Below are 55970 nucleotides of genomic sequence, written 5' to 3'. Positions count from 1 at the left end.
TCTCCAGAGTTTTTCTGCCGAAGGCGAACCGCTTGACGAGCCCCGCGCCGTACCGATTGCGGAGGCCGTCGCTTTCGCATCGTCTTTCGACGGCGAAATCACCGGCTCGGCCGCGCCGCTGCTGCGGCCCGAACTGACTGGCGACTATGTCAACGCATTTCCCATTTCCATCGTGGCGCGCCTCGGTGCTGCCGCTGATCCGTCTTCCGGAAAGCCGAAGCCCCTTTATCTGCGTGGACCCGACGCCAAGCCACAGGCGGGGTTTGCGATTGCGCGAGTATGACGATGCTGGAAGCCTATCTGTCGCTTAAGCCGGAATTCGAGATTGTCGCGATGGACAGCGACGACTGTCATGGGGTTGCGGTGCTCCACGGCGAACGATTTGCCCGCCCCTGGGGCGACGGCGAGTTTCACAGCCTGCTCAGCCAGGACAATGTCTTCGGTTTCGTCGCGCGCCAGACAAACGCTTTCCTCAAGAAGCCTCTGCCCGGTTTCGTTCTTGCCCGTCAGGTGGCAGGCGAGGCGGAAATCCTGACGGTCGCGGTGCAGACGAAGGCCGCGCGCTCCGGCCTCGGCTGGCGGCTGATGCAGGCGGCGATGCGTGAAGCGCATGCGCGGGGTGGTGAAAGCCTGTTCCTGGAAGTCGATGCGGGCAACGTGCCGGCACTCGGTCTTTACCGCAAGCTTGGCTTCGAGCAGGTTGGCGAACGCCGGGGCTATTACAAGGACGACAAGGGTGCGGTTTCCACGGCGCTTGTCATGAAGCGCGTTCTTCGCTAGTTCCCTCTTGGAACTGGAATCTCTTGTGAAGGCCGCCAATGACCGACGTAGCCAAGACCCTTGAGGAGCTTTGCGCCGAACGCGGCATGCGGATGACCGAGCAGCGCCGCGTGATTGCACGCATTCTCGAGGAATCGGAAGACCATCCCGATGTCGAGGAACTCTATCGCCGCTCCGTGAAGGTCGATGCGAAAATCTCGATCTCGACCGTCTACCGCACCGTCAAACTGTTCGAAGATGCAGGCATCATTGCCCGCCACGATTTTCGCGACGGCCGCTCGCGCTACGAGACGGTACCGGAAGAGCATCACGATCACCTGATCGACCTGAAGAATGGCGTCGTCATTGAGTTCCGCTCGCCGGAGATCGAGGCGTTGCAGGAACGCATCGCCCGCGAGCATGGCTTCAAGCTGGTCGATCACCGGCTGGAGCTCTACGGCATACCGCTGAAGAAAGACGAACGCTGATCCTATGACCGCAGCCGCAGGAAGTGCCCGCTGATGGTCTGGCTGCGCATTGTCTATGCCGCAATCGTCGTGGCGCTGGCGAGCCTGCTGCTGATGCCGTTCCAGCTGCTCGCGCTCTACTTCGACTGGAAGCTGCGCCGCACCCTTCCCCGGTTCTGGCACAGGATTGCCTGTCACGCACTCGGCATCCGGGTCCATGTTCACGGCAGCCTGGAACGGCGCCGGCCGCTGATGCTCTGCGCCAACCATGCATCCTGGATGGATATCATGGTGATGTCGTCAGTCGCCGACGTTGCCTTCATCGCCAAATCCGAGGTGCGCAGCTGGCCAATCTTCGGACAGCTTGCGAGGCTGCAAAAGAGCGTCTTCATCGTCCGCGAAGAAAAGCGCAACACCGGCAACCAGGCCAATGAAATTGCCGGGCGCATGGCCGATGGCGAGATCGTCGTGCTGTTTCCCGAGGGCACGACATCCGATGGCAACCGCCTGCTGGAAGTGAAATCGTCGCTGTTTGGCGCGGCCGCGATGGCGGTTCCGCATTCGCCCAACGGTTCGGTCTTCGTTCAGCCTGTAGCAATCGCCTATACCAAGGCGCACGGCGTCGCCCTCGGCCGCTATCATCGCCCGCTCGCAGGGTGGCCCGGCGACGTGGAGCTGATGCCGCATTTCATGGACGTCGTGAAAAACGGCGCCATCGATGTCGAGGTTCGCTTCGGCGAACCCGTCGATTACCGCGCGGATTCGAACCGCAAGGACGTGAGTTCAACCATCGCGCGGCGCATCCGTGCGATGCTGAACAGCAGCCTGCGCGGGCGCGAGATCAGCTGACGCAAGATTTCGATTTTCTAGCGGGCAAAAAACCACTAAATAGCCCGCCATGACCCAAGACAGCGCCCTTCTTCAGGCCCCGGAACTCCCGAGCGAGAGCCTCCGTGATGGCAGCAACAGCCGCAAGGTCTTCATCAAGACTTACGGCTGTCAGATGAACGTCTATGACTCGACGCGGATGAGCGACGCTCTGGCCCGCGACGGCTACGAGCCGACCGAGGATATGGAGGAGGCCGATCTCGTCCTGCTCAACACCTGTCATATCCGCGAGAAGGCGGCGGAGAAGGTTTATTCCGCCCTCGGCCGCCTGCGCGAAATGAAGAAGAAGAAGGCTGCCAAGGGCAAAGAGATGATGATCGGCGTTGCCGGTTGCGTTGCCCAGGCCGAAGGCGAGGAAATCCTGCGCCGGGCGCCTGCTGTCGATGTCGTCATCGGCCCGCAGACCTATCATCGCCTGCCGGAAGCGCTGCGCAAGGCCAAGGAAGGCCAGCGGATCGTCGATACGGAATATGCGCTCGAAGACAAATTCGAGCACCTGCCGATTGCCGAGGCGAAGAAGATCCGCTCGCGTGGCGTCACGGCTTTCCTGACCGTGCAGGAAGGCTGCGACAAGTTCTGTACGTTCTGTGTCGTGCCCTATACGCGCGGCTCGGAAGTGTCGCGCCCGGTTTCGCAGATCGTCGATGAAGCAAGACAGCTTGTGGAAGCCGGCGTGCGCGAAATCACGCTGCTTGGCCAGAACGTCAATGCCTGGCATGGTACCGGTGCGAACGGCGAAGAGTGGACGCTCGGCGACCTGCTCTACCGGCTTGCTGAAATTCCCGGCCTCGCGCGGCTGCGCTACACCACCAGCCATCCACGCGACATGGACGACCGGCTGATCGCCGCGCATCGCGATCTCCGAGCGCTGATGCCCTATCTGCATCTGCCGGTGCAGGCGGGATCGGACCGTATTCTGAAGGCGATGAACCGCCGTCATACCGCTGCCGAATATTTGGCGCTGATCGAGCGCATCCGTGCTGCCCGTCCCGACATAGCCCTATCGGGCGATTTCATCGTCGGCTTCCCGGGGGAGACAGATCGCGATTTTGAGGATACACTCAAACTCGTGGAGGAAGTGCGTTACGCGCAGGCTTTCTCCTTCAAATATTCGACACGGCCGGGCACGCCCGGCGCGGACTTGAAGGATCAAGTGCCCGAAGAGGTCAAGGCAGAAAGGCTCGAACGCCTGCAGGCGCTTCTCCTGAAGCAGCAGCAGGAATTTGCCGAATCCTGCATCGGGAAAACGATCGATCTGTTGCTGGAAAAGCCCGGTCGCATGGAAGGACAGCTTATTGGGCGTTCTCCCTGGCTTCAGTCAGTGAATGTTGATGCAAAAGCATCGCAAATCGGTGACATTATTAAAGTGCGAATCACCGGAACTGGAACGAACAGCCTGTTTGCCGAATTTGCAGAGGGCTGAGGTTCAACAAAGGAGCTCGACCGCTTGAACGGACAAGAATTGGTTTCTTCTTCACCGCGCCACCCACGCATTGCGAGCGACGCCAATCACTTTGTCCTGACGTTCGAGAACAACCGGTTCGCCAGTGAACTTTTTGGTCAGTTCGATCAGAACCTGAAGCTCCTCGAAGAGCGGCTCCACATCGATGCGCGCGCCCGCGGTAATTCCGTCGTCATTACCGGCGATGTGGTAACCACCAATCAGGCGCGGCGCACGCTCGATTATCTCTATGAAAAACTTCAGAAAGGCGGCAGCGTGGAACGATCCGACGTCGAGGGTGCCATTCGCATGGCCGTTGCGGCCGACGACCAATTGAGCCTGCCGACGATGGAGAAGAAAGCCAAATTGACCATGGCTCAGATTTCAACGCGCAAGAAGACCATCATTGCCCGGACCCCAACGCAGGACGCCTATATGCGGGCGCTGGAGCGCAACGAGCTGGTCTTCGGCGTCGGCCCTGCCGGTACCGGCAAGACCTACCTCGCCGTTGCCCAGGCCGCCCAGCTGCTGGAGCGCGGTGCGGTCGAGAAGATCATCCTGACCCGCCCGGCCGTCGAAGCCGGCGAGCGCCTCGGCTTCCTGCCCGGCGACCTGAAGGAAAAGGTCGATCCCTATCTCCGCCCTCTCTATGACGCGCTTTACGACATGATCCCGGGCGATAAGGTGGAGCGCGCGATTACGGCGGGTGTCATCGAAATCGCACCGCTCGCCTTCATGCGCGGACGCACACTTTCGAACGCGGCAATCATCCTTGACGAAGCGCAGAACACGACATCGATGCAGATGAAGATGTTCCTGACCCGTCTCGGCGAAAATTCGCGGATGATGATCACCGGCGACCCAAGCCAGATCGACTTGCCGCGCGGCGTGAAATCCGGCCTTGTCGAGGCCCTTCACCTGCTCACCGAAGTCGAGGGCATCTCGATCGTCCGCTTCAAGGACGCCGATGTCGTTCGTCATCCGCTTGTCGGCCGCATCGTCAGGGCTTATGACGCCACCTACACAGCGCGCGAAGAAGACGCGATCAAATAGGACTTATGGCCTTACTCGATATTCAGATCAGCGTGGAAGAAGGCGGCTGGCCTTCCGAGGACGAGTTGCAGCCTTTGACGGACCGTGTGCTGGAAAAGGCCGCGGACTATCTCAAGGCCAGTGCCAAGCAGAAGTTTCCCAAGATGGCCACCGAGGTTTCGCTGGTCTTTACCGACGACGAGTCGATCCGGGCGATCAATGCCGAATGGCGCCAGAAGGACAAGGCGACTAACGTGCTGTCCTTCCCTGCCTACCCGATCACGCCGGGCAAGATTCCCGGACCGATGCTCGGCGACATCATCATCGCCAGGGAGACCGTGGCGCGCGAGGCGAAAGAGCTTGAGAAGCCTTTCGAAGACCATCTGACCCATTTGATGGTGCATGGTTTCTTGCATCTGTTCGGCTACGACCATATGAATGATGCAGAAGCCGAAATTATGGAGGGGTTGGAGACTCGTATTTTGGCAGATCTCGGCCTATCTGACCCCTACGAAGGTCAAGACCTTAAATTGGAACCATGAGCGACTTTTCAGCAAAGACCACGGCAGACAGCAAGGATGCCGACCAATCTTCCTCCTCCGACGAGGGTGGAAGTAGTAGAAACGCCGGGCGATCTTTCTGGGCACGCGCAGCCCGCATCCTCCGGCCACAGCAAGGCTCGCGCTTGCGCGAGGACCTCGCCGACGCGCTGATGACCAGCGATACCGGCGACGACGCCTTTTCGCCCGACGAGCGGGCGATGCTGCACAATATCCTGCGCTTCCGCGAAGTTCGTGTTGCCGACGTCATGGTGCCGCGCGCCGATATCGAGGCGGTCGATCAGACGATCACCATCGGCGAGCTGATGATCTTGTTCGAAGAGTCCGGCCGCTCACGCATGCCTGTCTACGCAGACACGCTCGATGATCCTCGCGGCATGGTGCATATCCGCGACCTTCTCTCCTATGTCGCCAAGCAGGCGCGCAACAAGCGCCGGACCGGCATCAAGGCAAAAGCCGCCGAACCGGTCGTCGAGATCGCGCCCGAAAACCTCCAGAAGGTCAGCCGCTCATCCAAGCCGAATTTCGATCTGGCACGGGTCGATCTGCAGAAGACGCTTGCCGAGGCAGGCATCATCCGCAAGATCCTGTTCGTCCCGCCGTCGATGCTGGCGTCCGACCTTCTGCGCCGCATGCAGGTCAACCGTACGCAGATGGCGCTTGTGATCGACGAGTATGGCGGCACGGACGGCCTGGCATCGCATGAAGACATCGTTGAAATGGTTGTCGGCGATATCGACGACGAGCATGACGATGACGAGGTGATGTTCAAGCGTGTCTCCGAGGACATGTTCGTTGCCGATGCCCGCGTCGAGCTGGAAGAGATCGCTGCGGCGATCGGCCCGGATTTCGACATTGCCGAGCAGGTGGACGAAGTGGATACGCTGGGTGGCCTGATCTTCTCCGCACTCGGCCGCATCCCGGTCCGCGGCGAAGTGGTTCAGGCGCTGCCGGATTTCGAATTCCACATCCTCGATGCCGATCCGCGGCGCATCAAGCGCGTCCGCATCACCCGCAAGCGCCAGGCGATCCGCCGTCGCGTGAGGGACGGAGACGGCGCAGGCGGCTCCGAACAGGGCGACGACAGGCCCGCAGAATCCTCTGCGGCAAACTGAGCGCCCGTAAGGCACGACAAACAGCTGCTTTTTTGAAAGACTGCGAGCCGGGTTGATTCGCGGCTTAATGGGGACTGTGCATGGAGCGGCTTGCGGACAGGGTTATCCTGCTCTGGGGTTTCAAACGGGCGTTGCTGGCAATCCTTGCAGGCGCCATCGGCGTCATCGCCCTGCCCCCGATCGGCTTCTTTGCCGCGATGTTCATCTCCTTCACGCTGCTCGTCTGGCTGATCGACGGCGCGGCTGCCTCGCCGGAGGCAAGCTTCATCGGCAGGCTGTGGCCAGCCTTCGTTACCGGCTGGCTTTTCGGCTTCGGCTATTTCGTCGCCGGGCTCTGGTGGCTCGGGCATGCGCTGCTGATCGATTCCGATGCCTTTGCCTGGGCGTTGCCGTTGGCCATTCTCGGGCTGCCCGCCGTGCTGGCGATCTTCTACGGCCTGGCCGCTGCCGCTGCCCGGATTTTCTGGTCTGAGGGTTTCGGCCGTATCGCAGCGCTGGCGGCGAGCTTCGGTCTGTTCGAATGGCTTCGCAGTGTCGCGTTCACCGGCTTTCCGTGGAATGCAGTCGGTTACGGCATGATGCCGGTGCCGCTGATGATGCAATCGGCCCATGTGCTTGGCGTCATGGGCGTCACGGCGCTTTCCGTCTTCGTCTTTGCAGCACCGGCGCTGCTTGGGACCCGCCAGGGCGCCAGGACGGGTGTCTTTGCCGCTGCCCTGCTGTTTGCCGCGCATATCGGTTACGGCGGCTACATCCTCTACTATCTACCGAAGCCAACGCCGGCGCCTGGGGCCACCCCGCCTGTCGTCCGCCTGGTGCAGCCGATGATCGACCAGGCGGCCAAGCTCGACAGCGATGCCGATCGCTCGGCGATTTTCGAACAGCATCTGAAGCTCTCCGCGGAAGCCCCGAAGAATGGCACCAAGAAGCCTGACATCATCGTGTGGCCGGAAACCTCTATCCCTTTCATCCTGACCGACAATCAAGACGCCTTGACGCGGATCGCCGATACGCTTGACGACAGCCAGATCCTTATTGCGGGCGCCGTCCGTGTCGAGGAGAGCGGTCCCGGTAATGCGCCGCGCTATTATAACTCGATCTATGTCATCGATGGACGCGGCCAGATCATCGCGGCATCCGACAAGGTGCATCTGGTGCCGTTCGGCGAATATGTGCCGTTCGAGAACATTCTGGATAATTTCGGCATTCAGAATATCGTCGAGATGCCGGGAGGCTTTACCGCAGCTGCAAGCCGCGAAATGCTGAACCTGCCAGGTGGCCTCGCACTATATCCGCTGATCTGCTACGAAATCATCTTTCCCGGCGAAATGGCCGGTATCAATCAGGCCAACGCCATTCTCAATATTACTAATGATGCATGGTTTGGGTCTACGCCCGGGCCTTATCAGCACTTTCAGCAGGCGCGAATCCGCGCAGTTGAGACAGGATTGCCGCTGATTCGCGACGCCAATAGCGGCATTTCAGCGCTAGTGAATTCACGCGGAGAGATTATTGCCGGCCTTGGGCTCAATGAGAGCGGTTTCATAGACGCAACTCTTGATGGCGAACAGGGCAATTCCACAGCGCGCTATCCACATCAAGCCTACTTTTGGTTGACTGAAACGTTGCTGTTTATGATTGCGCTGATTTCTCGCATGGGTTTTATTTTCAAGCAGAATTGACCAAAAACCCCTAAAATTGCATAGTAGCTCAGATCGGCGTTGTTAACGTATGCTTGAGAGTGGGTTAATGCCTCTTGCAACGTGGCGTTACGGATGGGTTCAGGGGATGCCGGTTTCACTCGTTGAAATATCTTTTGTTAGGGCACAACCATGATTGAGAACAAGAAGAAGCCGAACCCGATCGACATCCATGTTGGCAGTCGCATTCGTCTTCGCCGTACTATGCTTGGCATGAGCCAGGAAAAACTTGGCGAAAGCCTGGGCATTACATTCCAGCAGATTCAGAAGTACGAAAAGGGCACGAACCGCGTCGGCGCCAGCCGCCTGCAGAATATTTCGAGCATCCTGAACGTTCCTGTTTCCTTTTTCTTCGAAGACGCGCCAGGCGAGCATGGCGGCGGAATGAGCGGGCTGGCGGAAGCTTCCAGCTCGAACTACGTCGTCGACTTTCTTTCGTCGTCGGAAGGCCTCCAGCTCAACCGCGCATTCGTCAAGATTTCCGATCCGAAGGTTCGCCGGAAGGTCGTCGAACTGGTGAAGGCGCTAGCTGCAGAAGCGGACGCCGACTAAGCGATCCCTAAAGCAGGTAAATTAGAAAAGGCGGTCGAAAGGCCGCCTTTTTTACGTTTTTAAGGCAAAATTTGTCATTTCACCGCAGATATAAAGATATATTTATGTCCTTCTGCGCTTGTTTTTCGAGCCTGAACTGAGTACCAATTCGTCGAACTTATTCTTTGAGGGGAATCCCGGAATGCGCGCTAATTACCTCTTCACCAGTGAGTCTGTTGCCGAAGGTCACCCGGACAAGGTGTGTGACCGTATCTCCGACGAAATCGTGGATCTGGTTTACCGCGAAGCGGCGAAAACCGGCGTAAACCCATGGGGCGTGCGCATTGCCTGCGAGACCCTGGCAACCACAAACCGCGTCATCATCGCCGGTGAGGTTCGCCTGCCGCCGAGCCTGATGAAGAAGGACAAGGACGGCAAGGACGTCATCAACCCGTCGAAGTTCAAGGCTGCCGCCCGCCGCGCCATCAAGGACATCGGCTACGAGCAGGACGGCTTCCACTGGAAGACGGCGAAGATCGACGTTCTCCTGCACTCGCAGTCCGCCGACATCGCCCAGGGCGTTGACAGCGCCGCCGACCAGCAGGGTGACGAAGGTGCCGGCGACCAGGGCATCATGTTCGGTTACGCCTGCAAGGAAACCCCGGATCTCATGCCGGCGCCGATCTACTATTCGCACAAGATCCTGCAGCTGCTGGCCACCGCCCGTAAGAAGGGCGACGGCGAAGTTGCCAAGCTCGGCCCCGATGCCAAGAGCCAGGTGACCGTGCGCTACGTCAACGGTAAGCCGTCGGAAGTCGCATCGATCGTTCTGTCCACCCAGCATCTCGACGAGAGCTGGGATTCGAAGAAGGTTCGCGCCGTCGTCGAGCCCTATATCCGTGAAGCTCTCGGCGAGTTGCCGATCGCCAGCGATTGCAAGTGGTACATCAACCCCACCGGCAAATTCGTCATCGGCGGTCCGGATGGTGACGCAGGCCTGACCGGCCGCAAGATCATCGTCGACACCTACGGCGGTGCAGCCCCGCATGGCGGCGGCGCATTCTCCGGCAAGGACACGACCAAGGTCGACCGTTCGGCCGCCTACGCCGCCCGCTACCTCGCCAAGAACGTCGTTGCCGCCGGCCTCGCCGACAGCTGCACGATCCAGCTCTCCTACGCCATCGGCGTTGCCCAGCCGCTGTCAATCTATGTCGATCTGCACCAGACCGGCAAGGGCGTGACCGAGGATCAGGTGGAAGCCGCGATCCGCAAGAACATGGACCTGTCGCCGACGGGTATCCGCCGCCATCTCGACCTCAACAAGCCGATCTATGCCAAGACCTCTGCTTACGGCCATTTCGGCCGCAAGGCTGGCCGTGACGGCTCGTTCTCCTGGGAGCGCACCGACCTGGTGAAGGGCCTCAAGGAAGCCATCAAGGTCAAGGCTGCGGCATGACGGATATGGAACGCCGCGGACGCGCGACCGAAGCCTTCTTCGGCCGCCGCAAAGGAAAGGCCCTCCGCGGACAACAGGCGGAAAAGCTGAGTACCCTGCTCCCGGCTTTCCTCATCGATCTTTCAGCGGCTCATCCCGAGCCGCTGAGAAGCCTCTTTCCGGTGCCGGTGGAGAAACTCCGCCTGGAAATCGGCTTTGGCGGCGGTGAGCACCTGATCCACCGCGCCCAGGAATTGCCGTCTACCGGCTTTATCGGTGTCGAGCCGTTCATCAATTCCATGCAGAAGCTGCTTGCCAGCGTCCAGGACAAGGGCGCCAGGAACGTTCGCGTCTTTAACGACGATGCGACGCAGCTGCTCGACTGGCTGCCCGATGGCTGCCTTGACCAGATCGATCTGCTCTATCCCGATCCCTGGCCCAAGCGGAAGCATTGGAAACGCCGTTTCGTCTCGAAGACGAATCTCGCGCGTTTCCATCGCGTGCTGAAGCCCGGCGGACTGTTCTGCTTCGCTTCGGATATCGATACTTATGTGAACTGGACGCTGCTGAAATGCCGCGACCACGGCGGCTTCGACTGGCTGGCAAGCAATGCCGCCGACTGGCTGACGCCCTATGAGGGCTGGCCGAGCACCCGCTACGAAGCCAAGGCGCGGCGTGAAGGCCGCTCTTCCGCCTATCTGACTTTCAAGAAAATATAAGCCTGCAACTTAGTGCAGGCTTACCGTCTTCAGTTCGTCCTCGGCAGCCTTGAAGAAGGTGCTCGAGCGATTGTCTGTCAATAGGATCGGCGTGCCGTCCGCGCCGAACAGGGCCCATAGATCGACGCCAGGGTCGATATCGGGCGCTTCGGGGAAGCACTTCGATACTTCTTCGTTACGCATTTTGCGGACGTAGGCGACCTCGCCGTTGCCGATACCGGCAAGTTCGGATTTGGTCAGGTGAGAATTCGCTTCTTTCATCAACATTCCTGTACCTCCAAGAGAAGGGACTAGCGGCTCAACTCGAACCGTTGTCCTACTGTGGGACCGAAATGTTAATTTTCTTGACCATGCGGGCGGGCTCCGGCCGAATAAGATCGACTGAAAGCAAACCGTTTTTTAGCCCCGCGCCAAGCACTTGCATGCCATCGGCAAGCACGAAAGTACGTTGAAACTGGCGGGCTGCGATGCCGCGGTAGAGATACTCGCGCTCGCCCTGTTCGACCTGCCGGCCGCGGATCAAAAGCTGGTTTTCTTCCGTCGTCACATCCAGCTCATCCTCACCGAAACCGGCAACGGCAAGCGTGATTCGAAGACGCTCGGGCTGGTCATGACCGGCGGCGATGCGCTCGATATTATAGGGGGGATAGCCATCGCTTGCCTTGGAAATACGCTCCAGCGTCTTTTCCATGGCGTCGAAGCCCAGAAGCAGCGGGCTGGCAAAGGGAGTGATACGGCTCATGTTTCAAGTCCTTGATGCAAGCGACCTTTCCGGACCTAAACTAGCATCCGGCTGTTGCTAATATGGGAATTAGCGGGCAGCCGCGCAAGGTTTTGCGGACCTCGCGACAGGACCGGGAAATTTTAGGGTAAACGGTGCCTTCGTCCTTGCTTGACAAAGCGCATGCGGGCTCGCATCAAATCGTCACCCGTAAGGGCTGCGCCGATTTGCGACGCAATCATAAACAAATGGTGCCTGCCAAAACGACGTGCACCTGAGGAGGGACGACGTATATGGCAAACCCCAGAAAGATCATCATCGATACCGATCCGGGCCAGGACGATGCCGCGGCGATCATGCTCGCCTTCGGCAGCCCCGAAGAGCTCGAAATTCTCGGCATCACGACGGTCGCCGGCAACGTGCCGCTGTCCTATACCAGCCGGAATGCGCGCATCATCTGCGAGCTCTGCCAGCGCACCGATATCAAGGTCTTTGCCGGCGCCGACAAGCCGATCGCCCGTAAACTCGTCACCGCCGAACATGTCCACGGCAAGACCGGCCTCGACGGCCCGACGCTGCCCGAGCCGACCATGCCGCTGCAGGCACAGCATTCCGTCGATTTCATCATCGAGACGCTGCGCCGAGAGCCTGAAGGCAGCGTGACGCTCTGCACGCTCGGCCCTCTCACCAATATCGGCCTCGCCTTCCAGAAGGCGCCTGACATCGTTGCGCGCGTCCGCGAGCTTGTCATGATGGGCGGAGGCTTCTTCGAGGGTGGCAACATCACGCCGGCCGCCGAATTCAACATTTATGTCGATCCCGAAGCGGCCGACATCGTCTTCCGCTCAGGCGTGCCGGTCGTGATGATGCCGCTCGACGTGACGCACCAGCTTTTGACCCGCAAGGACCGCGTCAAGCGCATGGCCGACCTCGGCACCGCGCCGGCACAGGCGATGGTCGAGATGCTGGAGTTCTTCGAGCGCTTCGATATCGAGAAATACGGTTCCGACGGCGGCCCGTTGCACGACCCGACCGTTGTTGCCTACCTCCTGAAGCCAGAGCTCTTCAAGGGCCGGGAATGCAATGTCGAGATCGAGGTGAAGTCGGAACTGACCGTCGGCATGACGGTCGTCGACTGGTGGCATGTGACCGACCGCAAGCGCAATGCCAAGGTCATGCGCTTTGTCGATGCCGATGGTTTCTTCGATCTGCTGATCGAGCGTTTCGCCCGCATCTGAGCGAAGAACAAAGACCAAAAGAAAAGGGCCGCTTCTCAGCGGCCCTTTTTCATTATGCGTCCTTCTGATCCAGATAGGAATTGGCAGCCTCTGCCTCGGGCTTCGGACCGCCCTTGGCGACGCCGACCATGGCCGGGCGCAGCACGCGCTCGCCAATGGTGAAGCCGGCCTGCACCACCTGGACGACAGTGTTGTTTGGAACTTCCGTGTTCGGCACTTCGAACATCGCCTGATGGAAGTTCGGGTCGAACTTCTGGCCGACAGGATCGAGCTGGCGAACGCCATGGCGCTCGAGCGTCGAGAGCATGGAGCGCTCGGTCATCTCGACACCTTCGATCAGGGTCGTCAGGCCAGCCTCGCCCGCAGCCTTGGCTTCGGCCGGAATGGCATCGAGCGCCCGGCGCAGGTTGTCGGATACGGCGAGCATGTCACGCGCAAAACCGGCAACGGAATAGGACTTCGCGTCCTTCACTTCACGCTCGGTGCGGCGGCGCAGGTTGTCCATTTCTGCGGCGAGGCGCAGATAGCGGTCGCGCAACTCGGCATTTTCTGCCTTCACGAGTTCCAACGGATCCGGCTGGGACGATGCCTCAGCGGCCGCTTCATTCTCGACGTTTGCGGCTGCGTCCGCAGCAGCTTCAGCCGCAACAGCCTCAGGTCCGTTTTTCGTCGTTTCGTCAGTCATGACGGTCTCCGGGTAAAGGGTTCTTTCGGGATGCGCCCGATATCGAGCTTTGACCGCAAAAAATCAAGTCTGCGTGACAAAGAACCGGAAATTCCGGCTTTTTCAGAGCGACCCGCGCGACAGGCGGGAAATCAGCTGGGCGGTATAATCGACCATCGGCACGATACGGGAGTAATTCAGCCGGGTCGGGCCGATGACGCCGACGGCACCGACGATGCGGTCGTCGTCGTCACGATAGGGCGCGACGATCAGCGAAGAGCCGGATAGCGAGAAGAGCTTGTTTTCGGAACCGATGAAAATGCGGACGCCCGGACCGCTTTCCGCGAGATTCAGCAGTTCGATCAGGCTGTCCTTCTTCTCCAGGTCATCGAAGAGCATGCGCAGGCGGTCGAGATCGCCGGCGCTGTCGAGACCCTCGAGCAGGTTGGCACGGCCGCGGATGATCAGCTGCGCCGGCTTGCCTTCATCCGGGCTGCCGGACCAGACGGCAATGCCGCGCTCCACGAGGTCACGCGACAAGGCATCGAGCTCGTGGCGCACATCCGTTTTCAGCCGGTCGAGTTGCTTGCGCAACTCCGGCAGCGTCTGACCGGTCATGTGGGCGTTGAGGAAGTTGGCGGCCTCAGTCAGCTGCGACGACGTCACGCCCGCCGGAAGCTCGATGATCCGGTTTTCGACCTGATCATGTTCGCCGACCAGAACCGCGAGTGCCTTGGTCGGTTCCAGGCGGATGAACTCGACATGTTTCAGCACCGGATCGTTCTTCGAGGTGATCACCAAGCCGGCGCCGCGGGAGATCCCCGACAGCATCCGGCTTGCCTCGTTCATCATCGATTCCACCGGATTGTCGCGGCTTTCGGCGCGCACCTGGCGATCGATGCTGGCGCGCTCTTCGGCCGAGAGGTCACCCACCTGCATGAAGGCATCGACGAAGAACCGGAGCCCGACCTGGGTCGGCAGACGCCCGGCGCTGATATGCGGCGAGTAGATGAGCCCCAGCTCTTCCAGATCGCTCATCACATTGCGCACCGAGGCCGGAGACAGGGACATCGGAAGAATACGGGAGAGGTTTCGCGAGCCGAGCGGCTCACCGTTTTCCAGATAGCCTTCGACGATACGGCGGAAGATTTCCTTCGAGCGTTCATCCAGCGCAGCAACGGCATCCGAAACCGACGTAGATCTGAAGCCCATGAATTCTGAAACACCCACGCTGATGACAATCTGCAAAATATAATCAATCTCGTCCGCGTGGCAAAAGGGAATTTGCAAATGACCGCAGCCAATCGTAGAAGCGGGGCAGCATCACGAAACAACGCATGATCATGCCGTGCCGCCACTCGCGGCCTAACGGCCTCATGCATCAGGAGACAGAGAATGCGGCCGTCAGGCAGAAAAACCGACCAGATGCGCAAGGTCAGCTTCGAGCGCAACTTTTCCAAGCATGCCGAAGGCTCCTGTCTCGTGAAATTCGGCGATACACATGTGCTGTGCACGGCAAGCCTTGAAGAAAAGACGCCGCCGTGGCTGCGCAACACCGGCAAGGGCTGGGTCACATCCGAATACGGCATGCTGCCGCGCGCCACGGGCGAGCGCATGAAGCGTGAAGCGGCGACCGGCAAGCAGGGCGGCCGCACGCAGGAAATTCAGCGCCTGATCGGCCGCTCGCTGCGGGCCGTCGTTGACCTCACTGCGCTCGGCGAGCGCCAGATCACCATCGACTGCGACGTCATCCAGGCTGACGGCGGCACGCGCACGGCTTCTATCACCGGTGGCTGGATTGCGCTTTACGACTGCCTGAAGTGGATGGAAAGCCGTAACATGATCAAGGTCGATCGTGTTCTCAAGGATCATGTCGCGGCCATCTCCTGCGGTATTTTCGCCAGCCAGCCGGTCATCGACCTCGACTATATCGAGGATTCCTCTGCGGAGACCGATGCGAACTTCGTCATGACGGGTGCCGGCGGCATCGTCGAAATTCAGGGCACGGCCGAAGGCACGCCGTTCAGCGAAGCCGAATTTGCATCGCTGATGGGTCTCGCAAAGAACGGCATTGCCGAGCTCGTGGAACTGCAGAAGCAGGCAATCGCCGGGTGAACGACATGCTGGAGGGCATGCTGGAAACGGCGCTTTACGCGAAGGACCTGGATAGAGCCGAAGCTTTCTATGAAGGCATTCTCGGTCTTTCCAAGATCACGCGGGCTGCCAACCGGCATGTCTTCTTTCGGTGCGGACCCGGGGTGCTGCTGATGTTCAACCCGGACGAGACGGTCAAGCCACCGGCGCCGGGCGCGCTTCAGGTTCCGGCGCACGGCACCAAGGGAGCGGGCCACGCCTGCTTTCGCGTCTCTGCCGGGAATATCGATGCGATGGCCGCCAGGCTGACGGCGGCCGGCATCGCCATCGAATCCGAAGTTCACTGGCCGAATGGCGGCCGCTCGATCTACTTTCGCGATCCGGAAGGCAACAGCCTGGAATGCGCCGAAGCCCGCATATGGGGCATCGAATAGGAAACAGAATGCGCAAGCTCGACACCAAGACCATCATTGTCGCCAGCCACAACGCCGGCAAGATCCGCGAAATCCAGGACCTGATCGGCCCGCTGGGTTTCACAGCCAAGTCGGCAGCCGAGCTCAATTTCGTCGAGCCTGACGAGACCGGCACGACCTTCGAAGAGAACGCGAAAATCAAGGCACTCGCCTCTGCCAGCGCTGCCAACATGCCGGCGCTGTCTGATGATTCCGGTCTGGTGGTCGATGCGCTCGGTGGCGATCCCGGCGTCTATACGGCCAATTGGGCCGAGACCGCCGATGGCACCCGCGATTTCGCGATGGCGATGCAGAAGGTCGAGACGGCACTCGAGAAAGCCGGAGCGGCCAAGCCGGAGCAGCGCACAGCCCGCTTCGTCAGCGTTCTCTGCCTTGCATGGCCGGATGGACATACGGAGCTTTTCCGCGGCGAAGTCGAAGGCACTGTCGTCTGGCCGCCGCGCGGCACGCAGGGTTTCGGCTACGATCCGGTGTTCCAGCCGCAAGGCTATGAGACCACCTTCGGCGAGATGAGCGCCGAACAGAAGCATGGCTGGAAGCCCGGGGATGAGCAGGCGCTATCGCATCGTGCGCGCGCCTTCAAAATCTTTGTCGAAACCTGCCTGGAAGCGTAAGGTCGGCTCGTGGACGATCTGAACAACCTGACTTCGCTGCGTGATGCCAAGCTTCTGCCGGATACCGGGGAGCCCGGTTTCGGCGTCTATGTTCACTGGCCCTTCTGCGCCGCGAAATGCCCCTATTGCGATTTCAATAGCCATGTGCGCCACCAGCCCGTCGATCAGGAGCGCTATGTGGCTGCCTTCCTCAAGGAGATGGCCGCGATCCGCCAATTGAGCGGACCGAAGACGGTGACCAGCATCTTTCTCGGCGGCGGCACGCCCTCGCTGATGAAGCCGGAGACCGTGGACGCGGTCCTGAACGGGATTGCCCGGGAATGGCACGTGCCTTCGGGCATCGAGATCACCATGGAGGCCAATCCTTCGAGCGTCGAGGCAGAGCGGTTCCGCGGCTATCGCGTCGCCGGCGTCAACCGCGTCTCGCTCGGCGTTCAGGCGCTGAACGATCGCGACCTGAAATTCCTCGGCCGACTGCACAATGTCGAGGACGCGCTGAAGGCGATCAAGCTGGCGCGCGATATCTTCCCGCGCATGTCGTTCGACCTCATCTACGCACGTCCCAATCAAACAGTGGACGAATGGGAACGCGAGCTCAAGGAGGCCATCTCCTATGCCGTCGATCATCTGTCGCTCTACCAGCTGACGATCGAGGAAGGCACGCCTTTCTACGGCCTGCACAAGGCCGGCAAGCTCATCGTGCCTGACGGCGAGCAATCGGCCGTGCTCTACGAGGCAACGCAAGAGATCACCGAGCGCGAAGGCATGCCTGCCTACGAGGTGTCCAACCACGCCCGCCCCGGCGCCGAGAGCCGCCACAACCTCACCTATTGGCGCTACGGCGACTACGCCGGTATCGGGCCCGGCGCCCATGGCCGCCTGACCCGCGGCGCCGAGAAGCTCGCCACGGCAACCGAGCGCAAGCCGGAATCCTGGCTGAAGATGGTCGAGCGTGACGGACACGGCGTTCTCGAAGAGGAACGGCTCGGCTACGAAGAGCAATCGGATGAATTGCTGCTGATGGGCCTGCGGCTGAAGGAAGGCGTCGATCTCGCCCGGTGGCAGCAGCTCTCGGGACGCGATCCGGATCCGGCGCGCGAGGAGTTCCTGCTGGAACACGGCTTCATCGAGCGGCTCGGCAATTCGCGGCTTCGCTGCACGCCATCGGGGATGCTGATCCTCGATTCCGTCGTGGCCGATCTCGCCTGCTAATTTTCAGGCCGCGCGCTTGCGGCCGAGCGCCAGCAACCGCCCGTCGATCGCCGCAAGGCCGATGGCAATCATCGCCATGCCGATCAGATGCTTCGTTTGCAGCTGTTCTCCCAGGATCAGCGCACCGAGCAGGATGGCGCTGACCGGGATCAGGAAGGTGACAAGCATCAGATTGGTCGCACCCGCCGTCGCCAGGATCCGGAAGAACAGAATGTAGGCGATCGCCGTCGAGAGAATGGCGAGGCCGAACAGCGCCACCCAGGTTTCAGCACCGGGCATTGCCAGCGTCCACGGGCGGTCGGCAATCAGGGCGATCGGGATCATCAGCGCGGTAGAGGCCGTGACCTGGCCGGCAGCCGGCAATAGCGGCGGCATGCCCATGGCGCGGAAGCGGCGTCCCCAGATCCCGGCAAAGGAATAGGAAATCGCCGCGCCGAGGACGGCGAGCTGCGCCAGCACGTTCGAGCCGAGATCATGCAGCGCGTCGAAGCCGATCATATAGGCGACACCGGCAAAGCCGACGACGACACCGATCAACCGGTTGGCCGTCATTTTCTCATCCGCCGTCAGGAAATGGGCAACGACGACGGCAAAGAGCGGCGTCGTGGCATTCAGGATCGAGGCGAGCCCACTGGCGATATGGGTCTGGCCCCAGACGATCAGGCAGAAAGGGATCATGTTGTTCAACACGCCCATGCCGAAGAAGGTGATCCAGCTTTTCGGATCGCGCGGCATCCGGTGACCCATCATGCGGACGATGAGATTGAGCGCGATAGCAGCAAGCAGCACGCGGCCGGTGACAATCGTGAAAGGCGGCAACGCCTTGACCAGGATGCCGTTGAAAAGGAACGAGCCGCCCCAGAGCAGGGAGAGAACCAGCATCATGCCCCATTCGGCCAAGCCCATCTGCTTCTGCATCGTCATCCTCCATCGCATGCAAGCGTCATAGAGCGGCCAGGCGGTAGCGGCCACCCGATTCCTGCAGACGCAGCATGCAGCTACATTCGATTTATTCTCGTCCGAGATCGGCAGGCAATGTGCATTGCGGATCCGTTTGATGCTGATATTATTTCCATAATCGGATCGCGGCAAACGAGTCTTTTTCGCCTTACACTTTAGCTGAGCTAAATCATGAGCGACTATCTACCCTCGCTATCGGCCTTGCGGGCCTTCGAAGCCGCAGCCCGGCACCTCAGCATGACGCTCGCAGCCCGGGAGCTGAACGTGACGCCCGGCGCCGTCAGTCTGCAGATCCGCGACCTGGAAGCCGCGCTTGGCGTGCAACTGTTCGACCGCAAGCCGCGGGCGCTGGCGCTGACCGTCGAGGGCGCCGACTACTTCACCACGCTGAGGGCGGCATTCCGGCTGGTGCGCGAAGCGACGGCGGCGATCACGGCCCGGGCGCGCGGCGCGATCCTCAACGTCACCTGTACCGCCGGGTTTGCCACCTACTGGCTGGTGCCCCGGCTTGGCCGGTTCGAAACACTGCATCCGGAGATCGACGTGCGGATCAGCGCCTCACACCGCGTCCTCGATTTCCAGCGCGACGGGATCGATCTGGCGATCCGTCATGGGCTCGGCGGCTATGAGGGGCTGGTCAGCGAACGGCTTGTCGATGACGAACTCATGCCGGTCTGCATACCCAAGCTTGCCGGAGAGCTCGGTGATCACCCCGCTCCCGCGGCGCTGGCGCCCTTCACGCTGATCCACGACGTCTACCGCCACGACTGGCAGCTCTGGCTGGAGGCCGCAGGCGCGGCCGGCGTTGACGCGTCCCGCGGGCCGATCTTCATGCATGGCAATGGCGCCTATGAGGCGATGAAGGCCGGTCTTGGCTTCGCGCTGATGCGACGCTCCTTCGTCGACACGGAGCTCAAGGAAGGCGCCGTCATCGCACCCTTCCCGATCGGCGTCGCCAGCCGCCTTGCCTTCCACCTCGTCTATCCGGGTGCCGCCTTGGAGCGCCCGGCCGCGGCCGCGTTCCGCCGCTGGCTACTCTCGGAGGCGCAAAGTTAGGCACGTCGATAAATCAAAGATGAATTATCTAGTCACCTTTATCTTCCTTTTCGCTGATGGTGCGGTTATCAAGCAGTGACTGCCTGCATTGAAGCCGAACGGTGCCATGAATATCCGTTGTTCTGCCATTCCATCTTTATGGCGCGCTGAGGCGCGCTCCTGCCGCATGGTCAGCACATGGCGGTGATTGCAGCCACAGAGGCCCTGAGAGGCGCCTACCGCCCGTCAGAGCGGCTTGCGTCACTGTTTACCGGCGAGCATGCGTGGTGTGCCGAAAAGCTCATGCTGTCGGCGGACCTGGAAGGCGCGATGCCTCTCAACAGCTTCTTCACCGGCGGAGCGTTTGAACAAGCAATCGACCGCTACGCCGCCATCTCGGGCGGAACCGACCGCCGTGCTGCCGTGTCGATGTGGACGCTCTACTACTTTGCCGGTCTGACGATCGCCTATCTGATTGCGAGGCGCGCCGGAGGCCGGCGGCTGCCGGTTGCTTTCGATGAGATGACCATTGCGCTCAACGAGGACGGACTGCCGCGCGCCTTCGGCGTGCCGCATAACGGTTGGGATGATGGCGCTGCCCGCGGCTCTTTCGAGGCGATCGATCCGCTTCTTGAAACACATCTCTTCAAGGCCGTAGGCCAGTTGGTGAAGCACGGCATTTCCGCCAAGCTCTGCTGGAACAATGCGGCCGTCTATATCGACTATGCGCTGCGGCTGACCGCAGACAAGGACGACCCCGACTTGGCCCAGGCCGACCTGCCGGTTTTCGTGCGTGGCTGCCTGCCCGATGGCGGCGTCAATCCGCTCTCCGGCTGTATCCGGCACGTGGAGGAGAACGGCGAATGCGTGGCGCGCCGAAAGGTCTGCTGCCTTCGCTATATGCTGCCCGGCATACCGAGCTGTGGCAAGCTCTGTGCGCTGCCTGAAAGACGCAACCAGTAGCTCAAACTTGATCTTCGCCTGCGCCTAATGCCTGCTGGCGCTTCTGGCCTTGAACAGGCTACCGGTCGGGGTCTGCAGGAAGGTGTCGAGCGGGATATGTTCCTGGTGCAGGAAACCGGTCGATGGCAACAGTCCGTCGCGCACCATCTCGATGACGGCGACGACCGAGGCTGATGTGGTCCAGGCGATTGCCGTCCGCCTCTCTCCGGCAACCTCGATCGGATAATAGGCGCGGACGAATTCTTTGCGGCGCAGGCTGCCTCGCTCGGTGCCTTCGGCGGCGACATGGACGTAGACGACGTCGTCATCGACGGGCGGCTTGGCGTCGGTCAGGATCTGGCCGGCAAGCTTGCGCTGGTCGCGCATCAACAGTTCGTGGAAGAAGAAATTCATCAGCTCCATGTGGCCGGGATATCGCATGGTCTTGTAGTCGAGGTTCTCGACCTTGCCGAGCAGCGTATCGCACATGGTTCCGAGCCCGCCGGAGGTGGTGAAGGCCTCGAGCTTTACGCCTTCGACATAGATCGTCTCGTGCCACTCCATCGGCGAAACGAGCTTGCGCACACCGCCCTCGATAACCTCGCAATCGTTCAGATATTCGTTGACCACGCCTTCGGGCGACCAGTTGAAGGCGTAGCCCAGGAGGCCCGTCGGATGCTGCGGCAAGGCGCCGACGCGCATGCGGATCGAGCGGCAGCGTTCGAAACCGTCGGCAAGGCTCGCGCCGACAATGCCGACGAAGCCCGGCGCCAGGCCGCATTGCGGCGCCATGAGGCCGCGCGAGGTCTTCGACAGCTCGATGATGAAATTCGTCGTCGGCACGTCTTCGGTGAGATCGAAATAGTGGACGCCGGCGGCATGCGCAGCGCGAGCAAGCGCGATGTTCAGGTGATAGGGCAGGCAGGACAGGACGGCCTCGACGCTGGACAGGAGTTCGGCCGCGACAGCGGCGTTCGAGATGTCGCCGGTCCGGCAGGTGAAGGGCACATCCGACAGCGGAAGCTGGGCATCGACGCCCGTGACCTCGAAACCGCCTTCATTCAGAAGCGTTGCGGCGAGACGTCCGACCTTGCCGAGACCGACAACGGCGATTTTCCTGAAGCTCATCCTGTTCCCTCCCAAGCAGCGACCGCTTCACTTTGAGCCGTCTTTGCCGGGGATGTACAGGATAAAAGACCCGTAAAAAGAAAAGGGCCGGGATCGCTCCCGGCCGTAGATTTCCAGCGCTCAAAGGCGCACTATTCGTTGATCAGACGCTTCAGCAGCTCGATCTCGTGCGACAGCTTGGTATCTTCGGAGATCAGTTCCTCGATCTTGCGAACCGCGTGAAGCACGGTCGTGTGGTCACGTCCACCGAAGCGGCGGCCGATCTCCGGGAAGGAGCGCGGCGTCAGCGTCTTCGATAGATACATGGCGATCTGGCGCGGCTTGACGATGACACGCGTGCGGCGGTTCGAGACCAGTTCCTGGCGCGAGACATTGTAATGGCGCGCGACGATGCGCTGGATGTCCTCGATACGGACACGGCGCGGTTCGCCGGAGCCGACCAGATGCGCGAGAAGCTCATCGACGCGTTCGATCGACAGGTTGGGCTCGAAGGAGCGGCGGAAGATCAGCTGGTTGAAGGCGCCTTCCAGTTCGCGGCCGCTGGCGGTGACGCTGCGGGCGACATGCGACATCAGTTCGGCCGGAATTTCTAGCGACGGATCTTCGACGCGGGCAACGGCCAGACGGCGCTTGAGGATTTCGAGACGCATCTCGTAGTCCGGGCCGTCGAGCTCGATCGCGACACCACCCTGCAGACGCGAACGGACGCGCGGATCCAGCGATTCCAGCTCCCATGGAGCGCGGTCGGCAGCAACCACGACCTGCTTGGCGCTGTCGAGCAGCATGTTCAGCAGGTGGCAGAATTCGTGCTGGATCATCTTGCCCTGCAGGAACTGCATGTCGTCGATGATCAGGAGGTCGATGTTGCGCAGCGAGTCCTTCAGCGTCAGCGCATCATTGTCGCGGATCGCCGTTGCGAAGCGCCACATGAAGTATTCGGCCGTCAGATAGACCACGCGCAGGGCGCGGGGGTTCTGGACAGCGGCATTGGCGATCGCCTGCAGCAGATGCGTCTTGCCGAGGCCGACCGTCGAATGAACGAAGAGCGGGTTGAAGCGCACGGCGCCCTGGCCTGCTTCCGCGATGGTCTTGGCAGCTGCCAATGCAACGCGGTTGGAGCTGCCCTCGACGAAGGTGTCGAAGGTGAAGCGGGAATCCAGCGGCGAGCCGAACAGCGGCTGGCCGAAGGTTGCCGGACGTGCCGCTGCTGCAGCGGAAACGGCCTGCTGGACGGCGTGGCCGGCAGGCTGGGCCGATGCCGGACGGCGGATCGGCGTGACCTGCGAAGACGGCTCTTGGGTAGCCACCTCATCGGCAGGCTTGACGCCAGCGCGCGTTGCGGTGCGCACGAGAATTTCGACTTTCAGGATTTCCGCATCTTCCTGCTGGAACAGGCTGGTGATCAGATCCAGATAACGGTTGTTGATCCAGGACTTCAGAAAGGTCGTCGGAACGGTGAGCCGTACGACGCTCTTGGAAACCGAATGAAGCTTCAGACGCTGGAACCAGCTTGCATAAACGTCCGGGCCGACCTGTGCCTTCAGACGGGCGCTAACGCGCTCAAAAAGTACGCCATGTTTCATGTCTCCCTTTTCTCCTGCCGCCTCAAGCGAAGTAGAGCCAAATGCCGATGCCTTGTCCCCGTTCTCAAGTGCACCCGCTGCCATAGAATTCATCTGCATCATGCCGCCTTCCAATTTCATTTCACCGGGCGGTCATCCGAAAAAACGGCCGCCCGATCAATTTTCCCCGTTAGACAGGCTGGCGTCCCCTCATGAGCCGCAGGCTTGCCGGTTCACTCAATACAGATGTCCCAGCTCTAAAAGAGAGCGGCGCAGAAACCCGTGGCGGAAACCGCCATCATGGGGCCTCCGTCATGTTGTCTCCTAACCGTACTGGCTGGCGGCCCTCGTTCGCCCGCTAACCAACCGGAACACAAATGTAGTTTCCCCATCCCCTTCGGCTTCACCTTAAACGTGCAGCCGTCGAGCGCACAAAGCTATCCGTTCCGAGACCAGCCACGGCCGCGGTACAAATATGCTCAAGTGCTTGAAAAAACGGAGAGATAGACTGCTCCGCGACAAAAGATACAAACTCATCGCCCTGCCGGTATGGCAGTTAAGACTAAACCTTTTCAGGTGATGTCCGCGCCCTTTGCTGGAAGTCATTTAGGCAGGATCGGTTGCGGATATCAACGATGAATTTTACGCAAAATTAAGGAGGGGCCATTGACTCCGGGCACCGGTTTAGGGCGTCACGCCGGTGTCAAAAAAGAATCGCAGAAGAATCAATGAGATTCCCAAAGTGGGTATTTTCGACACGCTATGAAAGAAAAAAAATAAAAATCCGCTTGACTCATTTCGCCCCCCTTCCGGAGGGGGGAGAGTCGCGCGACGTTGAAAGAACCTAGCGCAAGTATTTGATATTAAACGATTTTTAGTGTCATCCGTCCGACACGAAATCGTCGCTGAATTCGCCATACAAGGGCCAGATCGCGGAATCGAAAAAGCCCGGTAAAATTACCGGGCTAATCATAACGAGCAGTTCGTTAACGAAATGTTATGCGCTTGCGGACGCCGAGAGCGTCTTCAGACGGGCAGCAAGACGCGAGATCTTGCGGGATGCCGTGTTGGCGTGAAGCACGCCCTTGCTTGCGGCGCGTGCCAGTTCCGGCTGCGCTGCGAGGAAGGCTTCCTTAGCCTTGGAAGCGTCGCCGGATGCGAGTGCCTCTTCGACCTGGCGGACGAACGTGCGAACGCGCGAGCGACGAGCCTTGTTGACGTCGGTGCGGCGGGCGATCTTGCGGGTCGCTTTTTTCGCCGAAGCTGTATTGGCCATGGATGCCTCTCAAAAGAATTCGAACAAAACTCCGCCATCACCGCGGGCCCTGCGGCCACTATATTCAGCAATGCGGGAGCATAATCGGAAAACCAGAGCGGCTTCCCGAACCGTGGGCGGGCATATAACTCTAAAGCCGGGCGGCGTCAACGCGGATTTTCACGGAAACGCAGCCTTTCTCCACTGAATGCCCATCAGCGGTGCTTGAAGTCTGGTTTACGCTTTTCGATGAACGCCGTCATCCCCTCTTTCTGATCGGCGGTCGCAAACAGGCTGTGAAAGAGACGGCGCTCGAAACGGAGACCTTCCTCCAACGTGACCTCGAAGGCGCGATTGACCGCCTCCTTGGCCATCAGCACCGAGGGACGCGACAGCGAGGCGATCTTGGCGGCTGCCTCCAGCGCCTCGTCGAGCAGGCGCTCCGGCGCCACCACACGCGAAACGAGTCCCGCGCGCTCAGCCTCGGCCGCATCCATCATCCGGCCGGTGAGCACCATATCCATCGCCTTCGACTTGCCGACCGCCCTTGTGAGGCGCTGCGAGCCGCCCATCCCGGGAATGACGCCGAGGGTGATTTCCGGCTGGCCGAACTTGGCGGTCTCCGATGCGATGATGAAATCGCACATCATCGCCAGCTCGCAGCCGCCGCCGAGTGCGAAGCCGCTGACGGCGGCGATCACAGGCTTGCGTGCCTTGGCAATCTCGTCCCAGCCGCCGATGAATTCGGCCTTATATATATCGGCGAATTCGAGCGGCTGCATTTCCTTGATATCGGCGCCTGCCGCGAATGCCCGTTCTGAGCCGGTCAGGACGATGGCGCCAACGGCGTCGTCGGCATGAAAATCCGCATAGGCCTGCTTCAGCTCGCTCAGCACCCTAGAATTCAGCGCATTGAGGGCCTGCGGGCGATTGAGGGTGATCAGGCCGACATTGACGCGGGTTTCGACGATCAGGGTTTCGTAGGCCATGCGGTTCTCCCTATTTCTGGCAGACGGGGCAATAGAAGGTGGAGCGGCCCGCCTGGACGATACGCGAAACCGTACCGCCGCAGCCGGGCGTGCGGCAAGGATCGCCTTCGCGATCATAGACAGAGAAGGAATGCTGGAAATATCCCAGCGAACCATCCGTCTGGATATGGTCGCGCAGAGACGAGCCGCCGGCCTTGATTGCATCGGCGATCACATCGCGGATCGAGGAGACGAGCAGCTCCAGCGATTCTTTTGGTTTCCCCGTCTTGGTGACCAGGGTCTTGGCGGCTTGTGTCGGCAGGATATGCGAGCGCCATAGCGCTTCGCATACATAGATATTGCCGAGACCGGCGATGTTCTTCTGATCGAGAAGCGCGCTCTTCAGCGGCTGCGCCTTGCCCGCGAAACGTTCGGCGAGATAGGCGGCACTGAGCTCATTTCCCGTCGGCTCCGGCCCGAGGCCGAAAAGGAACGGATTGGTCTGCAGTTCCGAACGCTCGGCAATATCCATGAAGCCGAAACGGCGCGGATCATTATAGATGACGCGCCTTGGTCCCTTGCTGCTCTCCAGATGGAAGATGGCGTGGTCATGCTTCTCGTCTTTCGAGCGCTCGTGATGGAAGTCGCCTGGTACGGCTTCCTGAGCGCCCTCCTCGATCCGGAAGGAGCCAGACATGCCGAGATGCGAAATGATGGTCTTGCCGCTATCGAGATCGATGAGCAGATATTTGGCGCGGCGCCCGAGACCGATGATCGTGCGGCCGGTGACATCGGCCTCGAATTTCTCCGGAAAGGGGAAGCGCAAATTGCCGCGGCGAAGCTCCAGCCGCTCGATGCGCGTGCCCTCCATCGCGGGGGTCAGACCGCGTCTGACGGTTTCGACTTCTGGCAATTCCGGCATCGTTACCCATCTGTAGCTAAACGTATTTCAACCGCTGGCGATGTGCGCTATAGCGCCAGAAGGCCGCGGCTTGCGATCCGCGCCTACAGATAGCGTCCAAAGCATCGTTTCGCTATGGTCGCCGCACCGATTTCGAGTAACGGAGTTTTCCGATGTCAGACAGCCGCACTTCCGCCGATGGCGGCATGGAAACGTCCTACGGTTTCCGTGAAGTGTCGAACGGCGAGAAGCAGGGCCTCGTCAACGAGGTCTTCCACAAGGTCGCCAAGCGCTACGACATCATGAACGACGTCATGTCTGCCGGCATGCACCGCGTCTGGAAGGACGCGATGATCGCATCGCTGAACCCGCGCAAGGAGCCGGGTTACAAGGTGCTCGACGTTGCCGGCGGAACCGGCGACATCGCCTTCCGGATCATCGAAGCTTCCAACCGGCTGGCGCATGCGACGGTGCTCGACATCAACGGCTCGATGCTCGGCGTCGGCGCCGAGCGGGCCGAGAAGAAGAAGCTCTCCGACAATCTCACCTTCGTCGAGGCCAATGCCGAAGACCTGCCCTTCGAGGCCAACAGCTTCGATGCCTATACGATCGCCTTCGGCATCCGCAACGTGCCGCGCATCGACGTGGCGCTGTCGGAAGCCTATCGCGTGCTGAAGCGCGGCGGACGTCTGCTCGTTCTTGAATTCTCCGAAGTCGATCTGCCGCTGCTGGACAAGGTCTATGATGCCTGGTCGTTCAATGCGATCCCGAAGTTCGGCAAGGCGATCACCGGCGACGCCGAGCCCTACCAGTATCTGGTGGAATCGATCCGCAAGTTCCCGAACCAGGAGAACTTTGCCGCGATGATCCGGGGCGTTGGCTTTTCGCGCGTCAGCTACACCAACTATACGGGCGGTATCGCAGCCCTGCATTCTGGCTGGAAGCTCTGAGGGAAAATGGGAATAGATACGGTTCCTTCCTCATTCCTGTGCTTGTCACAAGAATCCAGTGCGCCCAAATCCTTGGGCGCGGGAGACTCTCATGAGATTGCTGCTTTATTCACGGCGCAGACGCGCCGTGGCTGGATTCCTGTGACGGGCACAGGAATTAGGGCAGCCGCATGAGTGCTTTCGGCGCATATTTCCGGCTTTGGCGCGTCGGCTGGGTGCTGGTGCGCGAGGGTGTCGTATCGGCCCTGCCGTCCGAAGGGCTTCCGCCCGTGGTGGCGCTCGCCAAATCAGCTGTGACGATCTTCGAGCGCAGCAAGGCCAAGCGCCAGAAGCGCAGCGACCGTCTGGCGCAGGCCGTCGAGCGACTCGGCCCGTCCTATGTGAAGATCGGACAGTTCCTGGCAACGCGGCCCGATGTCGTCGGCGTCGATTTCGCCAATGATCTGTCGCAGCTGCAGGACCGGATGACCTTCTTCCCGATTGCGGCGGCCAAGGCCAATATCGAAGGCTCGCTCGGGCGTCCGATCGAAGAGCTCTACGCAAGCTTCGGCGATCCGATCGCCGCAGCGTCGATCGCCCAGGTTCATCCGGCAGAAGTCGATGGTACCGATGGCCGCAAGAAGGTGGCTGTCAAGGTTGTCCGGCCCGGCGTGCGGCAGCGTTTCGGCCATGATATCGAGGCGATGTATCTCGTCGCTCACCTGCAGGAGCGCTTCATGCCCTCCAGCCGGCGTCTGCAGCCGGTGGAAGTGACCAAGACGCTGGAGCAGACCACCAAGGTGGAGATGGATCTGCGCCTCGAGGCGGCAGCCCTTTCCGAGATTGCCGAGAATACCGAAAAGGATCCGGGCTTCCGCGTTCCCAAGGTCGACTGGGAGCGCACCGGCCGCGACGTCATCACCATGGAGTGGATCGACGGCGTGAAGATGTCCGATGTCGAGGGGCTGCTGGCCGCCGGACATGATCTGAACGCGCTCGCCGACACGCTGATCCAGTCCTTCCTGCGCCATACGCTGCGCGACGGCTTTTTCCATGCCGACATGCATCCGGGCAATCTCTTCGTCGACGCACAGGGCATGATCGTCGCTGTCGACATGGGGATCGTCGGACGGCTCGGGAAGAAGGAACGGCGCTTCCTGGCCGAGATCCTCTACGGCTTCATCACCCGCGACTATATTCGTGTCGCCGAGGTGCATTTCGAGGCCGGTTACGTTCCCGGCCACCACAATGTCGAGAGCTTTGCGCAGGCGATCCGGGCGATCGGCGAACCGATCCACGGCCAGCCGGCCGAGACGATCTCGATGGGCAAGCTTCTGACGCTGCTCTTCGAAGTTACCGAGCTCTTCGACATGCAGACGCGGCCCGAACTCGTCATGCTGCAGAAGACCATGGTCGTGGTCGAAGGCGTGTCGCGCATGCTCAATCCGCGCTTCAACATGTGGAAGGCGTCCGAGCCTGTCGTCGGCGAATGGATCCGCAACAACCTCGGCCCGAAGCGCATCGTTACCGATCTGAAGGACGGGTTGAAAGCGGCGGTGAAGCTTGCCGAAGCCGTGCCCGAGATCGCCGCGCAGACGGAGAAATTCCATCACCAGCTGCTGCATATGAGCGAGCATGGATTGCGCTTCGACGAGCAGACCACCGAGGCGATCGGCAAGTCCGAGGCACGGCACAATCGCTCGGCCCGGATTGCTCTCTGGATAATTGCCTTGACGCTTCTCTATATTGCCTGGACGTTGAACTGACTTCAGGCAAAGCAAATGCATGCTGTGTTCGGCATTTGGGATATCCCATGGTGTGACGCACTCGCTTAGTCTCGCCCTTAAGGAGACCAGCAGATGAAGCATGAACGCCCCGGCATAGAATTGTCCGGCCAACCTCTCGGCTTTGCGGAGATGGTGAGGATCGGATCGGGCAAAGTGGCGCTTTCTGCTTCGGCAGCAGGCATGGCACGAATCCAGCACGCCCGCTTGATCGTCGAAGAGGCCATCAATTCCGGCGTGCCGGTCTATGGCTCGACGACAGGCGTCGGCGCCATGAAGGACGTCGAGTGGTCGAATGACGAGCTCGAAGCCTTCAATCTCGGGCTGGTGCGCGCTCACCATTTCGGCACCGGCACTCCCTTTTCCTGCGCCGTCGTGCGCAATGCGATGGCGATCCGCATCAATACGGCGCTGACGGGCCAGGTCGGCTGCACGGCGGAGCTGATCGAAGCCTATATGCGGCTTCTCGACGCCGATCTTATTCCGCTGGTGCGGCGGACAGGCTCGATCGGTTGTGCCGATATCGGCCTGATGGGCCAGATCGGCGCGGTGCTGACAGGCGTCGGCGAGGCCGTCTATCGCGGCAAGCGCATGCAGGCGGCAGAAGCCTTCCAGGCGGCAGGGCTGGAGCCCGTCAGGATGGCGCCGCGTGACAGCCTGGCCTCGCTTAGCGTCAATGCTGTGAGCTTTGCCGCCGCTGGCGAGGCGACCCGGAATGCTGCCGCTTCGATCCGCGTCCTTCTTGCGACCGGCATGATGGCAGCCGGCGCGCTTGGCGCCTCACGCGATCCCTGGAAGGCCGTCCGCCATGTGGGCACGGCCCGCGAGGCGCTAATCGGATCATGGCTTTGCAACGCCTCGGACCCTTGGGACTGGCCGGTCGCCACGCATGTTCAGGACCCGCTCAGCCTGCGCATGATCGCACAGGTCTTCGGCGCGGTGATCGAGAACCTTCTCTCCACCGGGCACAAAATTCTGGCTGCAACGGGCCGTTCCGATGACAATCCAGTCGTCGTCGAGGGCCGGGTGATGACATCGGGCGGTTCGCTGCCGCTGGACGTGACGATCCTGCTCGAATCCGCAGCGCTCTGCATGGCGCATGCGGCGCGCAACGCCTTCAACCGTTGCGTCATCCTCGGCAATGGCCAGCGCCGCGATCTGCCTGTCAATCTCGTTCCTCCCGGCAAGATCGCTACAGGCTTCGGCCCGATCATCAAGCTCGCAGGTGAAATCTTCTCGCGCGTTCTGTCGATGTCCAACCCTGTGTCGGCGCAATCTCTCGTGGTCGCCGCCGGCCTGGAAGACGAAGCCGCCTTCCTGCCGCTGGTGATCGAGCGTTTCGAGCGCCAGACGCGCGCGCTCCGGCGCCTGGCGGCATTGGAGGCCCTGTTGTCTGCGCAGGCGGCCGACATCCTTGGCGACAAACCGAAGGGTGTGGCGGGGATGATCTATGACGTCGTTCGCAGCCACGCCGAATTCTATACGGTGGACCGGCCGCTTTCGGCCGAGGTCGAAGCGATCGAAGAGGACCTGGGATCCGACGCCTTCGTTTCGAAACTGATCGCCGAGATGCCGATCGCCTCCTTCGACGATTTCTTCGCGCTCGGTTCGCTGGAGCGCATCGAAGAACGGCTCGCCACCGAGCCCACGGTTCTCTGAAATTCAAGCATAGAGGAAAGCGGCATGGCTGATTTCGATCTCGTTCTACAGGGTACGGTCGTTCTGCCGGAACGCATTCTGGAGCAGGGCTATGTCGCCGTCCGCGACGGCAAGATAGCCGAAGTCGGCCAGGGCGTCCCGCCTGCCGCCCGGGAAAGGCATCTGCTCGGCAAGGCTCTGATCCTGCCCGGCGCGATCGATGCGCAGACACATTCGCTGTCGCAGAAGAATCAGGAAGACTTCATCTGGTCGACCCGCTCGGCTGCCGCAGGCGGCGTCACCACGATCGTCGACATGCCCTATGACGAGGGCAATCTGGTCTGCTCAGCCGAAGCGGTAAAGAAAAAGGTGGACCATGCCGGCCCGCAGGCACGCGTGGATTTCGCGCTCTATGGTACCGTCGATCCCGAAGAAGGCGCGAAGCGCATCCGCGAGATGGTGGATGCCGGTGTTGCGGCCTTCAAGTTCTCCACCTTCGGCACGGATGCCAAGCGCTTCCCGCGCATTCCCCCTGCCCTGCTTGACGAATGCTTCGCGGCCATCGCCCCGACCGGCCTGACGGCCGGCGTCCATAACGAGGATGACGAGGCCGTCCGCACCTATATGGAAAAGGTCAAGGCGAGCGGCATCACAGACTGGCGTGCCCATGGCCTCTCCCGTCCGCCGATCACCGAGTTGCTGGCGATGCACACGATCTTCGAGACCGGCGCCAACACCGGCTGCCCGTCGCATGTCGTGCATTGCTCGCTCGGCCGGGGCTACGACATTGCCCGCGCCTACCGCCGCGACGGCTTCGAGGCGACGGTCGAATGCTGCATCCACTACCTGACGCTGGACGAGGAAAATGACGTGAAGCGGCTCGGCGGCAAGGCGAAGATCAACCCGCCGATCCGCCCGCGCGCCGAAGTCGAGACGCTGTGGCGCAAGGTCGCTGAGGGCAATGTCTGGCTGGTTTCGACCGATCACGTCAGCTGGTCGGAAAACCGCAAGACCAATCCGGATATGCTGGCGAATTCTTCCGGCGTTCCCGGCCTGGAAGTGATGGTACCGCTATTCGTGAAGGGCGCGCTGGAGCGCGGCATATCGCTCACCTGGGCGGCAAAGTTGATGGCTGAGAACCCTGCGAAGCATTTCCGCCTTGACCACATCAAGGGTGCGCTGACACCGGGCAGAGACGCCGATATCGTCGTGCTCGAGCCACGCGAGACCGTTTACGACGCAGCCGCGAGTGGCAACAATATCGTCGGCTGGAGCCCCTATCACGGCATCCGCCTGCCCTGGAGCGTTTCGGCCGCCTATCTGCGCGGCGAAAAGATAACCGATGGCGCCAAGGTGCTTTCCGAGCCGGGCAACGGCAAGTTTGTCCGCCCGCTGCCCCGCCACGTCCTTTCTGGAGAATCCGCATGAGCCGCAACCTGCCCGTCAACGCCGGACGCATCGCCGAAGACATCGATGCGCTGGCAAAGATCACTGAACCGGATCACCCCTGGACGCGCCGCGCCTTCTCGCCGCTTTTCCTTGAGGGCCGTGCCTATATCGAGGCGCGGATGAAGGCCGCCGGGCTTGAGACGCGGATGGACGCTGCGGGCAACCTGATCGGCCGCCGCGCGGGAACGAAGCCGGGCCTCGGGACGATCATGGTCGGCTCGCATTCCGATACCGTGCCTGACGGCGGGCGCTTCGACGGCATTGCCGGTACAATCACCGCGCTGGAAGTGGCGCGATCGCTGGCGGATCAGAATGTCCAGCTGGATCACGACCTGGAAATCATCGACTTCCTGGCGGAGGAAGTCAGCATCTTCGGCGTTTCCTGCATCGGCAGCCGCGGCATGACCGGGCAGATCCCGGAAGCATGGCTGTCGCGCACCAATGGCGACCGCACGCTTGCCGACGGCATCACCGAAGTCGGTGGTAATCCCGCGACGCTCTTGGCGCAGAGCAGGCCCGACCTGAAGGGTTTCCTTGAGCTGCATATCGAGCAGGGCCCGATCCTCGAGAACGAGAAGAAAGACGTCGGTATCGTCACGGCGATCGCCGGGATCACCCGGATCGAAATCACCGTCGAAGGACGTGCGGATCATGCCGGGACGACGCCGATGGATGGCCGTGCCGATGCGCTGGTCGCCGCCTCGCAGCTGGTGCTCGACATTCGCGAGGCCGCAGCCCAGCGAGCGAAGACGCCGGGACATTTTGCGGCAACGGTCGGCGAATTCCGGATCGAACCGAATGCCGCCAATGTGGTGCCGTCGAAAGTCGTGCTGCTGATCGACGGGCGCGCTGAAATTCGCGGCGACATGGAAGCTTTCTGCGAGTGGCTGGATGCCCATGTGATCAAGCTGGCGATCGCCCAAGGCGTAACCATCAAATCGCCGAACCGCGTTTCCGACAATTATCCGACGCCCGGCGATCCGCGGCTGCTGAAAATTCTGGAGCAGGCCTGCGACACCGTCGGCGCCAAGCATCGCCGCATGGCGTCGGGTGCCGGTCACGATACGGCCTGGGTTGCCAAGGTCGCACCCGCCGCGATGATCTTCGTGCCCTGCAAGGAAGGCCGCAGCCATTGCGCCGACGAGTGGGCGGAGAATGATGACATCGCGCTCGGCGCCGCCGTGCTGTTTGAGGCGGTGCGCGACATGGACAAGAGCTTGAATGAGGAGAAGGCCTGATGGGACGCATACTCGTTGAGAAGGACGTAGAAGCTGCGGTCAAGGGCGGCTCCGTCTATGCGGCAGGCGGTGGCGGCTGGGCCGATCACGGCCGGATGCTCGGCTATGCCGCGGTCAATGTCGGCAAGCCGGAGCTTGTTTCCATCGACGAGCTCAAAGACGACGACTGGATCGCGACAGCTGCAGCCATCGGTGCGCCCGCCTCGACCACGCCCTGGGAGATGCAGGGGATCGACTATGTCAAGGCCGTGCAGCTGCTGCAGGAAGAGCTTGGCGAGAAGCTGTCAGGCCTGATCATCGGCCAGAACGGCAAGTCCTCGACGCTGAACGGCTGGCTGCCCTCGGCCATTCTCGGCACCAAGGTTGTCGACGCCGTTGGCGATATCCGCGCGCATCCGACCGGCGATATGGGCTCGATCGGCATGGCCGGTTCGCCGGAGCAGATGATCCAGACGGCGGTCGGCGGCAATCGTGCAGAGAATTGCTATATCGAACTGGTGGTGAAGGGTGCGACGGCGAAGATCTCGCCGATCCTGCGCGCCGCATCCGATCAATCCGGCGGCTTCATCGCCTCCTGCCGCAACCCGCTGCGGGCCTCCTATGTGCGCAAGAATGCCGCACTCGGCGGCATCTCGATGGCGCTGGCGCTTGGCGAAGCGATCATCGCTGCCGAGAGGAAGGGCGGATCGGCGGTGATCGACGCGATCTGCAAGACAACAGGCGGCAGCATTCTCACCGAAGGCATCATCACCAAGAAGGACGTGGTCTATACCAAGGAAGCTTTCGATATCGGCACGATCGTCGTCGGCTCCGGCGACAATGCAGTGACGATGCATGTGATGAACGAATATATGGCCGTGGACGACGCTGGTGGTACGCGCGTCGCGACCTTCCCGTCCGTCATCACCACGCTCTCTCCCGACGGCGAGCCGCTGTCTGTCGGCCAGCTGCAGGCAGGCATGCATATCTTCATCCTGCATGTGCCGATGGAGATCATTCCGCTTTCGGCCAGCGTTCTCGACCCGACGGTCTATCCCTCCGTCGAAAAGGCGATGGGCATCGAGATCGCGCGCTACGCGCTGGCATCGAAAGCTTGAAATAAACGAGTTCCCCTTCTCCCCAGCGGGGAGAAGGTGGCCCGAAGGGCCGGATGAGGGGGGGACTGCGGCAGACTCGTCCGTCGCTTACCGCTCCGGCCGTTCGCTTCTATCGTCGCTCACCCCCTCATCTGCCCTGACGGGCATCTTCTCCCCGCTGGGGAGAAGCGGGAAACACCTTTGCGAGGAACACTGTCATGCCTAAAGCCAACCCACGCCACCCGAAATTTCCGATCCCCGGCGGGCCGGAGCTGCGCGCCAAGGGCTGGCGGCAGGAGGCTTTGCTGCGGCTCCTCGAAAACGTGCTGTCGGTCGGCGAAGACCCGGAAAATCTGATCGTCTACGCGGCCCTCGGCAAGGCGGCGCGCAACTGGGCGGCCCACAAGGGTATCGTCAAGGCACTGACCGAGATGGACGAGGACCAGACACTGCTGATCCAGTCCGGCAAGCCGATCGGCCTGGTGAAGACACACGCCAAGGCGCCACTGGTGATCATGGCCAACTGCAACATCGTCGGGCAATGGGCGAAGGCCGAGGTGTTCTACGAGCTGCAGCGCAAGGGCCTGATCTGCTGGGGCGGGCTGACGGCCGGCGCCTGGCAATATATCGGCAGCCAAGGCGTCATCCAGGGCACCTACGAGATCTTCATGCGCATCGCCGAGCGCCGTTTCGGCGGAGACCTCTCCGGCCGCTTCGTGCTGACGGCGGGCCTTGGCGGGATGGGTGGCGCGCAGCCGCTCGCCGGACGCATGGCGGGTGCCGCGATCCTCTGCGTCGATATCGATGCCGAGAGGGCGAAGAAGCGCCAGGAGATCGGCTATCTGCAGGAAATCGCGCCTGACCTCGATACGGCTCTCCAGATGATCGATGAGGCCGTCAAGGAAAAGCGCGCGCTGTCCGTCGGCCTCGTCGGCAATGCTGCCGAAGTCTACCCGGAGATTGCCCAGCGCGGCATCGTCCCCGACGTCGTGACCGACCAGACCTCGGCGCATGACCTCGTCTACGGCTACGTTCCGAAGGGCATGAGCATCGCGCAGGTGAAGGAATTGCGCGACGACGGTCAGGGGCAACTGATGGCGGCCAGCCGCGCCTCGATCGTCCAGCACGTCACGGCCATGCTCGAATTCCAGAAGAAGGGTTCCGAGGTTTTCGACAACGGCAACCTGATCCGCACGCAGGCCAGGGAAGGCGGTGTCCAGAACGCCTTCGACATCCCGATCTTCACAGAGGCCTACCTGCGGCCGCTGTTTGCCCGCGCCATCGGCCCCTTCCGCTGGATGGCTTTGTCAGGCGAGGAGAGCGATATCGCGCGCATCGACGATCTGCTGCTCGAGATGTTTCCCGACAACAAGATCATCACCAACTGGATCCGGCTGGCGCGCGAACATGTGCCCTTCGAAGGCCTTCCCGCCCGCATCGCCTGGCTCGGCCATGGCGAGCGCACGGCGCTGGCGCGGCGGGTCAACCAGCTGGTCGCCAGTGGCGAATTGAAGGGGCCTGTCGCCTTCTCCCGCGATCACCTGGATGCGGGCGCCATGGCGCACCCGAACATCATGACCGAGCGGATGAAGGATGGCTCCGACGCCATTGCCGACTGGCCGCTGATCGACGCCATGATGCTCTGCTCGTCGATGGCCGACCTCGTCGTCGTCCATTCCGGCGGCGGCGGCTATGCCGGCTACATGACGAGCTGCGGCGTCACCGTGGTTGCCGACGGCACGGATGATGCCGACGAGCGCCTCGACCACGCGCTGACCAACGATACGGCGCTAGGCGTGATGCGCTATGCGGATGCAGGCTACGACGATGCGCTTGACGAGGTTGCCAAGAAGGACGTGCCCTATATCCGGCTTGGTTGAGGTTTCGCCCTAACCCTGGAAGCTCGAAAGCCGCCTTGCCGCATAGGCAGCGGCGAAAGCGCAGGCGAGCATGGCGAGCGTGAAGAAGACGACCGCGGACCATCCTTCTGCCGAGAAGACCCAGCCGCCTGCCGAGCCCATGACGCTGGAGCCGACGTAGTAGGCGAGCATGTAGAGCGACGACGCGTGGCCCTTGGTGCCCTTTGCCAGCTTGCCGACGAGGCCGCTAGCGATCGAGTGGCTCATGAAGAAGCCGCTGGTCAGCACGATGATACCGAGGATGATGACAGGCAACGAGGCCGAGAGTGTCAGCGCGCTTCCGGCTGCGGTGACGGCAAGGCCGGTGAGCAGCACGGCGAAATGGCCGAAACGATCGCCGAGGATGCCGCCGATCGATGAGGCACCGATGCCGAACATGTAGACGGTGAAGATCAGGCCGAGTTCTGTTTGTGTGAGTTCATAGGGCGGCGCGACGAGCCGGAAGCCCGCGTAATTGTAGATCGTCACGAAGGAGCCCATCGCCAGGAAGGCGATGGCGAAGACGAAGGGAAGTGCCGGATTGCGGAGGTGGCCGATCCACGCCCGCAGATGAAAACGCGGATCGAAACCCGGGCGGCGGATGAAATTGCGCGACGCAGGGAGCAGCAGGATAAAACCGATCGCTGCGGCCAGCCCGATCGCACCCATCAGCGCCATCGCCGGGCGCCAACTCAGATATTCGGCAAAAATTCCCGTCAGCACCCGGCCGGACATGCCGCCGAAGGCGGTTCCTCCGACATAGAGGCCCATGGTGGCGCCGAGCCCCTTCGGATCGATCTCTTCGGCGAGATAGGCCATTGCCACAGCGGGCACGCCGCCGAGGACGAAGCCGAGCAGCGCGCGCAGCACCAGCAGCATATGCCAGTTCGGCGCGAAGGCGGCGGCGATCGTCAGGAACGCGGCACCAACGAGCGAAATAGACATCAGGCTGCGGCGGCCGAGACCTTCGGAAGCGGCGGCGGCGCAGACGATGGCGATTGCCAGAAATCCCGTCGAAAGTGACAGCGCCAGAGAGCTCTCAGCCGGGCTGACGGCGAACTCGGAGGCGAAGACCGGGAGGAGCGGCTGGACGCAGTAAAGCAGCGAAAAGGTCGAGAAACCCGATAGGAACAAGGCAAGGCTCGCCCGCCGGTAGGGCGTGGTGCCGCGGGTCAGGTATTGCCTTGCAGGCGCCGCCGCCTGCATCTCGGCCGGAGAAATGTCGCTCATTCTTGCTGCTGTCTTTGGCATGTCAGGCACCTTTCGCCTTTGATCTAGCCAGCAGGGCGCAATTTGTCCAATATATGGAACAACCATTCTCGATAGCTTTTGGAGATAGTGCAGATGGAGCTCCGGCATATCCGTTATTTCCTGGCCGTTGCCGAGGAGCGCAATTTCACCCGCGCCGCAGCCAAGCTCGGCATCGGCCAGCCTCCGCTCAGCCAGCAGATCCGCGATCTGGAAGCGGAAGTCGGTGCCGCACTTTTCCACCGCGTGCCGCACGGGGCGGAACTGACGGCAGCCGGTGAAGCCTTTCTCGTCGAGGCGAAGGCATCGCTCGCCGCCGCCGAGAAAGCCAAGCTTGCAGCACAGCGGGCCAACCGCGGCGAGACTGGGCGGCTGGCGCTCGGCTTTACCGCGTCCTCGGCATTCAACACCGTGGTCAGCGCGACGATCCGGCGCTTTCAGGCACAGTGGCCGGAGGTACGGCTGTCATTGACCGAGATGAACACGCTGGCGCTGATGGAGAAACTGCACCGCGGCGAGCTGGACGCGACTTTCATGCGCCCGAGCCTGGATGATCCGCCCGGTGTCCGGCTGAAGCGGCTCGCCGACGAACCGATGGTTATCGCACTTCCGGCAAGTCATCCGCTGGCAAAGCGCGCGGCGCTGCCGCTCTCGCTGCTCGCCAACGAGCCGTTCATCCTCTTTCCGCGGCTTGTGGGGCTCAGCCTGTTCGACGATGTTGTACTCGCTTGCCGGAAGGCCGGATTTGAACTTGAAGTGGCACAGGAAGCGCCGCAAATCTCCTCGGTCGTCAATCTGGTGGCCGCGGAACTCGGCGTGTCCATCGTTCCGGAATCGATAGCGCAGATCAGGCTCGACGGCGTCGCGTACCGGCCGATCGAGGGACCGCCCGCCGTTGCCCGGCTGGCGCTTGCAGTTCTCAAGACCCAGCGCTCGCCGGTCACGGAAAACCTGATGAGCCTGCTGTAAATCCCCAACCTCAGGATGCGGGCCGATCCCAATAGGGCGGATCGCCGAAAACCTTCTTCAGATGATCGGCAATGGCGCGCAGCTTGGCCGAGGGATTGCGGCCTTCGGGATGGGCCATGTAGATGAATTCCGGTTCTGGCGTGCTGCCAACGTCGATCTCGGCAAGCGCACCCTCGCTAATGGCCGGTCCGGCGATGAAGGCCGGCAGAAGCGCAATTCCGAGGCCTGCGATCGCCGCATCGCGCAGCATGTCGCCATTGTTCATGCCCATCGCCAGTTGGGCGCGCACCACGGCGACACCCTCTGCGGTCTGGAAGCGCCAGTCGGCAACACCGCGATTGGTGTAGAAAAGTCCCCGGTGCTCCTGAAGACTGGCCAGAGTGCGCGGGATGCCCGCCTTGGCAAGATAGTCCGGCGAGGCGACCAGCATGCGGCGGCTCGGAGCGAGCTTCCAGGCGACAAGACGCGAGTCGGCGATCGGGCCGTTGCGAATGATGGCGTCGTAGCCCTCCGATGCCGCATCGACGCGGCGATCGTCGATAGCGAGCGTCAGGGCGATTTCCGGATGTTCGGCGAGAAACGGATAGAGAGCTGGCCCGAGATGCATGCGCCCGAAGGTGACGGGGGCGGCAATCCGCAGCGGACCGGCAAGCGTGCCCCGGCGCTCCGCCATGCTGGCCGACGCCTCCTCGACCTCGTGGACGATGCGCAGCGCGCGCTCCAGAAAGGCTGTCCCATCCTCCGTCAGCGTCAGCTTGCGGGTGGTGCGATGGAGAAGCAGGCCGCCGAGCGTTTTCTCAAGTTCCGCAAGGCGTTCGCTGACGACGGATTTCGACAGGCGGAGCCTACGTGCCGCTTCGCTGACCGAACCGGCCTCGACCACGGCGACGAAAGCCGCAATTCCCTCAATCTTGATCATTGTTCGGTATTTCCGAAATCGAGTTCCACCATTTGCAGACTAATCCGAACAAATAGAAAATGCCATCTTCCACTCATTGAAGGGGCACGACGCCCCGCAAATAGGAGATGGAATTATGAACCGCCTGAACAACAAAGTTGCAATCGTAACCGGCGCAAGCTCGGGTATCGGCCGTTCGACGGCCAAGTTGTTTGCCGCCGAAGGCGCCAAGGTCGTGGTCGGCGCCCGCCGTCAAGCGGAGCTCGATAGCCTCGTTGCCGAAATCAAGGAAGCCGGTGGCACTGCCATCGCAGTTGCGGGCGACGTACGCTCGGAGGATTACCACCAGGCACTCGTTGACGCTGCCGTCGGCAATTACGGCAAGCTCGACATCGCCTTCAACAATGCCGGCATCCTCGGCGAAGCGGGCCCGAGCACCGAGGTTTCCGAAGCAGGCTTTACCGAAGCGCTGACAATCAACCTCGTCGCCTCGTTCCTTGCCGCCAAGCACCAGATCGGCGCCATGGTCAAGACTGGCGGCGGCTCGGTGATCTTCACCTCGACATTCGTCGGCTACAGCTTCTCCTTCCCCGGCGTTGCCGGCTATGCAGCCAGCAAATCCGGCCTGATCGGTCTGACGCAGACGCTCGCCGCCGAATTCGGTGCGCAAAATGTGCGCGTCAATGCCGTGCTTCCCGGCGGCGTAGACACTGACATGTATCGCGAGATGAACGATACCGAAGACAAACAAGGCTTCATCACCAACCTGCACGCGCTGAAGCGCGTTGCCAAGCCGGAAGAGATTGCGCAATCGGTGCTTTACCTCGCCTCGGACGACTCGAGCTTCGTCAGCGGCACGGCGTCGCTGGTCGATGGCGGCGCATCGATCACCCGCACGTAAGTCTTTCAACATCGAAGCAAGGCCGCGGCACGAGAGCGCCGCGGCCTTTCGCGTCAGCGGGTTTCGATCAGCGTGCGGATCGCCGTTTCGAAGTCCGTCTTCGCCTTTCGCGAACCGCTCGCGCCGGCTTCGAACTCGATCCAGCCTTCGTTGAAACCGTCGAGCATGCGCATGCGCGGGCCGGGGTTCTGCATGCCCTGCGAAAGGAACAGTTCGTTCCAGCTTTCCCTTGCAACCGCCTCAACATGGACATGTCGGCCGAGTGCGGCCGAAAAGGCTTCAGCCATCTGCAACGGCGTGATGCGGCAGGGACCTTCCAGTTCGACGACTCGGCGCCCCGTCCAGATTTCCTGCAGCAATCCGGCGGCGGTCGCGCCGACATCGCGAACTGCGACCATCGGCACCGGCTTGTCGAGCGGCTGAAGGAAGCTCGGCATGACGCCGCTTTCCTGCGCTGAAGCGATATCCCAGGCGGAATTCTCCATGAACCAGGCGGCCCGCAGGAACGCGACCGGCACCGGCAGCGCGGAAAAGACCTGCTCGGCAATACCGAGCTGGGTCAGAAGATTTTCCTGCTGCGCCTGAGCGCCGACAGTGGAGAGGCAAACGATCTTCTTCGGGCTTGCCGCAATCACCGCTGCCTTCACCGCCTCAATGATGGCGCGCGCCTGCGGAAAGCCCGGTGCCGGATCGAAGGCAGGTGGCAGCAGCACGAAGACGCCTTCGGCACCCTCGAAAGCTTTGGCGAGCGCATCCGCATCCGTCATCTCGGCGATCGCGATTTCAGCGCCACGATCCCGCCACGCCTTTCCCTTTTCCGCATTGCGCATCACGGCGCGCACGGCATGGCCTTCAGCCAGCAATCGCTCGGCCACCACCGCGCCGACCTGACCCGTCACTCCAGTTACTGCAAACATCGTCACGCTCCTTTACCGGCAGCAACAGGCCGCCGCGATGCGCGGAAGATGCACGCAATTCATTTTTGACTGAATTGCGATTTTGTCATATTATTCATGACAGAAAATCACGGATCAGATGATGTTGGACGGACGACTGCTGAATGGTGTCAGCGTGCTGGCGGCGGTGGTCGAAAGCGGCAGTTTTGCGCGTGCCGCCGAGGCACTTGGTTTAACCGCATCGGGGGTCAGCCGTGCCGTATCGCGGCTGGAGGGGCGGATCGGCGTCCGGCTCCTCGACAGGACGACGCGGTCGCTCAGATTGACCGATGACGGCGCGCGCTTCTACGAACAGGTCGTACCCCTGCTCGGCGGCATCGAAGAAGCGGCCAGTTATGCCGCTGGCACCGCACAGGCGGTGCGCGGGCGCCTTCGCGTCAACGCCGATCCCTATTTCTCCAGGCTGATCCTGGCGCCGGAGCTTGGCACCTTTCTTGATCGCTATCCTGATCTCCGGCTCGAAATCATCACCCGCAACGAGATCGGCGACCTGGTGGCCGATGGCATGGATGTGGCGGTGCGCTTCGGAGAGATCCCGGCCAGAAGCGCGCTGATTTCCCGGCAGCTATTTCGCACACGGGTCATCACGGTCGCGGCCCCAGCCTATCTCGAACGCTATGGACGCCCCCGGCTGCCGGCCGATCTCGCCGATCACACCTGCATCCAGTATCAGGACCCGCTCACTGGAAAGCCCTTCGAATGGGAACTGCGGCGCGGCGAGGAAGTGGTGCCGATCGCCACGCGCGGGCGGATCCTCGTCAACGATGCCGGGACGACGCTTGCCACATGTCTCGCCGGCATCGGCATTGCCCAGGTGTTTTCGCTCGGCATGAAGCCCTATCTCGATAGCGGACAACTGGTCGATCTCTACCCGGATTGGCCGGGCGAAACCTTTCCGCTGCACTGCTTCTACCCGTCTCGGCATCACGTGCCGGCCAAGGTCCGGGCCTTCATCGACTTCTGCGCCGAAATCGCCCGCTAGATGTCGCTGGTGAGACTTGTTTCCGGGTGCCGCCAGGCCTATCAACGATGCTGAAATCCACTTCATCTTCCGGCCTTCGCGTCTCCGGTGCCCCATGCTTCTCGGTATTCTTTGCGGCCTCGCCACCTGTGCGTTGTGGGGGCTGACTTTCGTCGTGCCGCGCGCCATCGCGCCGTTCACGACCATGGATCTGACGGTCACGCGCTATGGACTGTTTGCGCTAGCCAGCATCGTGCTGATGGTCAGCCCGCGATTCCGGCCGAAGAATATCAGGCCGCGCATGGCGATCACCGCCCTATTGCTCGGCGGCATCGGCTATGTCGGCTATTTCGTCAGCGTCGCCTATGCGGTGCGGCTTGCGGGCGCGGCCATTCCGCCGCTCGTTATCGGCACCATGCCGGTACTGCTCGCCATCATCGCCAACCTGCGCGACCGCTCGGTTGCCTGGAAGCTGCTGGCGCTGCCGCTGATCCTGATCGCGACCGGCATCGGCTGGGTCAATGTCTCGATCTTCGCGGCAACGCCTTCGGGCGACCAGAGCGCGATCTGGCTCGGCATCGGATCGGCGCTGATTGGCCTGACGCTCTGGGTGATCTACGGGCTGGCGAGCACGGCGGCGATGCAATCGCCCGATGCGCCGGATATCCTGCAATGGACGGGCTTGCAGGGCATAGGCGCCGGGATCGGCTGCCTGGTGCTCATTCCCTTTACCTCCATCGGGACTGATATCGTCTTCACCGGAGCGGAACTTCTGCGCTTCATCCTCTGGTCGCTGATCATGGGGCTGGCCGGCGCCTGGCTTGCAACCCTGCTCTGGATGATCGCCTCCAAGCGGCTGCCGCTGGCGCTTGCTGCCCAGCTGATCGTGGCGGAAACGGTGTTCGGCCTGATCTTCGGCTTCCTGTTCGAGCAGCGGCTGCCGACGGTTGCCGAAGCAGGCGGCTCGATCCTGCAGCTTGCCGGCGTTGGCTTGGCGATTGCCATCTTCACGCCCTCCCGCAAGCGGCAGGCCCACTAACCAGCCGCGCATTGCATGTTATTCGCCAAAGGCTTAGGGTCGTTCGACCAATAGGACGACGGGTAAAAGGCCATGGCTCTCAGCGGCAAACGCATCCTGCTTATCATCTCGGGTGGCATCGCGGCCTATAAGAGCCTCGACCTGATCCGCAGGCTGCGTGAACGCGGCGCATCGGTGCGCCCGGTCATGACATCAGGCGCGCAGGAATTCGTGACGCCGCTTGCCGTCGGCGCGCTTGCTGCCGATCATGTCTTCACCGATCTCTTTTCCCGGCAGGACGAACAGGACGTCGGACATATCCGCCTGGCGCGCGATTGCGATCTGGTACTGATCGCGCCGGCGACCGCCGATCTGCTGGCGAAGATGGCGAATGGGCTGGCCGACGATCTTGCCTCGACCGTGTTGCTTGCGACCGACAAGCCGGTGCTTGCCGCGCCTGCGATGAACCCGAGGATGTGGGCGCATCCGGCCACCCGGCGCAACGTCGCGACCCTTATTGCCGACGGCATCCGCATGATCGGGCCGATGGCCGGCGAGATGGCCGAGAGCCGCGAGGCCGGTGTCGGCCGAATGGCGGAGCCGCTGGAAATCGTCGCCGCAGCCGAGGCGCTTCTGGACGACGGACCGAAGCCGCTTGCCGGACGAAAGGCTGTGGTCACGTCAGGCCCGACCCACGAGCCGATCGACCCGGTCCGTTACATCGCCAACCGCTCTTCCGGGCGCCAGGGGCATGCGATCGCGGCCGCACTTGCCAAGCTCGGCGCCGATGTGACGCTGGTTTCGGGACCGGTGACCATCCCAGATCCTGCCGGCGTGAAGACCATCCATGTCGAGCGGGCCGAAGAAATGCGCGACGCCGTGCTGGCAGCGCTGCCTGCCGATATCGCCGTGATGGTGGCTGCCGTTGCCGACTGGCGGGTGGCCTCGGCCGCCGACCAGAAGATCAAGAAGCATCCCGGCGAATCCATCCCGACACTGGCGCTGACCGAGAATCCGGACATCCTCAAAACCGTCGGCCATCATACGATGCGGCCGAAGATCGTCGTCGGTTTTGCGGCCGAAACGCAGGATGTCGAGAGCAATGCCAAGACCAAACTGGAGCGCAAGGGTGCCGACATGATCGTCGCCAATGACGTCTCTCCGGCGACCGGCATCATGGGCGGGACGCGTAACAGTGTGAAGCTCATCAGCCGCGCAGGCATCGACCAATGGCCCGATATGGCGAAAGACGATGTGGCAGAAAAGCTTGCTGCCCTGATCGCCGAAAGGCTCAGGCAGGGATAGCGAGGCTTGCTGCTCTTTCCACCCGCCGTTCGGGCTGGAACGGCGCGATCGTGATTCCCGCCTCGTTGACGGTGACGGCGCTGCCATCCGGGATTTCCATCCAGGCATCGACATCGTCATTCAGCGGCTCCGACACCAGGCAATGACCCATCCGCATCGGAGATGCATAAAGGGTCGGCGCCTTGCGGTCCGTCGCATAGCGGATGCCGTAGAGCGATGCGCCATCGGAAAAGGCGGCGGTGAAGCGGAGATGGGCATCACCGAGAATGTTTTCGGCCAGTCCTTCGACGAAGCTCACCATCTCCGACATGGCGGCGACCGGCGCCTGACGGAGGCCGAACTGCATGGCGAGCAGAAACATCAGCTCCGAATCCGTCGTGCCGCTTCTGGCGTGGAAGAGCTCGTCATCGAGCATCGCTTCCATCGGCCGGCGCAGCCTCTCGAAGCCGCCAATCTGGCCATTGTGCATGAACGACCAGTTTTCGTGGGTGAAGGGGTGGCAATTGTCGCGGCGCGTACCGCCGCCGGTCGCGGCGCGCACATGGGCGAGGAACAGCGGTGAGCGGATCTGGCGCGCCAGGCTCTTCAGATTGCAATCGGCCCACGCCGGAAGAATATCGCGGTAGCGACCAGGTTCCGGGCGGTCGCCGTACCAGGCGATGCCGAAACCATCGCCGTTGGTGGCGGTCTTGGCGCGGGTGGCGCAATGCGACTGTTCGATCAGCGAATGGGCGGGCGACGACACCAGCTCCTCCAGATAGAGGGGGTCTCCGCGATAGGCTGCCCAACGACACATGCTCTTTGCTCCAGCCCGCCGTCTCTGCAGCAGGAATGCCCGAAAACACGAGGCCCGATTGTCGGGCGACGTGGTGAATAAAAACTTAAGGGTTGTAGAGCTGGCAAGCGTTTGTGACGGATTGTTGGCAAGGCCGGCGATCACATTGCGTAGCCGCCAGCATTTCAGCGTGAACGGCGAGACCAATAAGCGTGGTGGCATCGCGCTGATTATTCTTGGAAAACACCTTTGAGACGTAGCGGGGAAAACCCACGCCATTCTCGCCACTTCGGCCGGACTGCCGATTTTTTCTTGCATCGACGGCGAATCGGCCTACCTTCAAGGTGTGTTCAACGAAATGAAAGGAAGGTGATCCAATGTCTAATGAGATTTCGGTCTTTGTAGCAGGCATGGAAGTGGTGACGAAAGCGGGGCAGCCCTCGCTCTAAAGCCTACCTTCCTAGGATCGCTTTGACGGTCCGGCCAGTTCAAGGCCAAACTCATGAAAAGGGTCGCGAAAGCGGCCCTTTTTCACGTCCGGCAGAATCCATTTGACCCCATCAGCCACCCGGCATATTCATAAAGTCATCTGATGACTTTATGAATATGCCGATGCAGCCTCTGAGCAAGACCAATCTCGCCGATACGGCAATCGAAGCGATCCGCAGCGAAATCGTCGCCAAGCGCTGGGCCGTGGGTGAAAAACTGCCGAACGAGGCTGCCCTCTGCAGCATGCTGTCCGTCAGCCGCGGGACCGTGCGCGAGGCAGTTCGCGTCCTGGCGTCACAGGGATATCTTGAGACGAGACAGGGGTCCGGCACCTACGTGCTGTCGACCGCCGACGCCAGCCGGCCGCTCACCATGGCGAGACGCTCAAGCCTGCGCGACCAGTTCGAGGCGCGTTGCGCGCTGGATGTCGAGGCTGCGCGTCTGGCGAGCCTCCGGCAGACGCCGGAGATTATCGCCGGATTGCGGGCGCTGCTCGAAAAGCGCGGCAACTACGAGGGCGGCGACAAGGCTGCCTTCATCAGGCGCGATCTGGCTTTTCATCAGGCGGTTATCGCCGCATCGCAAAACCGCGCGATGATCGAAATATACGATTTCTTCTCCGCATCGATCGCCGAGACCATCGAGGCGACGCTCGGCCAGGACGTGCCGGAGCCGGATATGCAGGCGCATGCCGATATCGTCGATGCCATCGAAACAGGCGATCCCGAACGGGCGGATGCGGCGGTTCGCCGCTTCATGGCCCCCGTCATCGCCGCACTGGACCGGATGCTGCTTTCATGAATACCCCTCACGCCGATGCCGCGCATGCTTTCGATGCGTCCGGCGAGCAACTGATCGATGCCGAAGCAGACAGCGTGCCGCCGGTTCAGCCACCTGCGAAACTTTCCGCAACAGCCCGCATATTGCTTGGCGTGAGTCTGGTGCTGATTGCCTTCAATCTCCGGCCAGTCTTTTCCAGCGCTTCAGCGCTGCTTCCCGAGATTCGCTCCGGCCTCGGTCTTTCGGCGCTCGGCGCCAGCCTGCTCACCACCCTGCCGGTCGTCTGCCTCGGCGCCTTTTCGCCGCTCGCACCACGGCTTGCCCAGCGGATCGGCTCGGAGCGGACGCTTCTCGGCGTCATCTTCCTGCTGGCGCTTGGAACGGCGATGCGCGGGCTGAACTCGATACCGCTGCTGTTTCTGGGAACTGCCCTTGCCGGCGGCTGCATCGCCGTCGGCAACGTGCTGCTGCCGGGTCTGGTGAAGCGCGACTTTGCAGACCGGGCCGCGCTGATGACCGGTTGCTACACCATGGCGCTCTGCGCCGGTGCTGCCAGCGCCGCCGGGCTGACGCTGCCGGCCGAGCATATGCTGGGCGGCTCTCTTTCCGGTGCGCTTGCCATCTGGGCCCTACCCGCCCTTGCCGTCGGACTGATCTGGCTTCCACAGGTGCTGCGCACCAAGAACACCGCCAAGCGCAGCGGCTTCCGTGTCGAAGGTCTCTGGCGCGACAGGCTCGCCTGGCAGGTGACGCTTTTCATGGGGCTGCAATCGGCCCTTGCCTACTGCGTCTTCGGCTGGCTGGTGCCGATTCTCCGCGAACGCGGCCTCGACGGCGTGACCGCCGGAGCGATCGTCTCCATGTCGGTCATGGTTCAGGCCGCGGCATGTCTGGTTGCGCCGCAGATCGCCGTGCGCGGCAAGGATCAGCGCGTCATCAACGCCTCGCTCTGCATCGTCGCCGTCGTTGCGCTGCTCGGTCTTCTGTTTGCGCCTCTCTGGACCGTCTGGTTCTGGGCGGCGCTGCAGGGCATCGGCCAGGGCGGGCTGATTGCCGTGGCGATGACCGCCATCGTGCTTCGCTCGCGCGATTCCCATGTCGCGGCCCATCTTTCCGGCATGGCGCAATGCGTCGGCTACCTGCTTGCCGCCATCGGCCCGCTTGTCGTCGGCATGATCCGCAGCTGGACGGGCAGTTTCGCCTGGTGCGCGGTGCTGTTCGTCATCCTCGGCCTTGGTGCTGCGATCAACGGCTGGAACGCCGGGCGGGCGCTGCATGTCAACGCAAGGACGATCGAGGCGCCTTAGGCAGACCTTTGCTACTTGGCGGATCAGCTGCGCTCACCTGAGGGATGAGCTGCGCTCACCCTGGGATCACCATGTCTTGATGAGCCTTCGCGGCAGGCGATGGTAGGTTAGCTCCGGGCTGGACCAATCCGCCGGAGGAGATCATTTGCCGCTTCGCTCTCTCATGCTGACGATCGCGCTCGCCGCATCCCTTGCCGCCGCACCGGCATTGTCCCAGGAACGCCCGGGCGTGCTGAAGCTGCTGCCCGGCGATGCTGTGACCGAGCACCAAGCGACGATCGGCGGCCGCAAGCTGGACTATACGGCAACCGCGGGAACACTCGATCTCTTCGGCCAGGACGGCAACCAGACGGGGGCGATCTTCTACACCGCCTATACCGCCAAGAATGGGGGTACAAATCGCCCAATCACCTTTGCGTTCAACGGTGGACCCGGGGCGGCATCTGCCTTTCTCCATCTCGGCCTCGTTGGCCCGCGCATTCTCGATTTCGGGCCGCAGGCGCGCGACGGCGCCAATGCCAGGCTCACCGACAATCCGCAGAGCTGGCTCGACTTTACCGATCTTGTGCTGATCGATCCGATCGGCACCGGCTGGAGCCGGACGGCGAAGGCCGACGATGCCAAGGATTATTACAACGTAGGCTCGGACGCGCAGAGCATCGCCAAGGCGATCGCGCTTTACGTTGCCCACAACAACCGCTCTAATTCGCCGAAATACCTGCTCGGCGAAAGTTATGGCGGTTTCCGCGCCGCACGGGTCGCGGGAGCCTTGCAGCAGAACCAGGGCATCATCGTTTCGGGCGCCGTCATGCTCTCCCCGCTCATCGAGGCGCAGTTGATGTTCAATGCCGACGAGTTCGCGTTGGGTGCCGCTCTGGAGCTCCCCTCGCTCGCAGCCGCCGACATGGACCGCCGCGGCGCCTTTTCGGAGGATGCGCAGCGCGAGGCGGAAAAATTCGCGCTCGGCGATTATCTGACGACGCTTGCCGGTCCGGAGCCAACCGGCGACACGGCAAAGGCCTTTTACGGCAAGATATCGGCGATAACCGGCATCCCGGAGGATGTCGTCACCCGCAACCGCGGCTTTCTGGGTGACGCCTATGCCAAGCATTCCGGCAAACCCGCCGGTGAGGTGATGAGCCCCTATGATGCGGCTTTCGCATCTCCCGATCCCTATCCGGAATCCGACTATGACCGCGGTGACGACGCCATCCTCGACGGGTTCACCCGCGCCTATGGCGGTGCGTTTTCCGGCTATGCCCGCAACGAACTCGGCTTCAAGACGGAGATGACCTATTCGCTGCTCGACAGCGATATCAGCCGTCAATGGGAATGGGGCGGACGCGGCGGCGGATCGCGGCTGCAGGCCAGTATAACCGGCGATATACGCCAGTTGCTGGCGTCAAACCCGTCCTTCCATCTGCTGATCGCGCATGGCTACAGCGATCTTGTCACGCCCTATGGCGTCAGCCGCTATGTCGTCGATCACTTGCCGCAAAGTCTCGCTAAAGACCGCGTCAAGCTGGATGTCTATCGCGGCGGCCACATGTTCTACACGAATACCGAACAGCGGGCTGCCTTTACGGCCGATGCGAAGGCATTCTACGCGCAGAGCGGCACAGCGCAGCCCGCGGACTAGGCTCCGGTTGGCGCATGAGGGTTGCCGCAGTGCAGCACTGACCTAGATAGACCCCATGTCCTACCAAAAGCAGCCGCTTGTTATCGCGGAGCCGGATGCGGCTTCAGGCGAGGAGTCCATGCATGCCGCACTCGCCGGAGCGCCGCACGAATGGGCGCTCTTTCTCGATATCGACGGCACCTTGCTCGATCTCGCAGATACGCCTGACGGCATCGAAGTCCCCACCGGTCTCCCGCGCCAGCTCGACGCTCTCTCGCAAAAACTTGGCGGCGCGCTGGCGCTGGTCACGGGCCGCGGCCTTGCCTACGCGGACCGCCTATTTGCACCGCTCAGCTTTCCGATTGCCGGGTTGCACGGTGCCGAACGCCGCGATGCCGATGGAACGCTCACGACCGCCGCGGCAACCGCGGCCTTCGACGCCGTGAAGGCTGATCTCGCCGCCCAGACGGCCGGCTGGCCGGGCATCCTTATCGAGGACAAGGGTGCGGCGGTCGCCGCGCATTACCGTCAGGCGCCGGAGCGGGAAATCGATCTGGAGCCGCTGATGCAGCAGGCACTCGACCGTGCCGGCCCCGGCTGGCACATCCAGCATGGCAAGATGGTGATCGAAATCCGTCCCTCAAGCGCCGACAAGGGACATGCCGTCGAAGCCTTTCTTGCACAGCCGCCCTTCGAAGGACGGCGCGCCATCGCTATCGGCGACGACGTGACGGACGAGGCGATGTTTCGTGCCGTCAACCGGCTTGGTGGCCTGTCGATTCGTGTCGGCCCGCTTGCGCCTGCCAGCGAGGCGACGGCCTCCTTCCCGTCCGCAGCTGCGGTGCGCGATGTGATCGCCCGGCTGACGGCGTGAACCATTTCAGCATCTAAGACATTTTCTGAGAAAAGGATCCTTTCATGAGCCGTCTCGTCGTCGTTTCCAATCGCGTCCCCGTTCCCGAGAAGGGCGGCATTGCGCCCGCCGGTGGGCTTGCGGTTGCCCTCAAGGCAGCGCTCGAAGAGCGCGGCGGCATCTGGATGGGCTGGTCGGGGAATTCGAGCGGCGCCCAGGAGCCGGAAAAGCTGAAGGAAATCCAGCAGGGCAATATCACCTACGCGCTGACGGATCTCACCGATACCGATGTAGAGGAATATTACCACGGCTTTGCCAACCGCGTGCTCTGGCCGATCTGTCACTACCGGCTGGACCTCGCGGAGTACGGCCGCAAGGAGATGGCGGGATATTTTCGCGTCAACCGCTTCTTCGCCCACCGGCTTGCGCCGCTGATCAAGCCCGATGACGTCATCTGGGTGCATGACTATCACCTGATTCCGCTGGCAGCCGAGCTGCGGCAGATGGGGTTGAAAAACAAGATCGGCTTCTTCCTGCACATCCCCTGGCCGCCGGCGGATGTGCTGTTCACCATGCCGGTCCACGAAGAGATCATGCGCGGGCTATCCCATTACGATCTCGTCGGCTTCCAGACCGACCATGACCTCGAGAATTTTGCGGGCTGCCTGCGCCGCGAGGGCATTGGCGACGAGCTCGGCGATGGCCGCTTCAGTTCGCATGGGCGGACCTTCAAGGGCGGCGCCTATTCGATCGGCATCGAGACGGCAGCCTTTGCCGAATTCGCCCGCAAATCGGCAACCCACAGCATGGTCAGGAAAGCACGCGAGAGCATCGAGGGCCGCAGCCTGATTATCGGCGTCGACCGCCTCGACTATTCCAAGGGACTGACACAACGCATCGACGCTTTCGAGCATTTCATCCTGACAAACCCGGCGCAGCAGGGCCGCGTGACCTACCTTCAGATCACGCCGAAATCGCGCTCCGAAGTGCCGGAATACGAGGCGATGCAGCGGACTGTCGCCGAGCAGGCCGGGCGGGTGAACGGCGCTCTCGGCTCCGTCGACTGGGTGCCGATCCGCTATATCAACCGTTCGGTCGGACGCCCCATTCTCGCCGGTCTGTACCGGCTCGGCAAAGCCGGTCTCGTGACGCCATTGCGCGACGGCATGAATCTCGTCGCCAAGGAATATGTGGCGGCGCAGGATCCGGAGGATCCTGGTGTTCTGGTGCTTTCCCGCTTTGCCGGCGCTGCCCGCCAGCTGAAAGGCGCGCTGCTGGTGAACCCCTATGACATCGAGGGCACAGCCAACGCGCTGGCGCGCGCACTCAGCATGCCGCTGGAAGAGCGGCAGGAACGCTGGAAATTGATGATGGATCAGCTCCTCGAATTCGATGTGTCTCGATGGTGCAAGGATTTCCTGACAGATCTGGCGCCTTAGGTTTCACGCGGTCGCGACTTCGGATTGCAGCCACGCAACAAGCCTGCCGGTCTCCTCCGTCATCTCTTTCGGCGGCACCAGCCAGTAACCGCGGTCCGAGGCCTCGACCATCGGGCCGGCCGCGACCAGCATGCCTGATGCCAGCAGTGAGTCGACCAGCCCCATCCAGCCGATCGCAACACCCTGTTCGCCGATAGCGGCCTGCACCACTAGCGAATAGGTGTTGAAGCTGATCTCGCCGGGCGCGGCAGCGGCATTGCGGCTGATGGCGAACTCGTCAAGATAGCTCGTCCAGTCGAACCAGGGCGGCGTCCCGCGGGCATCCAGATGCAGAAGTCGCGCGACGGAGAGGCGCTCCGGCGTCCCGAGCGGACCGTGCCGCTCGGCAAAACCCGGCGAGCAGACCGGCACCACTTTTTCCGGCAACAGCAAGATGCCATGCCCGCCAAGCTCGCGCCCGCTTCCAAAGACGATCGCGGCGTCGCTTGCGTCCGGCGTGCCCTGTTCGACGAATTGGGTGGCGACGATCTGGATATCCATGCCGGGGTAGAGCTGGCGGAAGCCATGCATGCGCGGAATCAGCCAGAGCGACGAGAAGGCATAATCGGTGCGCAATCGCACCGTCGATCGCTCCGCCTCGTTGCGAAAACTGCGCGCAAGCGCGTCCACGTCTCCAACGGTGCGGGCGGCGGCATCGAAGAGCCTGCGGCCCTCGGCCGTCAATTCGACGCCACGATGACGTCGCTGCAGCAGGCTGACGTTCATCTGCTCTTCGAGGCGGCGGATCTGGTAGCTGACGGCTGGCTGCGTCAGCCCGAGGGCGCGAGCCGCCGACGACAGATTACCGAGCCTACCGATCTCCGCGAGAATGCGAAGCCATCCGAGATCCACCGGCCGCTCAGCCATAAAAAATCCTTTTGGCAAGCATCGAAAAATTTCAGCTTCACAAGGGTCGTGAGCCGTTGTTGAATAAAATGCTCGAATAGCAGGCGGAGCGCAACGGCCTTCGAAGACCGCGCTTGACCCTGCTCCACATCATTAGGACATGACAGCATGGCGCGCCCGAATATTCTCATCCTCATGGTCGACCAGTTCAACGGCACGCTGTTTCCAGATGGCCCTGCCGATTTCCTGCATGCGCCGCATCTGAAGGCGCTGGCCCAGCGCTCGGTACGCTTCGCCAATACTTATACGGCGAGCCCGCTCTGCGCCCCGGCGCGCGCCTCCTTCATGTCCGGCCAGCTGCCGAGCCGGACGCGCGTCTATGACAACGCCGCCGAATTCGCCTCCGATATTCCGACCTACGCCCATCACCTGCGTGCCGCCGGTTACCAGACTGCGCTATCCGGCAAGATGCATTTTGTCGGCCCCGACCAGCTTCACGGCTTCGAGGAACGGCTGACGACCGATATCTATCCGGCGGACTTCGGCTGGACGCCGGACTATACCAAGCCCGGCGAGCGCATCGACTGGTGGTACCACAATCTCGGCTCGGTCACCGGCGCGGGCGTCGCCGAAATCACCAACCAGATGGAATATGATGACGAGGTTGCCTACAACGCGACCCGCAAGCTTTACGACCTGTCACGCCACCAGGACGATCGGCCCTGGTGCCTGACCGTCAGCTTCACGCATCCGCACGACCCCTATGTCGCCCGGCGCAAGTTCTGGGATCTCTACGAGGATTGCCCGGCGCTCAACCCGGCCGTTGCGCCTCTGCCTTTCGAGGAACTCGATCCGCATTCGCAGCGCCTGCTCGAAGCCTGCGACTACAAGGCGTTCGATATCACGCCCGAGCAGATCCGCCGCGCAAGGCAGGGCTACTTCGCCAATATTTCCTATGTCGACGAGAAGATCGGCGAGATTCTCGATGTGCTTGATCGCAGCCGGATGGCAGACAACACCATCATCCTCTTCGTATCAGACCATGGCGACATGCTGGGTGACCGCGGCCTGTGGTTCAAGATGTGCTTCTTCGACGGCTCTGCCCGCGTGCCGCTGATGATCGCGGCGCCCGGCTGGACCCCGGCAAAGATCGACCGCCCGGTTTCGACGCTCGACGTGACGCCGACGCTCGCCGGTCTCGCCGGCCTCGACATCTCGTCGCTGAAGAAATGGACCGACGGCGAGAATCTGGCGCCGCTGGCAACCAGAACCGGCAGCCGTAGCCCGGTACCAATGGAGTATGCTGCGGAAGGGTCGATCGCCCCGCTTGTCGGCATCCGCGATGGCCGTTTCAAGCTTTCGCTTTGCGTCAAGGATCCGCCGATGCTGTACGATCTCGACGCCGATCCGCACGAGCTTAACAATCTCGCTGAGAACCCTGACTATGCTGAAGTCCTAGCGTCTCTGAAGGCGCAAGCCGATGCCCGCTGGAACCTTGAGACCTTCGACGCAGCCGTGCGTGAAAGCCAGGCCCGCCGCTGGGTGGTCTATGACGCGCTGCGCAACGGCGCCTATTACCCTTGGGACTATCAGCCGCTGCAGAAGGCATCGGAGCGCTACATGCGCAACCACATGGACCTCAACATTCTTGAAGAGAGCCAGAGGTATCCGCGCGGAGAGTGATTCTTCCGGCCTATTGCAGTGCCTTCGGCAGGGCCACCGCCGACCGGCGTTCGGCCGGCCAAAGCAAGGCGGCCATGAACAGACTGTAGAGCGTCGCGAGAATGATATAGCCGATGCGCGTGGCGAATGTTTCCGCCGCCGTACCGGGCAGCGGCGATATTCCCGATCCCAGGACCACGAGGAATATCGTCAATGCACCTGCAAACACCTTGGCGGACGACCGCGGCAACACCGCACTGCCGGCGAGGACCAGACTTACGGCGAAAACACTGAGGAACAAGAAAACCAGCGAGTGCCGCAGGGCGACGAAGCCGAAGACTACACTCGCCGCAGCGCCACCGAATATGTTGACAAGGATGAGGCCGAAGGCCGCTCTTGCGCCCGCAAGCAAATCCAGCTGCATCAGCATCGACGCTACGGTAATCGGTATGACCAGCGCTGTGGCGAAGCGATCATTTGTCAGGCAGATGGCGACAGCGCCCAGCAATATCGCTCCGCTTGCCAGCGCCCGGGGTATCGGTCTCTGATGATGGATAGCGGGCGGCTGACCGCTGCCAATAAGTCCGCGGTGGGGAAAGGCGGCGTGCGCTGCCCAGCCCCAGACGATACCCTCGACGATGCCCCCCACCAGCAGCGCGAGGATCGAGCTGCCGAGGTCGTAGTGCAGCAACGTCAGAAGCGGCAGCATGACGGCCACGACGAGGATCATGAATGGCAGAGCGCCTGCCCTTCCTGTCGCTTGCGCGAGAAAGCAAAGGAAGTAAATCGCGCCAAGGAAGGTGAGGATCACCGGTGGATTATCGGAGGTGACCGCCAGGAACATCTGCAGGCAGAGCCCGGCGAGCGACACAATCGATACCATGCCGAGGGCTTTGCCGAATGGCATCGGGCTCCGGTCCGTCAGCAGGAACTGAACCGCAAAGAGCGCGCCGAGAAACGGGATAACGTCTCCAACGGCAACGGACCAGGTGAACGAAAGCGTGGCGGCGAATGCCACGCGAAGACCTTGCGAAGCCTCAGGCGAATGCCACCAGCGATGACCCGATACGGCGTCAGCTAACATATGTCAGAACCGAGATGATGCGCATCCACAATGCGCCCAGCGCGTTGGTCACCGGATTGTCGCCGGTATAAATCACCACATTCGCCTGAGCGCCGTAGCGAATGCCCTTCGGCCGCTCGCCGTCGAGAATGAGCCGCACGGGGAAGCTCTGTGGCGTGCGGATCCAGCCGCCCTGATCCGATACTTTCGGCAGGCCCGTATTCGGATCGACATTGCCCTGAGCGACACCGAAACCGACGCTTTCGACATGAGCAGGAAACAGCTTTCCGGGCAGCGCATCGAACAGGATTTCCGCCTTGTTGCCGCTTGCGACATTCTCGAGGCTGTTCTCCTTGAAGTTGGCCGCTATCCAGATCGTGCCGGCGTCGATGAAGGTGATGGCGCTCTGTCCGGTGT

Annotated in this window: 55 protein-coding genes (2 of these 55 only partly in view); 38 read left to right on the top strand and 17 right to left on the bottom strand. The window is 61.9% G+C overall.

The window, feature by feature from the left end; translation table 11 throughout:
• The 12 genes from tsaB to trmB all read left to right on the top strand — a co-directional run.
• A protein-coding gene (gene tsaB / locus AC1DNK_RS01460) for a tRNA (adenosine(37)-N6)-threonylcarbamoyltransferase complex dimerization subunit type 1 TsaB (RefSeq protein WP_477938974.1) crosses the window boundary here: on the top strand, positions 1-283 show its end. The gene continues 377 nt to the left of window position 1, outside the view; 283 of the gene's 660 nt are visible here — the last part of the coding sequence; its start codon lies beyond the left edge, outside the window; its stop codon occupies positions 281-283.
• On the top strand, positions 280-780 hold the full coding sequence (locus AC1DNK_RS01455; RefSeq protein ID WP_442207921.1) for a GNAT family N-acetyltransferase: 501 nt from the start codon (positions 280-282) through the stop codon (positions 778-780). Before tsaB ends, AC1DNK_RS01455 begins: the two co-directional genes overlap by 4 nt.
• A 38-nt stretch (positions 781-818) precedes the next feature.
• On the top strand, positions 819-1247 hold the full coding sequence (locus tag AC1DNK_RS01450; protein ID WP_112385248.1) for a Fur family transcriptional regulator: 429 nt from the start codon (positions 819-821) through the stop codon (positions 1245-1247).
• Between the two features lie 30 nt (positions 1248-1277).
• Positions 1278-2075: a lyso-ornithine lipid O-acyltransferase gene (olsA, locus tag AC1DNK_RS01445; protein ID WP_477939848.1), complete on the top strand. Its 798-nt coding sequence runs from the start codon at positions 1278-1280 to the stop codon at positions 2073-2075.
• Between the two features lie 49 nt (positions 2076-2124).
• Complete coding sequence (gene miaB / locus AC1DNK_RS01440) at positions 2125-3537, top strand: tRNA (N6-isopentenyl adenosine(37)-C2)-methylthiotransferase MiaB (RefSeq protein WP_112538420.1); 1413 nt, start codon at positions 2125-2127, stop codon at positions 3535-3537.
• Positions 3538-3561: 24 nt separating this feature from the next.
• The gene (locus tag AC1DNK_RS01435; protein WP_112385245.1) at positions 3562-4608 is read left to right on the top strand and encodes a PhoH family protein; all 1047 of its coding nucleotides are present in this window, start codon (positions 3562-3564) and stop codon (positions 4606-4608) included.
• A 5-nt stretch (positions 4609-4613) separates the two neighbouring features.
• Complete coding sequence (gene ybeY, locus AC1DNK_RS01430; RefSeq protein WP_477938972.1) at positions 4614-5129, top strand: rRNA maturation RNase YbeY; 516 nt, start codon at positions 4614-4616, stop codon at positions 5127-5129.
• Complete coding sequence (locus tag AC1DNK_RS01425; protein WP_112385243.1) at positions 5126-6262, top strand: hemolysin family protein; 1137 nt, start codon at positions 5126-5128, stop codon at positions 6260-6262. Before ybeY ends, AC1DNK_RS01425 begins: the two co-directional genes overlap by 4 nt.
• A gap of 80 nt (positions 6263-6342) precedes the next feature.
• Positions 6343-7944 carry an apolipoprotein N-acyltransferase gene (gene lnt / locus AC1DNK_RS01420; RefSeq protein WP_442207920.1) on the top strand — a complete coding sequence of 534 codons (1602 nt, stop codon included), beginning with the start codon at positions 6343-6345 and terminating at the stop codon, positions 7942-7944.
• A 150-nt stretch (positions 7945-8094) separates the two neighbouring features.
• On the top strand, positions 8095-8514 hold the full coding sequence (locus tag AC1DNK_RS01415) for a helix-turn-helix domain-containing protein (RefSeq protein ID WP_112385241.1): 420 nt from the start codon (positions 8095-8097) through the stop codon (positions 8512-8514).
• Between the two features lie 181 nt (positions 8515-8695).
• Entirely contained in the window at positions 8696-9949 is a 1254-nt protein-coding gene (gene metK, locus AC1DNK_RS01410) for a methionine adenosyltransferase (protein WP_112514110.1), read from the top strand.
• A complete protein-coding gene (gene trmB / locus AC1DNK_RS01405) occupies positions 9946-10647 on the top strand; it encodes a tRNA (guanine(46)-N(7))-methyltransferase TrmB (RefSeq protein ID WP_477938970.1) in 702 nt (233 codons plus the stop codon). The genes metK and trmB overlap by 4 nt, the downstream gene beginning before the upstream one ends.
• Before the next feature lie 9 nt (positions 10648-10656).
• On the opposite strand, the gene AC1DNK_RS01400 is transcribed toward trmB, so the two are convergent.
• Entirely contained in the window at positions 10657-10914 is a 258-nt protein-coding gene (locus AC1DNK_RS01400; RefSeq protein WP_112385238.1) for a BQ00720 family protein, read from the bottom strand.
• 49 nt (positions 10915-10963) lie between these two features.
• A complete protein-coding gene (locus AC1DNK_RS01395; protein WP_112385237.1) occupies positions 10964-11389 on the bottom strand; it encodes an Hsp20 family protein in 426 nt (141 codons plus the stop codon).
• Between the two features lie 272 nt (positions 11390-11661).
• Between AC1DNK_RS01395 and AC1DNK_RS01390 the strand changes: the two genes are divergently transcribed.
• On the top strand, positions 11662-12606 hold the full coding sequence (locus AC1DNK_RS01390) for a nucleoside hydrolase (protein WP_310293318.1): 945 nt from the start codon (positions 11662-11664) through the stop codon (positions 12604-12606).
• A gap of 52 nt (positions 12607-12658) precedes the next feature.
• Here AC1DNK_RS01390 and grpE read toward each other — a convergent pair whose 3' ends face one another.
• Both grpE and hrcA read right to left on the bottom strand, forming a co-directional pair.
• Complete coding sequence (gene grpE / locus AC1DNK_RS01385; protein ID WP_477938967.1) at positions 12659-13291, bottom strand: nucleotide exchange factor GrpE; 633 nt, start codon at positions 13289-13291, stop codon at positions 12659-12661.
• Positions 13292-13393: 102 nt separating this feature from the next.
• The gene (hrcA, locus tag AC1DNK_RS01380) at positions 13394-14482 is read right to left on the bottom strand and encodes a heat-inducible transcriptional repressor HrcA (RefSeq protein WP_112514114.1); all 1089 of its coding nucleotides are present in this window, start codon (positions 14480-14482) and stop codon (positions 13394-13396) included.
• A gap of 183 nt (positions 14483-14665) precedes the next feature.
• Here hrcA and rph point away from each other — a divergent pair, with 183 nt between their 5' ends.
• Genes rph through hemW form a run of 4 tightly spaced genes read left to right on the top strand, consistent with a single transcriptional unit; the run spans position 14666 to position 17663 of the window.
• Entirely contained in the window at positions 14666-15385 is a 720-nt protein-coding gene (gene rph, locus AC1DNK_RS01375) for a ribonuclease PH (protein WP_310293323.1), read from the top strand.
• A complete protein-coding gene (locus AC1DNK_RS01370; protein ID WP_477938964.1) occupies positions 15382-15798 on the top strand; it encodes a VOC family protein in 417 nt (138 codons plus the stop codon). Before rph ends, AC1DNK_RS01370 begins: the two co-directional genes overlap by 4 nt.
• A gap of 8 nt (positions 15799-15806) precedes the next feature.
• Entirely contained in the window at positions 15807-16451 is a 645-nt protein-coding gene (gene rdgB, locus AC1DNK_RS01365; protein ID WP_477938962.1) for an RdgB/HAM1 family non-canonical purine NTP pyrophosphatase, read from the top strand.
• Between the two features lie 9 nt (positions 16452-16460).
• Complete coding sequence (gene hemW / locus AC1DNK_RS01360; RefSeq protein WP_477938960.1) at positions 16461-17663, top strand: radical SAM family heme chaperone HemW; 1203 nt, start codon at positions 16461-16463, stop codon at positions 17661-17663.
• A 3-nt stretch (positions 17664-17666) separates the two neighbouring features.
• Here hemW and AC1DNK_RS01355 read toward each other — a convergent pair whose 3' ends face one another.
• The gene (locus tag AC1DNK_RS01355) at positions 17667-18587 is read right to left on the bottom strand and encodes a DMT family transporter (protein WP_477938958.1); all 921 of its coding nucleotides are present in this window, start codon (positions 18585-18587) and stop codon (positions 17667-17669) included.
• Between the two features lie 207 nt (positions 18588-18794).
• Between AC1DNK_RS01355 and gcvA the strand changes: the two genes are divergently transcribed.
• Together gcvA and fhuF are read left to right on the top strand one after the other, a co-directional pair.
• Entirely contained in the window at positions 18795-19679 is an 885-nt protein-coding gene (gene gcvA / locus AC1DNK_RS01350) for a transcriptional regulator GcvA (protein WP_477938956.1), read from the top strand.
• Between the two features lie 177 nt (positions 19680-19856).
• On the top strand, positions 19857-20621 hold the full coding sequence (gene fhuF / locus AC1DNK_RS01345) for a siderophore-iron reductase FhuF (protein WP_477938954.1): 765 nt from the start codon (positions 19857-19859) through the stop codon (positions 20619-20621).
• Positions 20622-20645: 24 nt separating this feature from the next.
• Here fhuF and AC1DNK_RS01340 read toward each other — a convergent pair whose 3' ends face one another.
• The 5 genes from AC1DNK_RS01340 to mutM all read right to left on the bottom strand — a co-directional run bounded on the left by AC1DNK_RS01340 (position 20646) and on the right by mutM (position 26435).
• Positions 20646-21728: a saccharopine dehydrogenase family protein gene (locus tag AC1DNK_RS01340; protein WP_477938952.1), complete on the bottom strand. Its 1083-nt coding sequence runs from the start codon at positions 21726-21728 to the stop codon at positions 20646-20648.
• A 131-nt stretch (positions 21729-21859) separates the two neighbouring features.
• Complete coding sequence (gene dnaA / locus AC1DNK_RS01335) at positions 21860-23410, bottom strand: chromosomal replication initiator protein DnaA (protein ID WP_112385388.1); 1551 nt, start codon at positions 23408-23410, stop codon at positions 21860-21862.
• A gap of 877 nt (positions 23411-24287) precedes the next feature.
• Complete coding sequence (gene rpsT / locus AC1DNK_RS01330; RefSeq protein WP_112385227.1) at positions 24288-24566, bottom strand: 30S ribosomal protein S20; 279 nt, start codon at positions 24564-24566, stop codon at positions 24288-24290.
• 194 nt (positions 24567-24760) lie between these two features.
• Positions 24761-25534, bottom strand: coding sequence for an enoyl-CoA hydratase (locus AC1DNK_RS01325; protein WP_477938950.1), 774 nt, complete (start codon positions 25532-25534; stop codon positions 24761-24763).
• Positions 25535-25544: 10 nt separating this feature from the next.
• Positions 25545-26435 carry a bifunctional DNA-formamidopyrimidine glycosylase/DNA-(apurinic or apyrimidinic site) lyase gene (mutM, locus tag AC1DNK_RS01320; protein WP_112514124.1) on the bottom strand — a complete coding sequence of 297 codons (891 nt, stop codon included), beginning with the start codon at positions 26433-26435 and terminating at the stop codon, positions 25545-25547.
• A 152-nt stretch (positions 26436-26587) separates the two neighbouring features.
• On the opposite strand from mutM, the gene ubiE reads away from it, so the two are divergent.
• The 7 genes from ubiE to AC1DNK_RS01285 all read left to right on the top strand — a co-directional run bounded on the left by ubiE (position 26588) and on the right by AC1DNK_RS01285 (position 36408).
• Complete coding sequence (gene ubiE / locus AC1DNK_RS01315; protein WP_477938947.1) at positions 26588-27364, top strand: bifunctional demethylmenaquinone methyltransferase/2-methoxy-6-polyprenyl-1,4-benzoquinol methylase UbiE; 777 nt, start codon at positions 26588-26590, stop codon at positions 27362-27364.
• A 170-nt stretch (positions 27365-27534) separates the two neighbouring features.
• Positions 27535-29109, top strand: a complete 1575-nt coding sequence (gene ubiB / locus AC1DNK_RS01310) for a 2-polyprenylphenol 6-hydroxylase (RefSeq protein ID WP_477938945.1) — start codon at positions 27535-27537, stop codon at positions 29107-29109.
• Between the two features lie 93 nt (positions 29110-29202).
• Positions 29203-30786 (top strand): aromatic amino acid lyase, encoded by a 1584-nt coding sequence (locus tag AC1DNK_RS01305; protein ID WP_477938943.1) that lies wholly within the window; start codon positions 29203-29205, stop codon positions 30784-30786.
• Positions 30787-30810: 24 nt separating this feature from the next.
• Positions 30811-32193, top strand: a complete 1383-nt coding sequence (locus AC1DNK_RS01300) for a dihydroorotase (protein WP_477938941.1) — start codon at positions 30811-30813, stop codon at positions 32191-32193.
• On the top strand, positions 32190-33452 hold the full coding sequence (locus tag AC1DNK_RS01295; protein ID WP_477938939.1) for a Zn-dependent hydrolase: 1263 nt from the start codon (positions 32190-32192) through the stop codon (positions 33450-33452). The genes AC1DNK_RS01300 and AC1DNK_RS01295 overlap by 4 nt, the downstream gene beginning before the upstream one ends.
• Positions 33452-34549 carry a DUF917 domain-containing protein gene (locus AC1DNK_RS01290; protein WP_477938938.1) on the top strand — a complete coding sequence of 366 codons (1098 nt, stop codon included), beginning with the start codon at positions 33452-33454 and terminating at the stop codon, positions 34547-34549. Before AC1DNK_RS01295 ends, AC1DNK_RS01290 begins: the two co-directional genes overlap by 1 nt.
• 197 nt (positions 34550-34746) lie before the next feature.
• On the top strand, positions 34747-36408 hold the full coding sequence (locus AC1DNK_RS01285; protein ID WP_477938936.1) for a urocanate hydratase: 1662 nt from the start codon (positions 34747-34749) through the stop codon (positions 36406-36408).
• Between the two features lie 9 nt (positions 36409-36417).
• Here AC1DNK_RS01285 and AC1DNK_RS01280 read toward each other — a convergent pair whose 3' ends face one another.
• Positions 36418-37656 (bottom strand): MFS transporter, encoded by a 1239-nt coding sequence (locus AC1DNK_RS01280; protein ID WP_477938934.1) that lies wholly within the window; start codon positions 37654-37656, stop codon positions 36418-36420.
• A gap of 114 nt (positions 37657-37770) precedes the next feature.
• On the opposite strand from AC1DNK_RS01280, the gene AC1DNK_RS01275 reads away from it, so the two are divergent.
• The gene (locus tag AC1DNK_RS01275) at positions 37771-38643 is read left to right on the top strand and encodes a LysR family transcriptional regulator (RefSeq protein WP_477938932.1); all 873 of its coding nucleotides are present in this window, start codon (positions 37771-37773) and stop codon (positions 38641-38643) included.
• Positions 38644-38653: 10 nt separating this feature from the next.
• Here AC1DNK_RS01275 and AC1DNK_RS01270 read toward each other — a convergent pair whose 3' ends face one another.
• Positions 38654-39562, bottom strand: coding sequence for a LysR family transcriptional regulator (locus AC1DNK_RS01270; RefSeq protein ID WP_477938930.1), 909 nt, complete (start codon positions 39560-39562; stop codon positions 38654-38656).
• A gap of 115 nt (positions 39563-39677) precedes the next feature.
• On the opposite strand from AC1DNK_RS01270, the gene AC1DNK_RS01265 reads away from it, so the two are divergent.
• Positions 39678-40442, top strand: a complete 765-nt coding sequence (locus AC1DNK_RS01265; RefSeq protein ID WP_477938928.1) for an SDR family oxidoreductase — start codon at positions 39678-39680, stop codon at positions 40440-40442.
• 53 nt (positions 40443-40495) lie between these two features.
• Here AC1DNK_RS01265 and AC1DNK_RS01260 read toward each other — a convergent pair whose 3' ends face one another.
• Entirely contained in the window at positions 40496-41359 is an 864-nt protein-coding gene (locus AC1DNK_RS01260) for an NmrA family NAD(P)-binding protein (protein ID WP_477938926.1), read from the bottom strand.
• Positions 41360-41480: 121 nt separating this feature from the next.
• Here AC1DNK_RS01260 and AC1DNK_RS01255 point away from each other — a divergent pair, with 121 nt between their 5' ends.
• From AC1DNK_RS01255 to coaBC, 3 genes are all read left to right on the top strand, one after another.
• Positions 41481-42380 carry a LysR family transcriptional regulator gene (locus AC1DNK_RS01255; RefSeq protein ID WP_477939846.1) on the top strand — a complete coding sequence of 300 codons (900 nt, stop codon included), beginning with the start codon at positions 41481-41483 and terminating at the stop codon, positions 42378-42380.
• 94 nt (positions 42381-42474) lie between these two features.
• Positions 42475-43398: a DMT family transporter gene (locus tag AC1DNK_RS01250; RefSeq protein WP_477938924.1), complete on the top strand. Its 924-nt coding sequence runs from the start codon at positions 42475-42477 to the stop codon at positions 43396-43398.
• 72 nt (positions 43399-43470) lie between these two features.
• The gene (gene coaBC, locus AC1DNK_RS01245; protein WP_477938922.1) at positions 43471-44682 is read left to right on the top strand and encodes a bifunctional phosphopantothenoylcysteine decarboxylase/phosphopantothenate--cysteine ligase CoaBC; all 1212 of its coding nucleotides are present in this window, start codon (positions 43471-43473) and stop codon (positions 44680-44682) included.
• On the opposite strand, the gene AC1DNK_RS01240 is transcribed toward coaBC, so the two are convergent.
• Positions 44669-45478, bottom strand: coding sequence for a class II glutamine amidotransferase (locus tag AC1DNK_RS01240; RefSeq protein WP_477938921.1), 810 nt, complete (start codon positions 45476-45478; stop codon positions 44669-44671). The genes coaBC and AC1DNK_RS01240 overlap by 14 nt on opposite strands.
• 58 nt (positions 45479-45536) lie before the next feature.
• On the opposite strand from AC1DNK_RS01240, the gene AC1DNK_RS01235 reads away from it, so the two are divergent.
• From AC1DNK_RS01235 to otsA, 6 genes are all read left to right on the top strand, one after another.
• Complete coding sequence (locus tag AC1DNK_RS01235) at positions 45537-45710, top strand: hypothetical protein (RefSeq protein ID WP_477938919.1); 174 nt, start codon at positions 45537-45539, stop codon at positions 45708-45710.
• Between the two features lie 359 nt (positions 45711-46069).
• On the top strand, positions 46070-46747 hold the full coding sequence (locus tag AC1DNK_RS01230) for a FadR/GntR family transcriptional regulator (protein WP_112538630.1): 678 nt from the start codon (positions 46070-46072) through the stop codon (positions 46745-46747).
• Positions 46744-48033 carry a CynX/NimT family MFS transporter gene (locus AC1DNK_RS01225; protein ID WP_112538393.1) on the top strand — a complete coding sequence of 430 codons (1290 nt, stop codon included), beginning with the start codon at positions 46744-46746 and terminating at the stop codon, positions 48031-48033. The genes AC1DNK_RS01230 and AC1DNK_RS01225 overlap by 4 nt, the downstream gene beginning before the upstream one ends.
• Positions 48034-48196: 163 nt before the next feature.
• Entirely contained in the window at positions 48197-49672 is a 1476-nt protein-coding gene (locus AC1DNK_RS01220; RefSeq protein ID WP_477939844.1) for a S10 family peptidase, read from the top strand.
• 55 nt (positions 49673-49727) lie between these two features.
• A complete protein-coding gene (gene otsB, locus AC1DNK_RS01215) occupies positions 49728-50525 on the top strand; it encodes a trehalose-phosphatase (RefSeq protein ID WP_477938916.1) in 798 nt (265 codons plus the stop codon).
• Between the two features lie 44 nt (positions 50526-50569).
• The gene (gene otsA, locus AC1DNK_RS01210; protein ID WP_477938914.1) at positions 50570-51943 is read left to right on the top strand and encodes an alpha,alpha-trehalose-phosphate synthase (UDP-forming); all 1374 of its coding nucleotides are present in this window, start codon (positions 50570-50572) and stop codon (positions 51941-51943) included.
• Between the two features lie 3 nt (positions 51944-51946).
• Here otsA and AC1DNK_RS01205 read toward each other — a convergent pair whose 3' ends face one another.
• Entirely contained in the window at positions 51947-52849 is a 903-nt protein-coding gene (locus AC1DNK_RS01205; protein WP_477938912.1) for a choline sulfate utilization transcriptional regulator, read from the bottom strand.
• 147 nt (positions 52850-52996) lie between these two features.
• On the opposite strand from AC1DNK_RS01205, the gene betC reads away from it, so the two are divergent.
• Positions 52997-54511, top strand: coding sequence for a choline-sulfatase (gene betC, locus AC1DNK_RS01200; protein WP_477938910.1), 1515 nt, complete (start codon positions 52997-52999; stop codon positions 54509-54511).
• 10 nt (positions 54512-54521) lie between these two features.
• Here the strand turns inward: betC and AC1DNK_RS01195 are convergent, their stop codons facing one another.
• Positions 54522-55508, bottom strand: a complete 987-nt coding sequence (locus AC1DNK_RS01195; RefSeq protein ID WP_477938908.1) for a DUF2955 domain-containing protein — start codon at positions 55506-55508, stop codon at positions 54522-54524.
• A 55-nt stretch (positions 55509-55563) separates the two neighbouring features.
• On the bottom strand, positions 55564-55970 hold the final stretch of the coding sequence (locus AC1DNK_RS01190) for an HlyD family secretion protein (protein ID WP_477938906.1). 703 nt of this gene lie beyond the right edge of the window; 407 of the gene's 1110 nt are visible here — the last part of the coding sequence; its start codon lies beyond the right edge, outside the window — the gene reads right to left on this strand; the stop codon is at positions 55564-55566.

It is taken from the genome of Rhizobium sp. 01N424 (assembly GCF_056399485.1).
The sequence above is the reverse complement of the archived record's forward strand: the minus strand, read 5'-3'. Positions and strand labels throughout refer to the sequence as shown.

Bases quoted from the DNA above. Each gene is read 5' to 3' on its own strand.
- AC1DNK_RS01455 (WP_442207921.1), top strand. From the start codon at position 280: ATGACGATGCTGGAAGCCTATCTGTCGCTTAAGCCGGAATTCGAGATT.
- AC1DNK_RS01450 (WP_112385248.1), top strand. From the start codon at position 819: ATGACCGACGTAGCCAAGACCCTTGAGGAGCTTTGCGCCGAACGCGGC.
- miaB (WP_112538420.1), top strand. From the start codon at position 2,125: ATGACCCAAGACAGCGCCCTTCTTCAGGCCCCGGAACTCCCGAGCGAG.
- ybeY (WP_477938972.1), top strand. From the start codon at position 4,614: ATGGCCTTACTCGATATTCAGATCAGCGTGGAAGAAGGCGGCTGGCCT.
- AC1DNK_RS01425 (WP_112385243.1), top strand. From the start codon at position 5,126: ATGAGCGACTTTTCAGCAAAGACCACGGCAGACAGCAAGGATGCCGAC.
- lnt (WP_442207920.1), top strand. From the start codon at position 6,343: ATGGAGCGGCTTGCGGACAGGGTTATCCTGCTCTGGGGTTTCAAACGG.
- AC1DNK_RS01415 (WP_112385241.1), top strand. From the start codon at position 8,095: ATGATTGAGAACAAGAAGAAGCCGAACCCGATCGACATCCATGTTGGC.
- metK (WP_112514110.1), top strand. From the start codon at position 8,696: ATGCGCGCTAATTACCTCTTCACCAGTGAGTCTGTTGCCGAAGGTCAC.
- trmB (WP_477938970.1), top strand. From the start codon at position 9,946: ATGACGGATATGGAACGCCGCGGACGCGCGACCGAAGCCTTCTTCGGC.
- AC1DNK_RS01400 (WP_112385238.1), bottom strand. From the start codon at position 10,914: ATGTTGATGAAAGAAGCGAATTCTCACCTGACCAAATCCGAACTTGCC.
- AC1DNK_RS01395 (WP_112385237.1), bottom strand. From the start codon at position 11,389: ATGAGCCGTATCACTCCCTTTGCCAGCCCGCTGCTTCTGGGCTTCGAC.
- AC1DNK_RS01390 (WP_310293318.1), top strand. From the start codon at position 11,662: ATGGCAAACCCCAGAAAGATCATCATCGATACCGATCCGGGCCAGGAC.
- grpE (WP_477938967.1), bottom strand. From the start codon at position 13,291: ATGACTGACGAAACGACGAAAAACGGACCTGAGGCTGTTGCGGCTGAA.
- hrcA (WP_112514114.1), bottom strand. From the start codon at position 14,482: ATGGGCTTCAGATCTACGTCGGTTTCGGATGCCGTTGCTGCGCTGGAT.
- rph (WP_310293323.1), top strand. From the start codon at position 14,666: ATGCGGCCGTCAGGCAGAAAAACCGACCAGATGCGCAAGGTCAGCTTC.
- rdgB (WP_477938962.1), top strand. From the start codon at position 15,807: ATGCGCAAGCTCGACACCAAGACCATCATTGTCGCCAGCCACAACGCC.
- AC1DNK_RS01355 (WP_477938958.1), bottom strand. From the start codon at position 18,587: ATGACGATGCAGAAGCAGATGGGCTTGGCCGAATGGGGCATGATGCTG.
- gcvA (WP_477938956.1), top strand. From the start codon at position 18,795: ATGAGCGACTATCTACCCTCGCTATCGGCCTTGCGGGCCTTCGAAGCC.
- fhuF (WP_477938954.1), top strand. From the start codon at position 19,857: ATGGCGGTGATTGCAGCCACAGAGGCCCTGAGAGGCGCCTACCGCCCG.
- AC1DNK_RS01340 (WP_477938952.1), bottom strand. From the start codon at position 21,728: ATGAGCTTCAGGAAAATCGCCGTTGTCGGTCTCGGCAAGGTCGGACGT.
- dnaA (WP_112385388.1), bottom strand. From the start codon at position 23,410: ATGCAGATGAATTCTATGGCAGCGGGTGCACTTGAGAACGGGGACAAG.
- rpsT (WP_112385227.1), bottom strand. From the start codon at position 24,566: ATGGCCAATACAGCTTCGGCGAAAAAAGCGACCCGCAAGATCGCCCGC.
- AC1DNK_RS01325 (WP_477938950.1), bottom strand. From the start codon at position 25,534: ATGGCCTACGAAACCCTGATCGTCGAAACCCGCGTCAATGTCGGCCTG.
- mutM (WP_112514124.1), bottom strand. From the start codon at position 26,435: ATGCCGGAATTGCCAGAAGTCGAAACCGTCAGACGCGGTCTGACCCCC.
- ubiE (WP_477938947.1), top strand. From the start codon at position 26,588: ATGTCAGACAGCCGCACTTCCGCCGATGGCGGCATGGAAACGTCCTAC.
- ubiB (WP_477938945.1), top strand. From the start codon at position 27,535: ATGAGTGCTTTCGGCGCATATTTCCGGCTTTGGCGCGTCGGCTGGGTG.
- AC1DNK_RS01305 (WP_477938943.1), top strand. From the start codon at position 29,203: ATGAAGCATGAACGCCCCGGCATAGAATTGTCCGGCCAACCTCTCGGC.
- AC1DNK_RS01300 (WP_477938941.1), top strand. From the start codon at position 30,811: ATGGCTGATTTCGATCTCGTTCTACAGGGTACGGTCGTTCTGCCGGAA.
- AC1DNK_RS01295 (WP_477938939.1), top strand. From the start codon at position 32,190: ATGAGCCGCAACCTGCCCGTCAACGCCGGACGCATCGCCGAAGACATC.
- AC1DNK_RS01290 (WP_477938938.1), top strand. From the start codon at position 33,452: ATGGGACGCATACTCGTTGAGAAGGACGTAGAAGCTGCGGTCAAGGGC.
- AC1DNK_RS01285 (WP_477938936.1), top strand. From the start codon at position 34,747: ATGCCTAAAGCCAACCCACGCCACCCGAAATTTCCGATCCCCGGCGGG.
- AC1DNK_RS01280 (WP_477938934.1), bottom strand. From the start codon at position 37,656: ATGAGCGACATTTCTCCGGCCGAGATGCAGGCGGCGGCGCCTGCAAGG.
- AC1DNK_RS01275 (WP_477938932.1), top strand. From the start codon at position 37,771: ATGGAGCTCCGGCATATCCGTTATTTCCTGGCCGTTGCCGAGGAGCGC.
- AC1DNK_RS01270 (WP_477938930.1), bottom strand. From the start codon at position 39,562: ATGATCAAGATTGAGGGAATTGCGGCTTTCGTCGCCGTGGTCGAGGCC.
- AC1DNK_RS01265 (WP_477938928.1), top strand. From the start codon at position 39,678: ATGAACCGCCTGAACAACAAAGTTGCAATCGTAACCGGCGCAAGCTCG.
- AC1DNK_RS01260 (WP_477938926.1), bottom strand. From the start codon at position 41,359: ATGTTTGCAGTAACTGGAGTGACGGGTCAGGTCGGCGCGGTGGTGGCC.
- AC1DNK_RS01255 (WP_477939846.1), top strand. From the start codon at position 41,481: ATGTTGGACGGACGACTGCTGAATGGTGTCAGCGTGCTGGCGGCGGTG.
- AC1DNK_RS01250 (WP_477938924.1), top strand. From the start codon at position 42,475: ATGCTTCTCGGTATTCTTTGCGGCCTCGCCACCTGTGCGTTGTGGGGG.
- coaBC (WP_477938922.1), top strand. From the start codon at position 43,471: ATGGCTCTCAGCGGCAAACGCATCCTGCTTATCATCTCGGGTGGCATC.
- AC1DNK_RS01240 (WP_477938921.1), bottom strand. From the start codon at position 45,478: ATGTGTCGTTGGGCAGCCTATCGCGGAGACCCCCTCTATCTGGAGGAG.
- AC1DNK_RS01230 (WP_112538630.1), top strand. From the start codon at position 46,070: ATGCAGCCTCTGAGCAAGACCAATCTCGCCGATACGGCAATCGAAGCG.
- AC1DNK_RS01225 (WP_112538393.1), top strand. From the start codon at position 46,744: ATGAATACCCCTCACGCCGATGCCGCGCATGCTTTCGATGCGTCCGGC.
- AC1DNK_RS01220 (WP_477939844.1), top strand. From the start codon at position 48,197: ATGCTGACGATCGCGCTCGCCGCATCCCTTGCCGCCGCACCGGCATTG.
- otsB (WP_477938916.1), top strand. From the start codon at position 49,728: ATGTCCTACCAAAAGCAGCCGCTTGTTATCGCGGAGCCGGATGCGGCT.
- otsA (WP_477938914.1), top strand. From the start codon at position 50,570: ATGAGCCGTCTCGTCGTCGTTTCCAATCGCGTCCCCGTTCCCGAGAAG.
- AC1DNK_RS01205 (WP_477938912.1), bottom strand. From the start codon at position 52,849: ATGGCTGAGCGGCCGGTGGATCTCGGATGGCTTCGCATTCTCGCGGAG.
- betC (WP_477938910.1), top strand. From the start codon at position 52,997: ATGGCGCGCCCGAATATTCTCATCCTCATGGTCGACCAGTTCAACGGC.